Origin of the sequence: Flavobacterium nitrogenifigens (assembly GCF_003254565.1) — a bacterium.
GTDB classification, from domain to species: Bacteria; Bacteroidota; Bacteroidia; order Flavobacteriales; family Flavobacteriaceae; genus Flavobacterium; species Flavobacterium nitrogenifigens.
In genome coordinates, this window is the sequence record NZ_QJRI01000176.1 from 57,349 (window position 1) to 115,019 (window position 57,671).

Annotated in this window: 51 protein-coding genes (2 of these 51 only partly in view); 12 read left to right on the plus strand and 39 right to left on the minus strand. The window is 32.6% G+C overall.

Translation table 11 applies throughout. From position 1 onward, the window contains the following. From hisF to DM397_RS13590, 9 genes are all read right to left on the minus strand, one after another. Nucleotides 1-202 carry the beginning of an imidazole glycerol phosphate synthase subunit HisF gene (gene hisF, locus DM397_RS13550; protein WP_111378050.1) on the minus strand. Its footprint begins 554 nt before the window's first position, so only the first 202 of its 756 coding nucleotides appear in the window; its start codon is at nucleotides 200-202; the stop codon falls past the left edge of the window. 69 nt (nucleotides 203-271) lie between these two features. Further along, nucleotides 272-997: a 1-(5-phosphoribosyl)-5-[(5-phosphoribosylamino)methylideneamino]imidazole-4-carboxamide isomerase gene (gene hisA / locus DM397_RS13555; RefSeq protein WP_111378051.1), complete on the minus strand. Its 726-nt coding sequence runs from the start codon at nucleotides 995-997 to the stop codon at nucleotides 272-274. Nucleotides 998-1,104: 107 nt separating this feature from the next. Next, the gene (hisH, locus tag DM397_RS13560; protein WP_111378052.1) at nucleotides 1,105-1,695 is read right to left on the minus strand and encodes an imidazole glycerol phosphate synthase subunit HisH; all 591 of its coding nucleotides are present in this window, start codon (nucleotides 1,693-1,695) and stop codon (nucleotides 1,105-1,107) included. Nucleotides 1,696-1,782: 87 nt separating this feature from the next. Further along, complete coding sequence (gene hisB / locus DM397_RS13565) at nucleotides 1,783-2,919, minus strand: bifunctional histidinol-phosphatase/imidazoleglycerol-phosphate dehydratase HisB (RefSeq protein WP_111378053.1); 1,137 nt, start codon at nucleotides 2,917-2,919, stop codon at nucleotides 1,783-1,785. 109 nt (nucleotides 2,920-3,028) lie between these two features. After that, on the minus strand, nucleotides 3,029-4,078 hold the full coding sequence (gene hisC, locus DM397_RS13570; RefSeq protein ID WP_111378054.1) for a histidinol-phosphate transaminase: 1,050 nt from the start codon (nucleotides 4,076-4,078) through the stop codon (nucleotides 3,029-3,031). 82 nt (nucleotides 4,079-4,160) lie between these two features. Beyond that, entirely contained in the window at nucleotides 4,161-5,444 is a 1,284-nt protein-coding gene (hisD, locus tag DM397_RS13575; protein WP_111378055.1) for a histidinol dehydrogenase, read from the minus strand. 101 nt (nucleotides 5,445-5,545) lie between these two features. Then, nucleotides 5,546-6,403 carry an ATP phosphoribosyltransferase gene (hisG, locus tag DM397_RS13580; RefSeq protein ID WP_008464079.1) on the minus strand — a complete coding sequence of 286 codons (858 nt, stop codon included), beginning with the start codon at nucleotides 6,401-6,403 and terminating at the stop codon, nucleotides 5,546-5,548. 312 nt (nucleotides 6,404-6,715) lie between these two features. Next, nucleotides 6,716-8,116 carry a sensor histidine kinase gene (locus tag DM397_RS13585; protein ID WP_111378056.1) on the minus strand — a complete coding sequence of 467 codons (1,401 nt, stop codon included), beginning with the start codon at nucleotides 8,114-8,116 and terminating at the stop codon, nucleotides 6,716-6,718. Between the two features lie 3 nt (nucleotides 8,117-8,119). Then, complete coding sequence (locus DM397_RS13590; RefSeq protein ID WP_111378057.1) at nucleotides 8,120-8,782, minus strand: response regulator transcription factor; 663 nt, start codon at nucleotides 8,780-8,782, stop codon at nucleotides 8,120-8,122. Between the two features lie 198 nt (nucleotides 8,783-8,980). On the opposite strand from DM397_RS13590, the gene DM397_RS13595 reads away from it, so the two are divergent. Then, a complete protein-coding gene (locus tag DM397_RS13595) occupies nucleotides 8,981-11,122 on the plus strand; it encodes an LTA synthase family protein (protein ID WP_111378058.1) in 2,142 nt (713 codons plus the stop codon). 66 nt (nucleotides 11,123-11,188) lie between these two features. Here the strand turns inward: DM397_RS13595 and DM397_RS13600 are convergent, their stop codons facing one another. Then, a complete protein-coding gene (locus DM397_RS13600) occupies nucleotides 11,189-12,187 on the minus strand; it encodes a zinc dependent phospholipase C family protein (RefSeq protein WP_111378059.1) in 999 nt (332 codons plus the stop codon). Between the two features lie 176 nt (nucleotides 12,188-12,363). Here DM397_RS13600 and DM397_RS13605 point away from each other — a divergent pair, with 176 nt between their 5' ends. Then, nucleotides 12,364-13,314, plus strand: a complete 951-nt coding sequence (locus DM397_RS13605) for a hypothetical protein (protein WP_111378060.1) — start codon at nucleotides 12,364-12,366, stop codon at nucleotides 13,312-13,314. A gap of 172 nt (nucleotides 13,315-13,486) precedes the next feature. Here DM397_RS13605 and DM397_RS13610 read toward each other — a convergent pair whose 3' ends face one another. The 23 genes from DM397_RS13610 to DM397_RS13725 form a co-directional block, all read right to left on the minus strand. After that, the gene (locus DM397_RS13610) at nucleotides 13,487-14,452 is read right to left on the minus strand and encodes a YeiH family protein (RefSeq protein ID WP_111378061.1); all 966 of its coding nucleotides are present in this window, start codon (nucleotides 14,450-14,452) and stop codon (nucleotides 13,487-13,489) included. A gap of 75 nt (nucleotides 14,453-14,527) precedes the next feature. Further along, nucleotides 14,528-15,424, minus strand: a complete 897-nt coding sequence (locus DM397_RS13615) for a LysR family transcriptional regulator (RefSeq protein WP_111378062.1) — start codon at nucleotides 15,422-15,424, stop codon at nucleotides 14,528-14,530. 70 nt (nucleotides 15,425-15,494) lie between these two features. Continuing rightward, complete coding sequence (locus DM397_RS13620) at nucleotides 15,495-16,241, minus strand: M15 family metallopeptidase (RefSeq protein WP_111378063.1); 747 nt, start codon at nucleotides 16,239-16,241, stop codon at nucleotides 15,495-15,497. After that, nucleotides 16,242-17,075: a DUF4846 domain-containing protein gene (locus DM397_RS13625; RefSeq protein WP_111378064.1), complete on the minus strand. Its 834-nt coding sequence runs from the start codon at nucleotides 17,073-17,075 to the stop codon at nucleotides 16,242-16,244. It abuts the gene before it with no gap. A 66-nt stretch (nucleotides 17,076-17,141) separates the two neighbouring features. Continuing rightward, nucleotides 17,142-19,169 carry a hypothetical protein gene (locus DM397_RS13630; protein WP_111378065.1) on the minus strand — a complete coding sequence of 676 codons (2,028 nt, stop codon included), beginning with the start codon at nucleotides 19,167-19,169 and terminating at the stop codon, nucleotides 17,142-17,144. A 140-nt stretch (nucleotides 19,170-19,309) separates the two neighbouring features. Beyond that, nucleotides 19,310-20,056 (minus strand): 3-oxoacyl-[acyl-carrier-protein] reductase, encoded by a 747-nt coding sequence (gene fabG, locus DM397_RS13635; RefSeq protein ID WP_111369193.1) that lies wholly within the window; start codon nucleotides 20,054-20,056, stop codon nucleotides 19,310-19,312. 196 nt (nucleotides 20,057-20,252) lie between these two features. Next, nucleotides 20,253-20,444 carry a hypothetical protein gene (locus DM397_RS13640; protein ID WP_111378066.1) on the minus strand — a complete coding sequence of 64 codons (192 nt, stop codon included), beginning with the start codon at nucleotides 20,442-20,444 and terminating at the stop codon, nucleotides 20,253-20,255. 564 nt (nucleotides 20,445-21,008) lie between these two features. Beyond that, the gene (locus DM397_RS13650; RefSeq protein ID WP_308854692.1) at nucleotides 21,009-22,349 is read right to left on the minus strand and encodes a DUF4302 domain-containing protein; all 1,341 of its coding nucleotides are present in this window, start codon (nucleotides 22,347-22,349) and stop codon (nucleotides 21,009-21,011) included. 16 nt (nucleotides 22,350-22,365) lie between these two features. Continuing rightward, nucleotides 22,366-23,223: a zinc-binding metallopeptidase gene (locus tag DM397_RS13655; RefSeq protein WP_111378069.1), complete on the minus strand. Its 858-nt coding sequence runs from the start codon at nucleotides 23,221-23,223 to the stop codon at nucleotides 22,366-22,368. 19 nt (nucleotides 23,224-23,242) lie between these two features. Continuing rightward, entirely contained in the window at nucleotides 23,243-24,721 is a 1,479-nt protein-coding gene (locus tag DM397_RS13660) for a RagB/SusD family nutrient uptake outer membrane protein (protein WP_111378070.1), read from the minus strand. An 11-nt stretch (nucleotides 24,722-24,732) separates the two neighbouring features. Next, nucleotides 24,733-28,458 (minus strand): SusC/RagA family TonB-linked outer membrane protein, encoded by a 3,726-nt coding sequence (locus tag DM397_RS13665; protein ID WP_111378071.1) that lies wholly within the window; start codon nucleotides 28,456-28,458, stop codon nucleotides 24,733-24,735. A gap of 231 nt (nucleotides 28,459-28,689) precedes the next feature. Beyond that, entirely contained in the window at nucleotides 28,690-29,805 is a 1,116-nt protein-coding gene (locus DM397_RS13670; protein ID WP_111378072.1) for a FecR family protein, read from the minus strand. 90 nt (nucleotides 29,806-29,895) lie between these two features. Next, nucleotides 29,896-30,501, minus strand: coding sequence for an RNA polymerase sigma factor (locus DM397_RS13675; protein WP_111378073.1), 606 nt, complete (start codon nucleotides 30,499-30,501; stop codon nucleotides 29,896-29,898). Nucleotides 30,502-30,970: 469 nt separating this feature from the next. After that, complete coding sequence (locus DM397_RS13680; protein WP_239457853.1) at nucleotides 30,971-33,931, minus strand: DUF7619 domain-containing protein; 2,961 nt, start codon at nucleotides 33,929-33,931, stop codon at nucleotides 30,971-30,973. A gap of 125 nt (nucleotides 33,932-34,056) precedes the next feature. Further along, nucleotides 34,057-34,485, minus strand: coding sequence for a hypothetical protein (locus tag DM397_RS13685; protein ID WP_111378074.1), 429 nt, complete (start codon nucleotides 34,483-34,485; stop codon nucleotides 34,057-34,059). A 141-nt stretch (nucleotides 34,486-34,626) separates the two neighbouring features. Further along, on the minus strand, nucleotides 34,627-35,499 hold the full coding sequence (gene sucD / locus DM397_RS13690) for a succinate--CoA ligase subunit alpha (protein ID WP_057118027.1): 873 nt from the start codon (nucleotides 35,497-35,499) through the stop codon (nucleotides 34,627-34,629). A gap of 86 nt (nucleotides 35,500-35,585) precedes the next feature. Beyond that, a complete protein-coding gene (locus DM397_RS13695; RefSeq protein ID WP_111378075.1) occupies nucleotides 35,586-35,948 on the minus strand; it encodes a nuclear transport factor 2 family protein in 363 nt (120 codons plus the stop codon). 1 nt (nucleotide 35,949) lies between these two features. Next, on the minus strand, nucleotides 35,950-36,879 hold the full coding sequence (locus DM397_RS13700; RefSeq protein ID WP_111378076.1) for a UDP-3-O-(3-hydroxymyristoyl)glucosamine N-acyltransferase: 930 nt from the start codon (nucleotides 36,877-36,879) through the stop codon (nucleotides 35,950-35,952). Nucleotides 36,880-37,000: 121 nt separating this feature from the next. Next, on the minus strand, nucleotides 37,001-37,567 hold the full coding sequence (gene efp / locus DM397_RS13705; protein WP_095929274.1) for an elongation factor P: 567 nt from the start codon (nucleotides 37,565-37,567) through the stop codon (nucleotides 37,001-37,003). A 129-nt stretch (nucleotides 37,568-37,696) separates the two neighbouring features. Further along, nucleotides 37,697-38,482, minus strand: a complete 786-nt coding sequence (lpxA, locus tag DM397_RS13710; RefSeq protein ID WP_091497682.1) for an acyl-ACP--UDP-N-acetylglucosamine O-acyltransferase — start codon at nucleotides 38,480-38,482, stop codon at nucleotides 37,697-37,699. A gap of 74 nt (nucleotides 38,483-38,556) precedes the next feature. After that, nucleotides 38,557-39,945: a bifunctional UDP-3-O-[3-hydroxymyristoyl] N-acetylglucosamine deacetylase/3-hydroxyacyl-ACP dehydratase gene (locus tag DM397_RS13715; RefSeq protein ID WP_111378211.1), complete on the minus strand. Its 1,389-nt coding sequence runs from the start codon at nucleotides 39,943-39,945 to the stop codon at nucleotides 38,557-38,559. Then, nucleotides 39,938-40,981 carry a UDP-3-O-(3-hydroxymyristoyl)glucosamine N-acyltransferase gene (gene lpxD / locus DM397_RS13720; RefSeq protein WP_111378077.1) on the minus strand — a complete coding sequence of 348 codons (1,044 nt, stop codon included), beginning with the start codon at nucleotides 40,979-40,981 and terminating at the stop codon, nucleotides 39,938-39,940. Before lpxD ends, DM397_RS13715 begins: the two co-directional genes overlap by 8 nt. A gap of 39 nt (nucleotides 40,982-41,020) precedes the next feature. Then, the gene (locus DM397_RS13725) at nucleotides 41,021-42,250 is read right to left on the minus strand and encodes an HD domain-containing protein (RefSeq protein WP_111378078.1); all 1,230 of its coding nucleotides are present in this window, start codon (nucleotides 42,248-42,250) and stop codon (nucleotides 41,021-41,023) included. A gap of 223 nt (nucleotides 42,251-42,473) precedes the next feature. On the opposite strand from DM397_RS13725, the gene porX reads away from it, so the two are divergent. The 4 genes from porX to DM397_RS13745 all read left to right on the plus strand — a co-directional run bounded on the left by porX (nucleotide 42,474) and on the right by DM397_RS13745 (nucleotide 46,281). Then, on the plus strand, nucleotides 42,474-44,027 hold the full coding sequence (porX, locus tag DM397_RS13730; protein WP_111378079.1) for a T9SS response regulator signal transducer PorX: 1,554 nt from the start codon (nucleotides 42,474-42,476) through the stop codon (nucleotides 44,025-44,027). A gap of 103 nt (nucleotides 44,028-44,130) precedes the next feature. Continuing rightward, the gene (gene tsaE, locus DM397_RS13735; protein WP_111378212.1) at nucleotides 44,131-44,538 is read left to right on the plus strand and encodes a tRNA (adenosine(37)-N6)-threonylcarbamoyltransferase complex ATPase subunit type 1 TsaE; all 408 of its coding nucleotides are present in this window, start codon (nucleotides 44,131-44,133) and stop codon (nucleotides 44,536-44,538) included. 132 nt (nucleotides 44,539-44,670) lie between these two features. Further along, nucleotides 44,671-45,870: an alanine dehydrogenase gene (locus DM397_RS13740; RefSeq protein ID WP_111378080.1), complete on the plus strand. Its 1,200-nt coding sequence runs from the start codon at nucleotides 44,671-44,673 to the stop codon at nucleotides 45,868-45,870. Nucleotides 45,871-45,906: 36 nt separating this feature from the next. Further along, entirely contained in the window at nucleotides 45,907-46,281 is a 375-nt protein-coding gene (locus DM397_RS13745; protein WP_111378081.1) for a DUF4258 domain-containing protein, read from the plus strand. A gap of 132 nt (nucleotides 46,282-46,413) precedes the next feature. Here DM397_RS13745 and DM397_RS13750 read toward each other — a convergent pair whose 3' ends face one another. Further along, complete coding sequence (locus tag DM397_RS13750) at nucleotides 46,414-47,082, minus strand: uracil-DNA glycosylase (RefSeq protein WP_111378082.1); 669 nt, start codon at nucleotides 47,080-47,082, stop codon at nucleotides 46,414-46,416. A gap of 112 nt (nucleotides 47,083-47,194) precedes the next feature. Between DM397_RS13750 and DM397_RS13755 the strand changes: the two genes are divergently transcribed. The 3 genes from DM397_RS13755 to DM397_RS13765 all read left to right on the plus strand — a co-directional run bounded on the left by DM397_RS13755 (nucleotide 47,195) and on the right by DM397_RS13765 (nucleotide 50,437). Next, the gene (locus tag DM397_RS13755) at nucleotides 47,195-49,360 is read left to right on the plus strand and encodes an endonuclease MutS2 (RefSeq protein WP_111378083.1); all 2,166 of its coding nucleotides are present in this window, start codon (nucleotides 47,195-47,197) and stop codon (nucleotides 49,358-49,360) included. A 363-nt stretch (nucleotides 49,361-49,723) separates the two neighbouring features. Then, nucleotides 49,724-49,981, plus strand: a complete 258-nt coding sequence (locus DM397_RS13760) for a GIY-YIG nuclease family protein (RefSeq protein ID WP_317048805.1) — start codon at nucleotides 49,724-49,726, stop codon at nucleotides 49,979-49,981. A gap of 12 nt (nucleotides 49,982-49,993) precedes the next feature. Beyond that, nucleotides 49,994-50,437 (plus strand): thiol-disulfide oxidoreductase DCC family protein, encoded by a 444-nt coding sequence (locus DM397_RS13765; protein WP_111378084.1) that lies wholly within the window; start codon nucleotides 49,994-49,996, stop codon nucleotides 50,435-50,437. A 256-nt stretch (nucleotides 50,438-50,693) separates the two neighbouring features. Here DM397_RS13765 and ettA read toward each other — a convergent pair whose 3' ends face one another. The 3 genes from ettA to holA all read right to left on the minus strand — a co-directional run bounded on the left by ettA (nucleotide 50,694) and on the right by holA (nucleotide 53,683). Further along, complete coding sequence (gene ettA / locus DM397_RS13770) at nucleotides 50,694-52,385, minus strand: energy-dependent translational throttle protein EttA (protein ID WP_111378085.1); 1,692 nt, start codon at nucleotides 52,383-52,385, stop codon at nucleotides 50,694-50,696. A gap of 49 nt (nucleotides 52,386-52,434) precedes the next feature. Continuing rightward, nucleotides 52,435-52,617: a CAL67264 family membrane protein gene (locus tag DM397_RS13775; RefSeq protein WP_008464023.1), complete on the minus strand. Its 183-nt coding sequence runs from the start codon at nucleotides 52,615-52,617 to the stop codon at nucleotides 52,435-52,437. 61 nt (nucleotides 52,618-52,678) lie between these two features. Next, nucleotides 52,679-53,683 (minus strand): DNA polymerase III subunit delta, encoded by a 1,005-nt coding sequence (holA, locus tag DM397_RS13780; RefSeq protein ID WP_111378086.1) that lies wholly within the window; start codon nucleotides 53,681-53,683, stop codon nucleotides 52,679-52,681. A 93-nt stretch (nucleotides 53,684-53,776) separates the two neighbouring features. On the opposite strand from holA, the gene DM397_RS13785 reads away from it, so the two are divergent. The 3 genes from DM397_RS13785 to DM397_RS13795 are packed head-to-tail and all read left to right on the plus strand — an operon-like array spanning nucleotide 53,777 to nucleotide 56,137. Continuing rightward, the gene (locus tag DM397_RS13785) at nucleotides 53,777-54,229 is read left to right on the plus strand and encodes a type I restriction enzyme HsdR N-terminal domain-containing protein (protein WP_111378087.1); all 453 of its coding nucleotides are present in this window, start codon (nucleotides 53,777-53,779) and stop codon (nucleotides 54,227-54,229) included. Between the two features lie 21 nt (nucleotides 54,230-54,250). Continuing rightward, on the plus strand, nucleotides 54,251-55,270 hold the full coding sequence (locus tag DM397_RS13790) for a glycosyltransferase family 2 protein (RefSeq protein ID WP_111378088.1): 1,020 nt from the start codon (nucleotides 54,251-54,253) through the stop codon (nucleotides 55,268-55,270). Nucleotides 55,271-55,303: 33 nt separating this feature from the next. Next, nucleotides 55,304-56,137, plus strand: coding sequence for an OmpA/MotB family protein (locus DM397_RS13795; protein ID WP_111378089.1), 834 nt, complete (start codon nucleotides 55,304-55,306; stop codon nucleotides 56,135-56,137). 169 nt (nucleotides 56,138-56,306) lie between these two features. On the opposite strand, the gene DM397_RS13800 is transcribed toward DM397_RS13795, so the two are convergent. Together DM397_RS13800 and DM397_RS13805 are read right to left on the minus strand one after the other, a co-directional pair. After that, nucleotides 56,307-56,927, minus strand: coding sequence for an L-threonylcarbamoyladenylate synthase (locus DM397_RS13800; RefSeq protein ID WP_111378213.1), 621 nt, complete (start codon nucleotides 56,925-56,927; stop codon nucleotides 56,307-56,309). 82 nt (nucleotides 56,928-57,009) lie between these two features. Further along, nucleotides 57,010-57,671, minus strand: the final stretch of a protein-coding gene (locus tag DM397_RS13805) for an ATP-dependent helicase (RefSeq protein WP_111378090.1). The gene runs 1,675 nt beyond the window's last position; the window shows 662 of its 2,337 coding nt (coding positions 1,676-2,337); its start codon lies off the right edge, out of view — the gene reads right to left on this strand; its stop codon occupies nucleotides 57,010-57,012.

Genomic DNA, 57,671 nt, shown 5'->3' on the forward strand with positions numbered 1-57,671 from the left:
TTCGCACCATATTTACAAGTGTTTTACGTCTTTCTTCAGTTGCCGAAATATCCAGAAAAACCAATTCGTCTGCACCTTCAGCAGAATAAATCTCAGCCAACTCCACAGGATCACCTGCATCACGCAAGTCCACGAAATTAACGCCTTTTACGGTTCTACCGTTTTTTATATCTAAGCAAGGTATGATTCTTTTTGCTAACATGTTTAATGTTTATTGTTGGTTGTTTATTGTTTTTGGTTCGTATCGTAACTCTAAACCAAAAACAACAAACTATAAACCAATTATATAGTTCTCTAATTGTTTCAAACTGATTCTGCCTTCGTAAATTGCTTTTCCGATAATTGTTCCTTCACAGCCTAATTCTGCTAGTTTTGGTAATTCGTCGAAAGTTGAAATTCCGCCAGAAGCGATTAATTTTATGCCGCCAGCTTCTGCTAAAATTTTGCTGTATAAATCAAAACTTGGGCCTTGCAGCATTCCATCTTTCGCAATATCGGTACAAATAACGTACTGAATTCCTTTATTTTGATAATCCTGAATAAACGGAACTAAATCTTCATTTGATTCTTCTAACCAACCAGAAACTGCGATTTTTTCGTCCTTCGCATCGGCTCCTAAAATAATTTTCTCCGAACCATATTCCGAAATCCATTTTTCGAAAATAGCTCTGTTTTTAACCGCGATACTTCCGCCCGTAATCTGATTTGCACCGCTTTCAAAAGCAATTCTCAAATCATCATCCGATTTTAATCCGCCTCCAAAATCAATTTTTAAGCTGGTTTGTGTTGCAATCTGTTCTAAGATCTTATAATTGACAATCTTGCTTGATTTTGCACCGTCAAGATCCACTAAATGCAGATATTCAATTCCGTGCGCTTCAAATGATTTTGCCACTTCAAGCGGATTTTCATTGTAAATTATTTTGGTATCATAATCACCTTTGGACAAACGAACACATTTTCCTTCAATGATATCTATGGCTGGTATTATTCGCATTTAATTTTAGATTTTAGATTAACGATTTTAGATTTTAGTCCCGATAGCTATCGGGATGATATTTTGATTGTTATTGATTTTTGAACTTTCAAATTGGAATTTAGGATTTAAGAAATTGGCATTTTTAAAAAATTCCCAAGGATTTTCTCTCCAACATCACCGCTTTTTTCTGGGTGAAATTGAGTTCCGTAAAAATTATCTTTTTGTAATGCCGATGCATACTCAATGTCGTAATTGGTTGTTGCGATAGATTCCGCACAATTTGGAGCATAAAAACTATGAACCAGATACATGAATTCATTTTCAGAAATATCTTTGAACAAATCGGTTTTTAAATCATAAATCTGATTCCAACCCATTTGCGGCACTTTTACGTTGTTTGAAAATTTCAAAACATCAACATCAAAAATTCCTAAACCTTGCGTATTTCCTTCTTCAGTCTTATTGCACATCAACTGCATTCCAAGACAAATTCCTAAGACGGGCTGTTTCAATTGCGGAATCAAACCATCTAAACCACTTTCGCGAAGTTTCGCCATAGCCGAACTCGCCTCGCCTACGCCAGGAAAAATCACTTTATCAGCCGATTTAATTTCTTCTGGATTGTTAGTCAGAACAGCTTTAAAACCCAATCTTTCAATAGCAAACATAATGCTCTGAATATTTCCTGCTCCGTAATTTATAATTACTATTTTCATTTGTTTTTTGTTTGTTTTGTTTCAGGTTTCACGTTTCAAGTTACTCAACAAAACGTGAAACCTGAAACCTGAAACTTGAAACAAATTTTAAAGCATTCCCTTGGTCGAAGGCAAAATCATTTTTTCTGTATCTCTTTTTACGGCTACTTTTATCGCTTTCGCGAAAGCTTTAAAAATGGCTTCAATTTTGTGATGCTCGTTGATTCCTTCTGCTTTGATATTTAAGTTCGCTTTTGCACCGTCTGTGAAGGATTTAAAGAAATGATAAAACATTTCAGTCGGCATTTTTCCCACCATTTCACGTTTAAATTCAGTTTCCCAAATCAGCCAGTTTCTTCCACCAAAGTCAATTGCAGCTTGCGCTAAACAATCATCCATTGGAAGGCAGAATCCGTAACGCTCGATTCCTAGTTTGTTTCCTAACGCTTTCGCAAAAACTTCCCCCAAAGCAATTGCTGTGTCTTCGATTGTGTGGTGTTCATCTACTTCTAAATCACCTTTTACGGTAATTTCCAAATCCATTTGACCGTGACGTGAGATTTGATCTAACATGTGGTCAAAAAAGGCAATTCCGGTGTCGATTTTACTTTTTCCGGTCCCGTCAAGATTTAGATTGATGTAAATATCTGTTTCGTTTGTTTTACGAGTAATTGAAGCAGAACGCGCTTCTAATTTTAAGAACTCATAGATTTTCTTCCAATCCATTGTTTGTAAAACAATTGTTTCGTTCAATTCTTCACGTTTTGACGAAATTTCATTGCTTCCAATTCCGTCTGTATCATTCATGAAAATCGCTTTTGCTCCTAAGTTTTTAGCCAGTTCAACATCTGTCAAACGATCTCCTAAAACAAAAGAATTCTCTAAATCATATTCTGGATTGTTCAAATATTTAGTCAACATTCCAGTTCTTGGCTTGCGTGTTGGTGCATTTTCTTCTGGAAAAGTTCTGTCGACGAAGATTTCATCAAAAACAACTCCTTCATTTTCAAAAGCTTTTAAGATGAAATTCTGCGTTGGCCAAAACGTATCTTCAGGAAAACTATCCGTTCCTAATCCGTCCTGATTGGTCACCATTGCCAATTCGTAATCTAATTCATTGGCTATTTTAGCCAAATATTGAAATGCTTTTGGATAAAACTCTAGTTTATCTAAGCTGTCTAATTGGTAATTTTCTGGTTCTAAAACAATCGTTCCGTCACGATCGATAAAAAGTACTTTTTTCATATTTTATTTTTTTTCCGCCACGAATTCACGAATTATATTAAATCTCAATGGCAAAATGACTTTGTGTTCTTTGCGTAATTCTTTGCGAACTTTGCGGTTAAATAAACTCTTAACTTAATAGTTTCAATTCTCTAATTACAACTTCATTTTCTTCTTTCGTTCCAATTGTAAAACGAAGACAATTTTCGCATAAAGGCTGTGTAGTTCTGTTTCGAATTACGATTCCTTTTTCGATTAACTGATCGTATCTTTTGTTGGCATCATCCACTTTTGCTAGAATAAAATTAGCTTCTGTTGGATACACTTTTTCAACAAAACTTACCTCAAGTAATACTTTAAGCAACTCTTCTCTTTGTTCAATTATAGAAGCTATTTCTTGTTTAATTTTATCAGAATCTTTTAAGCGCTCTTTAGCTCTTTGCTGCGTTAGTTCGTTTACGTTGTAAGGTGGTTTTATTTTATTTAAAATTGAAATCACTTCTTCAGAAGCATAGCAAACTCCCAAACGAATTCCAGCTAAACCATAAGCCTTAGAAAGTGTTTGTGTAATCACTAAATTTGGATATTCATCCATTTCTGTGAGCCAGCTTTCTTTCTCCGAAAAATCAATGTAAGCTTCATCAATGACAACTAAACCTTTAAAGTTTTGAAGCAGTTTCACCACACTTTCGTCTGAAAAAGAATTTCCAGTTGGATTATTTGGCGAACATAAAAAGATGATTTTTGTATTCTCATCAACCGCTTCTAAAATCTTCTCAACCTGTGGCTGAAAATCAGTAGTCAATAAAACTTCTCTGTTTTCAACAGCATTAATATTCGCTAAAACACCATACATTCCGTACGTTGGTGGCAACGAAATAATATTGTCTTTATTGGGTTCACAAAAAGCTCTGAAAAGTAAATCTAAAACTTCATCACTCCCATTTCCTAATAAAATTTGGCTTTGCTTAGTTAAATTATTCTTAGCTAAAATCGCTTTAACTGAATTCTGCTGTGGATCTGGATAACGGTTCACGCCATTTTGATACGGATTTTCATTAGCATCCAGAAAAATCATTTCAGCTGTATCAAAATCCTCAAATTCATCTCTTGCAGAAGAATACGGTTTTAAAGATTTTACGTTTTCACGTGTTATTGTATTTATATCGAAAGTATTCATTGTTTTTATTTTTTTTAGAGAGGAAAGAATCAAGATGAACGAACAAAGACTTAAATCTTGGCTCTTGCTTCTTTCATCTTTTTTACTCTAAACTCTTCAATCTTAAAGTCACAGCATTTTTATGTGCCTGTAATCCTTCGGCTTCGGCCATCAATTCAATCGCTTTTCCAATATTTTGAATTCCTTTTTCTGAAATCTTCTGAAATGTCATCGATTTCATAAAACTGTCTAGATTTACACCGCTGTAGTTCTTCGCGTAGCCATTTGTCGGCAAAGTATGATTGGTACCAGAAGCGTAATCTCCAGCGCTTTCAGGAGTATAATTTCCGATGAAAACAGAACCTGCATTTATAATTCCGTTGCAGTAGAAATCATCATATTCTGAACAGATAATAAAGTGTTCTGGTCCATATTCATTTATTAAATCTAAAGCAATCTTATCATTTTCAACATAAATCAATTTTGAATTTTCAATTGCTTTTTCTGCTATAGCTTTTCTAGGAAGCACTTCTAACTGTGATTGAACTTCTTTTTCTACTTCTGTAATCAATTTTCTTGAAGTTGAAACCAAAATCACTTGGCTATCTGTTCCGTGTTCGGCCTGAGATAATAAGTCTGAAGCTACAAACGCAGGAACTGCAGTATCATCGGCAACAATCAACAATTCTGAAGGCCCTGCAGGCATATCAATTGCAACGCCAAACTGAGTAGCCAATTGTTTAGCCACAGTCACAAATTGATTTCCAGGTCCGAAGATTTTATATACTTTTGGAATTGATTGTGTTCCGAAAGTCATTCCTGCAATAGCTTGGATTCCGCCAACTTTTAGAATTTTAGTTACGCCACATAAATTTGCAGCATACAAAATTGCTGGATTAATTTTTCCTTTTTTGTCTGGTGGAGAACATAACACAATCTCTTTACAGCCCGCAATTTCAGCAGGCACAGCCAACATTAAAACAGTCGAAAACAAAGGCGCTGTTCCTCCTGGGATATACAAACCAATTTTTTGAATAGGTCTTTTTTCCTGCCAACAGTTTACTCCTTCTATAGTTTCAACAGAAACACGATCTGTTTTTTGAGCGCTGTGAAATTTATAAATATTCTCTTTTGCTAATGCAATAGCTTCTTTTAATTCAGCCGGAATCAAACTAATTGCTTCTTCGATTTCCGCTTGAGAAACTTCATAATTCTCTTGAGAAATTCCGTCAAAAATCGAAGTATATTTAGCGACAGCTTCATCTCCTTTTCTTTGCACTTCTTTAAAGATTTCTTTTACTGTCACCTCAATGTCGTCAACAGTTTTAGTCGGTCTTTTTAATATTTCTGACCAGATTTCTGGTTTTGGATTGTCTATTTTATTCATTTTTTTTATGCTTTATGCTATAAGCTGTACGCTTTAAGCTTTCTTAACTTTGTCTATTTTGGCTTAAAGCTTAAAGCTTACTGCCTAAAGCGGGCGCAGCCCTAAAGAACCATTTTCTCAATTGGGCAAACTAGAATTCCTTCTGCTCCTACTTCTTTTAACTGATCTATTACATCCCAAAAAGTATCTTTATCGATTACTGAGTGAACACTACTCCAACCTTCTTGAGCTAACGGAAGAACTGTTAAACTTCTTAAAACTGGAAGAATTTTTCCAACTGCTTCAATTTTGTCATTTGGAACGTTCATTAGGATATATTTTGAATTTCTAGCTCTTAAAACAGCTTGAATTCTGAATTTTAAAGTATCAATGTGTTTTTGAATTTCTGGAGAAACTTTTGGAGAAACTGCTAAAACTGCCTCACTTTTCAAAATAACTTCAACTTCTTTTAAGTTGTTTTTAAATAATGTGCTTCCACTTGAAACAATATCAACAATTGCGTCAGCAAGACCAATATTTGGGGCAATTTCTACAGAACCAGAGATTTGGTGAATATCTACAGTTAGACCAAATTTATTAAAATATTCTGTCACTGTATTTGGGTAAGAGGTGGCAATTCGAAGATTCGCTAGATCTTGTACCGAATTGTATTCGAATGTTTTAGGAACAGCAACAGAAACTTTGCATTTTGAAAAACCTAATTTTTGAACTACTTCGATTCCTTTTCCTTTTTCTACCAAAAGATTATCGCCAACGATAGCTAAATCTACTACTCCGTCGATTAGATATTGTGGAATATCAGAATTTCTAAGATATAAAACTTCAAGAGGAAAATTTGAAGCTTCGGCTTTTAACTGATCGATTCCGTTGTTAATTGAAATACCGCAGTCTTTTAGAATTTGAATGCTGTCTTCGTTTAAACGTCCAGATTTTTGAATTGCAATTTTTAAAGTACTCATTTTTTTAGTTGTTTGTTGGATTAATAGTTTGAGTACAAAGAGAGCTTGAAATAAAAAACCCGTTTGATGTACTCAAACGGGTTTTAAAATATGATGATTTACACGCATACCATTAACACATCGCTTGAGAGCAATAATGTAAATGATGATGATGTAATTGAATTGAAATCATAATTTGTTTTGTTTTTTACTTCTTTGATTCGGTTGCAAATATACTAGATAAAATAATTAAAAAGCAATTTTTATTTTAACTTAACGATAGTTTATTGTTAAAAATCGTTGTTCACGGCATTATACTTAAGAATTTTAAAATTACTTTAACGAATTATCATATTCATCAAAAACCAATAGTACTTTGGTGCCTACTCCAATTTCACTTTCAATTTTAAACTTAATTTTAAGCAGATCAGTCATTCGTTTTACAATAAACAATCCAAGACCAGTTCCTTTAATTTCTGAATGATTGAGCGAATCTGATCTGAAAAAAGGATTCAAAATTGACTCAAGATCTTTTTTTGCAATTCCTATTCCGTGATCTAAAATATTGCAAATGATTTTCTGATTTTCTCTTGATAAAGAAATTCTAACTTCACTATCCGGTTTTGAATATTTAACCGCATTTGAAATGATATTTCGAAGAATTGTTACTGTTAAATAATTATCTGAATAAATATAAAATTCTTCTGGTGCATCTAAAATTACATTTATTCCTCCCGATTTAATTTTCTCTGTATTTAATTTCAGCACATCTAAAATTACGGCATTTAAGTAGACATTTTCTTTAAGAATATTCTGTTTTTGATTCTCAAAACGAGCCATCATAAGTAACTGATCTACTAAAGAATTTAAGTGATCAACTTCATTAATACAATAATTAATTTTCTCTTCATACTCCTTATTATCCCTAGGCTTACGTATAAGCACTTCAAGTGTTCCTTTAATAACTGTGAGAGGCGTTCTTAATTCATGCGAAGCGTCTGATGTGAACTGTTTTTCGCGTTCAATTGCGTCTTCAATTCGGTTTAATAGATTATTTATAGTTTTAGAAAGTGTAAACAGTTCGTCCCTTGTTTTTGGTAACGGAATACGCGCTTTAAGATTGTCTTTAGTAATAACTTTTGAGGTCTGAATGATATTATTTATTGGTTTAATGCTTCTTCCTGCATAAAATCTAGCTAAGAAAAACAGAATCAGCAAAATGATGGGAAAAGTTATCAATAAAGTATCCATCAGATTATCTAAAACCTTTGAAGAATCGGAAAGCGACATGGCTATAATCAGATAGCCAACTTTCTTAGACTCTACATGAAGCGGTACCTGAATCTGACGAATCTTATTTCCTAATAATTTAGTATCAAAAGGATGAAAATGCTCTTTACTTTGATGAAAGACAAGTTTTTCATTCTTCAAATTAGGAGATTTTTCAATTATTTGTTTGTTTAAATCTAAAAACTGTACAAAAATAGGATTCACGTCGACAGAGTTATGTTCTCTTTCCTCCCATTCTTCGGCATCCATAAAGATTACAACACCTTTTTCTGTTTTTAACTCTTTTAAGTGATCCTGAATTTCTATATTCAAGTTCTCATCAATATGGTTATAAACCGTGAGCTTTACAATAAAATAAATAGCAGAAAAGACCGCTAAAACCAACAGTCCTGTTCCTACAATATAATTTAATGCTATTCTGTTTTTAAAAGATAATGATGTCATTTGTTAATCATTGGCAATATATCCGATGCCTCGAATGGTTTTGATATAATCTTCCTCGATTTTAAGATTCAGTTTTTTTCGAATTGCGTTCATAAAAACATCAATAACACCTGTATCGTACTCAAAATTGATTTCCCAAACATCTCTTAAAATCTGGTTTCTAGTGCAGACTTTTCCTTTATGCTGAATCAGGTACGCTAAAAGCTCAAATTCTCGCTGGGTCAATGAAATTTCTTCATCTCCTTTCAATACGATATGCCTAGACAAGTCCATCGTAATGTTTCCAAGAGTCAAGCTTTCAGTTTGTTTTTTATTTCTAAAGTGGACTTTAATTCGCTCCACCAATTCCTCAAAACTAAAAGGCTTTTTGATATAATCGTTTGCTCCGGCTTTCAGCCCTTCAATAGTTTCCTGAACCGTATCTTTTGCCGTCAAAAAAATAATTGGAGTCTCGTGATCTTTAATTCGAATAGCTTTGCATAAATCAAGACCATTAATCTTTGGTAACATCCAATCTAAAAGAATTAAGTCAAACTTCTGCTCCTGAACCAGCTCAAACCCTTTAGAACCGTCACCAGCAGTAGTAATTTGATAGCCTTCTTCTTGCAACCCTTGTTTTAGAAATTGAACAATTCCTACCTCGTCTTCAACTATTAAAATATGCATTTATCGTATCTGATTAAATTTGAATTTCATTTTGCCATCCAAAGATAGATAATTTACATCTCACAAATAATCCGCTACATCAATAAATAAAGAAAATCAGTATCTTAATCAAATATTAAGTTAATGTTAAGTAAGGTAAAAGTCGAACTTAATCTAGCATTAATCATTCGAAAGTAATTTTGTAAAAAAATAAGTCCGATGAATTTTTACAAAAAACTTTCGCCTTTCTATAACCTTGCTTTACTGTATTTTATAGTGAGTTTTACGCTTAGAATAGTATTGCTATTCCATCCTATTACCCAAAGTACGTTCACATTTACCGAGAGCTTAAAAATATTTTCATTTGGCTTATTATCAGATTCTTTTGTATTTATTCTGGCTTCAGGCTTTTTATGGCTTTACCTTATTTTTATTTCCAATTCAAAATACAGCAAGCCTTACGGATATATTATTCTGACAGGTTGTGTAGCGCTTTTACTTTATATCGCATCAGGAAAAAGCATTTTTGACGAATACGGCGGTGCTTTACCCAGAATCGTTTTGATTTTTGTTTCCTTAAAAACACTTTTGTTTGCGCTTTTCCTTTTCCTTCCAAAACACAGAGATAAAATCAGGTTTTGGCTTTTTGCTTTTGTGATCTTTTTATACGTTCTGGTTATTCTTCAAAATGCAATAAGTGAATTTTTCTTTTGGAATGAGTTCGGTGTAAAATACAACTTTATAGCTGTCAATTATCTGATTTACACCAATGAAGTTATCGAAAACATTATGCAGTCTTATCCAGTCGTTCCTATATTTTCTGCTTTATTCATCATTACAGGAATCATCACTTATTTTATTATCAAGAAATCAAGAAATTATATAGATGATATTCCGAATTTTGGTGAGAAAATAAAAATTACAGCTCTTTATGCAGTTCTATTTTTTGCGTCTTTAGTAGCTGTGCCGGGATTAACTAAAACAGAAAACTCTAAAAACGTCTTTGTTAATGAGTTGCAATCTAATGGAATCTATAAATTCTATCTAGCTTTCCAGAATAACAAATTGGATTATTTTAAATTTTATAAAACAATTCCAAACGAAGAAGCATTTGCTTTATTAAAACAAGATTTTCCTTCTATCACAGGAAAAAACACATTACGTGAAATAAAAGAAGATTCTCTGGAACAGCGTAAAAATGTAATCTTAATTACAATTGAAAGTTTAAGTGCCGACTTTATGAAAATGTATGGCAACGAACAGAATATAACGCCATTTTTAGACAGTCTTGCACAAAAAAGTTTGCTCTTTACAAATATTTACGCCGCAGGAAACCGCACAGTTCGCGGACTTGAAGCTGTTACTTTATGCTTGCCTCCAACAGCTGGTGAAAGCGTTGTAAAAAGAGAAGACAATAAGAATAAATTCTCAACTGGATCAGTTTTCCTTAAAAAGGGCTACAATGTTAAATTTATGTACGGCGGCGATGCTTTTTTTGATAATATGCAGGATTTCTATTCAGGAAACGGTTATCAGATTATTGATAAATCGAGCTTTGCTGAAAATGAAGTTACTTTTTCTAACGTTTGGGGAGTGTGCGATGAGGACATGTATAAAAAAGCAATCAAAGTTATGAATGCTGAGGCTAAACAAAACAAGCCTTTCTTCAATCATATTATGACTGTTAGCAATCATAGACCTTTTACTTATCCTAACAATAAAATTGATATTCCTGGAAACATCAAATCTCGTGATGGAGGCGTGAAATATACAGATTATGCGCTTAGACAATTCTTTAATCAAGCATCGAAACAACCTTGGTTTAAGAATACGGTATTTGTAATTGTAGCCGATCATTGTGCCTCAAGTGCAGGAAAAACAGAACTTCCGTTAGACAAATACAGAATTCCAGCTTTGATTTATTCACCAAGTATAAAACCTGAAAAATATACCAAATTAATGTCGCAAATCGATATTATGCCAACATTATTCGGACTTCTTAATTTTGACTACGAAAGTAAATTTTTTGGACAAGATGTATTTAAACCAAGCTATCAGCCAAGAGCTTTTATAGCAACGTATCAAGATCTTGGTTTAATAAAAGACAATGTTTTAACGATTTTATCTCCAAAACAGCAAATAAAACAGTTTCAATTAAAACTCAATGAGAAAGCTGGAATTTCTCCTGAATTTCAAATTCATTACGATGAAATTCCGCTGAAAACTGAAAACAAGAATTTACTAGACGAAACTATTTCCTATTATCAATCAGCATCTTATGTATTGAAGGAGAAAGAATATCAGTTTAAAGATTTAGCTGCAAAGAATGCTAAACTTTATGCGAACCATGTTAAGAACTAATAATCAAAAAAAGCCGCAAACTCTCTCAGTTTGCGGCTTTTTTGATGTTCATCTTGAAATAAAACTTTAGTCGTTTTGATTCTTCATTCCAAATAAATCTCCTCTTTGGTACAATTTTAAATCATCCTGCAAAAATTGATAGTTTCTTTGTGTAACAGCTGATGAGTCTAAATCGCTTAAATCAGGTTTACCTGCATTTACCCAAGCAGTATACCAAAAACTTGCCGTTGCTGCAATTGCTTTTCTCATTTGGCTTTCAACCATTCCGTTCAATTGTTCGTGTAATTTTTTAGCATATTCGTCAGAGAATTTAGAAGTATTGTATTTCGTTTTTGCGATTTTACCTTCTGCATCCATTTCAAAAACTTTATTCTCTGGAGTGGCTACTCTCAGTTTTTTATCAATATCCAATAAAGGTTGTGCTAAGGTATGAGTGTCATTAATCATATCCCAGATTGCCTTGTGAACATTAGCATAATATTGTGCTTCTGGAACATTTAATTTGTAATTTTTAACGAATAATTCTGGCAATCTGCTTTCCCAAAGAGAATGAATACCTTTTTGGTCAGTCAATTGACCATCGTGGTTTTTTGAAGTATGTAAAGGCATGTGCGCATCGCCAACATAATGGCCTAAATCTGCCGCAAGAAATAAGATTTCTGCTCTATTTTTCTCTTTAAAAGCTTTAGTCAACTTTGCCATCATATCTTCAATATACCAAGGCAAGATTCCGTTATCGCTTAAAAATTTAGCGTCATATTTTTGTTTTGCTTCTTCTAATGTTTGTGGATATGTGTCAGCGGCTCCAAAGTTTTCCATATCAAAATAATGCCTTGGTCCTTCTTCTTTATAATTTAATGCATACTTGCGGATATCTGGAACCGAAGCTTCTTGTGTAATAAAATCAATGTGATTGTAAAAAAAGATCTGTAATTGTTTTGGTAAAGCCATTACAGCAGCTTTGTTAATACGCTCATGGCCTACATTTCCCCATGACAGCATAATAAACCCAATAACTAAAGCTCCGAAAGCGATTAGTTTTGGTCTCATTTGGATTTTCTTCATTTGTTTTTTTATTAGAGGGAGCAAATTTAGCTTTAATTAAAGAATACGCAAAAAATACTATAATTAAGATTTACTAAATTTAGATTTTTGTGATTTTTCGATCTAAAAGCACTATAAGTTCATATTAACAATAATTTTCTTTATACATTTGTTTTCCTATATTAAATCCAATTTTTATGCGCCAGATTACCTTGCATCTTTTTCTGCTAGTCTCTTCTCTTTGCTTTGCTCAAGAAACTGATTTACAGCTAAAAAATACTAGTGACACCATATTAAACACAAAAAGAACCCTAAGAGTTTCTGACCCATTTGATGGTGTAAAAACGATGCAAAAATTATTTCCAGGCAATTTGTATCATCTTGCAGATAAAAACACGTTTATAAGCTGGAAATGTAAACCTTGCAAACCTGCTCCTTTTTTGGATGTAAATGGCACTGAAGGCGATCAGTTATTTCCGTACACCGAAGGTGTTGCCACAAGACTTTTGGCCAATATTGATTATAAAGATTCTAAAGGAAACCAATTTAAAATAATAGCTTTTAATCACTCTGTACATGACGAAGACGGATTGCAAACAGGGCGTTTTTCTGGAGGTTTACTCGGCGTAGCTAAATTTGCAAAAAATGGTAATTTTTGGGAAATGAAATCTTTTCAGCCTGCTGTTGCCGCATTTGGCGCTTTTGCACGATGTCCAACTCCAAAATTGGTTGAAATTGGAGAAGATCAATATGCACTATCACTTGTACATGCTAATGGTGGCGCAGGCGCTCCGTACAACGGATACTTTTATTTAATTGCCGGATTTGATGGAAAATATCAGCCCTTGATGGAAGTTGATAATTACTCGCTTACCAATAGTGTCAGTTCAGACTGGTCAAGTTCTTATACTGTGACTACGGATAACAATAAAAAGTTTTTCAGAGATTTTAAAATTGTCACTAAAGGCTCTTACAAAAAAGCCAAAGGTACAGAAGATGATTTTGAAGTTGATCTGCCTGCTGAACTTACAGAAATGGCGAAAAACAAAAAATCATTTAATTTTGAGATTGAAAGACGTTATGCTTTCAAAGGAAAATTTTACAAAATGATTGATAAACCAGTTGTAAAATTCTCCAATATAAAGTAATAGTAAAAAAACTTTGAGTATAGTTTTACCGCAAAGAACGCAAAGATTTTTTTTAGGATTGAGAATACAAACGCAAAAGTTCGCAAAGCTATATAGATAAAGCTTTGCGAACTTTTGCGTTTATATTTAGTCTTTTATGTATGAACCTTGCGCTCTTTGCGGTTAAAAAATATTATCCTAAATAAAGAATTGACACTAAAGCTAAAGCAGCAATAAAGATCCAAAGGAAAACACCTTGAAACAAAGGCTTTACGCCTACCGTTTTTAAAGTAGCGAAATTTAAAGTTGCTCCAATCAAAAACAAGGTTATCGTTAAACCAATTTTTGCAATCCCAACAAGATGACCAGTAAAAATGGCTGTTGACGGTACATAAGTATTCACTAGCATTGCTATAACAAACAAACCTATAAAGTAAGGTATTTTGATTTTTGAATTCTTGCTTTTAAAAAGAAAAGCGGTTAAGATCGAAATTGGGATAATCCATAAAGCTCTAGCTAGTTTTACAGTTGTTGCAACTTGGAGTGCTTCAACACCATATTTATTTGCCGCACCAACTACAGAACTGGTATCATGAATTGCAATGGCACACCATAACCCAAAATCTTTTTGCGACAAATCTAATTGATGTCCGATGAACGGAAATACAAATAAAGCTATAGAATTGAGTATAAAAATAACTCCGAGAGCAATTGAAGTCTGATTTTCGTTTGATTTGATTACTGGCGAAATTGCCGCAATAGCACTTCCACCGCAAATTGCTGTTCCGCAAGAAATTAAGTGAGACGTTTTTCTTTCTGTTTTAAGCCATTTTCCCAAAAGTAATCCGAAAAGTAAAGTGCTGAAGATTGAAAAAACAGTTAAAACAAATCCTTCTTTTCCTGCTGAAACTGCACTGTTTGCGTTCATTCCGAATCCTAAACCAACCACCGAAAACTGCAATAAAAATGTAATAGCTTTATGATTGAACTCCACAAATGGATTTCCGAAAAGATTCACAATTATAACTCCCAATAAAAGTGCTATTGGAGGCGAAATGATCGAAAATAAACATAAAAGAATTACAGCAAGAAAAAGCACTTGCTGTACTGATTGATTAATTTCAAATAATTGTGCCGATGTTTGTTCTTTTGTTTTCAAAATAAATGGGTATTGATATTATGTCGCAAAGTTCCGCCGTTTATATTGAAAACGCCAATCGTAAATTACAATTGGCTATAACTTCAAGTTATAATGAATTGCCAAATTTTGAATAAACAGTTCTGACAACGAATCTGATTTTCCTTGCAAAGTGGCTATGTAAAAATATCTTTCTACAGACAACTTCTCCACATCTAAAACAATCAATTCTTTGTTTCTCAACTCCTTACTCACAGCGTGAATAGACATAAAAGCAAAACAATCTGAGTTTAATAAATATGATTTTATGCTTTCTGTACTTCCAAGCTGCATTTCAATTTGTAGATCTGAAAATTTTAAACCTGCTTTTTTTAAAGCAAATTCTATAACTTCAAGTGTTCCTGATCCACGTTCTCGAGTTATGAATTTCATTGATTTTAAATCATTTACTGAAATTTCATTTTGTTTTACAAATGGATTATTGCTATTGCAGACCAAAACCAATTCGTCCTTTAAAAACGGAATATATTTAATTGACTGATTTTTTGACTGCCCTTCTACAATTCCGATTTCGATTTCTTTATTGATTAAAGCATTTTCGATTTGTTCTGTATTTCCATTCAGTAAACTGACTTTTATATCTTTTTGTTTCTGATGAAAACTAGCCAAAACTGGAGAAATAATATATTGCGAAATGGTTGTGCTCGCTCCTAACCTAAGCAAACCTTGACGTTCTGCATTAAACGAACTCATTTCAAAGTCTATTTCGCGGTAAATATCAAAAATACTCTTAGTATATTTTTGCAGCATTTTCCCAGCGGGTGTTAAAGCGATTTTAGAACCGTTTCGTTCAAAAAGTTTGATTTTATAGGTTTCTTCTAATTCTTGGATATGTTTAGAAACTGCCGGCTGAGTAATATACAATTCGGTTGCCGCTTTAGTAAAATTAAGGCGGAGCGCAACGGTGTAAAAAACTTTTAGCCTGAAATCCATAATCATAAATTTTTAATTCGTAATCTACTTTCCTCTGTAATGCTTTTTTGTAATAATTTAATTTTCAAATCTATAACAAAAGTTCTGGTCGATACTCAAAATGCATTGTATCATAATGTTTCCAATTTCCTCCCCAAATAAAGCCATATTTTTCAAAAATTGAAACTAGCTTGAGAGGAATTTGATTTCTATACCAAAGGGTAACTTCTTCATTTTTACATTTACAATCCCATTGCCAATAGTTAGAATTTTTAACATTAATGTCAATTGTCATTCCATAGCTATGCATACTCAATCGGTTTGTTCCTGAAATTTTTCTCCAACTAAATGTACCTCCAATAGCATTAATATATTTTTTAAACTCTGGATTATTATCTAATTCTGCTGAGAGTTTTTTTACTATTTTGTCAATTCCATTTACGGTTGTTACTTTTATTTTCTGATTGACTAATTTCGGGCACCAAATAATTTCAGTCATTCTTGATTCAACTTCTGATTTTGAATTTCCGTAAATTTTCTTAAAAAAAGCTTCATTTCGAATTCTTCCTGCATCCTCCTTTGGAACTAAATTCTTATCTGCTTTATTATAAACAAACTTAAATTGATCCTCAATATCAGGATTATCTAATAATTCTTGATTCGTTTTATTCTTAAAATCATCATAAAGTAAACTTGATTTATCACTAAAAATAATCTTATTGTCTTTATAACCTATAATTTGATCTGGATATGCTTTAATTAATTTTTGAACATTCAATGGGATTTCCTGAGAAAAAGCATTTTGAAATATAAGGACTAAAAAAAAGAATCGTTTCATTTAAAAACGTTTTAATTGTGAGGAACTAAAAGTCCATTCGGGTGTTTTCAGAGAAGTTCCAGAATCGACAGCGTACCAAGGACTCAACGAACTATTATTTGGATTTTTCAATATTTGAATTTCCTGTGCAGGCATATAACTTTGTGCTAAAAGCATAATTTTTTGATTGTTTTTTGGATTCATCGCCATATCTACTACAATAACAGCGTGGCCTGGGAAGCCTCCTTTTATAAAAACATCCCCTATTCTTATATCTGAAACATTAATTGGTTTCAGTTCTTTTTCTAGCGAAGCTGTTCCAGCATACATAAAAACCTTCTCTAAATATTTCCAATAAGTTTCATAACTGTCAGATGGTTTTGCAGTTTTAACCCAACTAGTTTTGTTGCCTTTAATAGCAATTCTGTAACCTGCAGCCCATTTACTAAAATCAGCTCGAAAACCATTGGTAAAATTAAAATGTATTTTATCGTACTGTTTTTGGCTATAAAAATAATCAGCTCGTAAACGCATCACGGCATCAGCACATTGATGCAAATCCTGTTTTCCAATGGGCAAATCCACAACCCCTTCATAAACGTTTCGATTTGGTTTTACAGTTCCATCAAAATACAAAACATTTGAACCCAATGGTTTTAATGGAAGATTTCGAAGAAAAAAATCAAATGAAGTTTTAGATTCCTCTTCTCTCACAAATCCCTGAGGCAGTTGGAAACGCTGCTGAATCGTGTTTCCTAAAAGATTCTTTTTGTTGGTATTATTTGTCTCTGAAAATGAAAAAAAGCAAAAAATTATTATCAAAATTGCTACGATAGAAAAGAATTTAACTTTCATAATTTTAGACTTTTAATTTACAACCATAAGATTACAAAATGCTAGAAGAAATTCGACTACACTTCATCACAATAATCCGTTAAATTTTCTAACAAACCATTCCGCTGTTAATAAAGCAACAATTAAGATTAACAACCAAACCCAATCAATTATTGGCGTTTTAGTCGAAACATTTTTTTCGATTGATTTGTATTCTTTACTTTCTAAAAGCATGTTAATCAAGTGATCCTCCTGATCTTCAAAAAATGTTTTTCCACCTGTCTGTTTTGCTAGTTGCTGTAATTTCTGAATATCTGGATTTACGAATTGTTTTTCGATATCAAAATCCAAAATCTCAAAATGACTTGCGTATGAAGTGTTTGAGTTTAATTCCTTCACTGTAAAGTTATATTTTCCAGCTGGAAGCCCTTCTAAATTGGCTGAAAAAGAATTACTTCCTTTTAGTAAATCGTAATTTTTAGTTTGTTTGGTGGCTGCATTTACCACGCTAATTGTAAGTCTGGCTTTTTCGTCAAACTCATAATTTTTATTGAAATACTGTGCATTAATGATAATTTCTTCCCCAGAGTTATAAAAACTTTCATGCGTTACTACCAAAGATTTCTTTGAAGTCGATGATGCTAAATATTGAACTATTTTATCAATAAAAACATCATACTTTTCGAAAGACTGATTATCAACATGACTTTGTAGACGCCATTTCCAGCTATTTTCTCCTAAAAGAAAAGCGGTTCTTTTTCCTTGATTTTCGGCAAAAGCCAATAATGGAGCATTTGTAGAAACGTTTCTAATTTTTGAAGAAAGCAAAACAGACACATTTCCATTCGTACTAATATTTCCGAATGGATTCTGCAGAGGCGGGAAATTTTCAAAACCAATATCATCGATTGCAAAAAGATTAAAATCTGAATGGAATTCATTTAGAAAATCTTCTCGCTGATTGCTCATTTTAAAAATCAGATTATTTTGCTGCTGATTTAAAAAATTGAAGTCGGTATTGTTTCCTGTTATAATAAAGGCATTTGTTCCTTTTAATTTATTATTGTCAAATATCGGTTTGAAAGCAGTCGTTGGCTGATACAAAACCAAAATAGAAACATCTTGTAAGTCATTAATTTGATTCGGTTTAACCAATATCACTTTACGTTGTGCATTAACTTCAATTGATCGTTTTAAAGATGCAATATCTGGATGATTTATAGCTGAAACAATAGCAATTGTCGATTTCTGGTCAATAATTTCAACTGCGAAATTTTTGATATTGTTGTAGCTGTTTTTTTCTTTTGCAGAAGATTGAATACTAGCTTTATAAATCTGCAATCCTATTTTATCTGCAGGTAATAATAAATTTAGAGAAGCTGTTTTTTTTGAAGGCGAAAACGAAAGTTTTTCTTTTGCTACGACTGTATTTCCTTGCGAAATGGTAAATTCTGCATTGGCGGTTTTATTGCCGGCATATTGCAGAAAAACTTCGACAGGAAATTTATTTTTATGAAAAGCGTATTTGTTTACGTTAAGCTGATTGATTTTTAAATCGAAAAAAGTGGTTGTATCTCCCACAACCAAAGGATAAACTTTATTGACAGGATCGAATCTATACACATAGTCGTTTCCTGTAGTTTGATTTCCGTCGGTAATAATTACGGTTGGGAAAATCAGATTTTTGTTGATGCTTTTTAAATTCTTTGCTGCTTCGTCTAAATTGGTTTGATTGCCGCTAAAATCAAATTTATCTGAAGTTCTAAAATCGTTATCAAACTGATAAGACTGGATTTCGAATTTTTCTTTTAAAGCTGGATTTGAAACTAGTTTTTGATATAGTTCAACTGCTTTTTTATCAGATTTTAAAACCGCAATAGAACTTGAATTATCTACTACAATTGCCAAAGGCGTTTTGGTAATCTCTAATGAGTTTTTAGAAATGATGGGATTAATCAATAATACCAATAACCCGAAAATAGCTAAAAAACGTAAAAAAGCCAAAAGTATCATCACATTGGATTTACTTTTGGCTTTGAAAAAATATTGAAAATACGATAAACCACCAGCAATTACTAAAGAAAGCAATAATAAAAGAATCGTGTTTGTCGTCATATTTATTTAGTATTCAGTATCAGTTTACAGTCATCAGATTTTAAAAGTCAATTACTTGACTAAAAGTGTTCAGCTATCTAGAATCAGAATAGACTGAATACTAAAACCTTTGAACCTTTGTAACTTAGTACCTCAGTACCTTATGTTAGCATTCCTCCGCAAACATTAAGAACTTGTCCTGTAATGTAACCGCTCATGTCTGAAGCAAGGAATAAACAAGCATTTGCTACATCTTCTGGAGTTCCTCCGCGTTTCAACGGAATACCTTCTCTCCATCCTTTTACTACATCTTCACTTAATTTTGCAGTCATTTCAGTTTCGATAAAACCTGGAGCAATTGCATTGCAACGAATGTTACGAGAACCTAACTCAAGAGCTACAGATTTAGTAAATCCGATTGCACCAGCTTTAGAAGCTGCGTAGTTTGTTTGACCTGCGTTTCCAGAAACCCCAACAACAGAACTAATGTTGATGATAGATCCTGCTCTTTGTTTCAAGAAAGTTTTCTGAATCGCTTTTGTCATATTGAAAACCGATTTCAAGTTTACATCAATTACTTGGTCAAAATCTGCCTCAGACATGCGCATTAATAGGTTGTCTTTTGTAATTCCGGCATTATTGATTAAGATATCTACAGTTCCAAAGTCTGCTAAAACAGCATCAACAAAGGTTTGAGCTTCGTTAAAATCTGCTGCGTTAGATTGGTATCCTTTCGCTTTTACTCCTAAACTATTTAATTCTGCTTCTAAAGCTTCTGCAGATGCAGCAGATGAGCTGTATGTAAAAGCAACGTTTGCTCCATGTTTAGCAAAAACTTCAGCAATTCCTTTTCCAATTCCACGGCTTGCACCAGTAATAATTGCAACTTTTCCTTCTAGTAATTTCATATTAAGGTATTCGTTTTATTTTTTGAATTACAAATATAGATTATTTGAGCATTTAATAAAATTTGTAATCCAAAAATTGGCTTAAGAATTTTAGATGTTGTTAAAACAAAAAAAACAGCTTATTTTATTAGCTGTTTTCCGAAAGCAAAAAACCATTTCGAAATTTGAAACGTTTTTTTTAATCTAATTATATTGATTATGGCAAATCAAACTCTGGAGCAGGAATGATTTCAACAGGCTGATCAATACATGGTGCAATATACGGCGGCGTCATTACACCGCCTTCTCCTGTTTGACAATCCCAAAAAAAATCTCCAGCTTTAATGCTTCTTTGCTCATCGCGATTCAAAATCTCTACTCCTTTAAAATTTAAAATTGATTTTAACATAATAATTGGTTTTTTGATTTTTGCTAACTCAATCCTTTTTTGTCTGTTGAGTTTTCAGACATATACATATTCCGCCTCTAAATATAAGAAAACAAACACAATATAAATTAAAAAAGACAGTTTTAACTTAAAAAAAATAAAAAAACAGCTCGTAAAATGAGCTGTTTCCCCCCAAAATAAAAAAACAAAACTAAAAAAGTTTAAATGTGATTTTGTCTCGTTATAAAAAATATTACAATCATGACTATTGCCATGAATAACATTCTGTAAATCGAAGATTTAAATTCTTGTGTTTCTTCTACCGTATCTTTTTTTCTCTTTTGAACTAGATTCCATAGCGCTATTGGGATAATCAATAGTATAGAAACGTACAAATAGAACCTTAAATATTCATAATAATATTCATTTATAATAAGTAAACCTATCCCCCAAAAGTGCACCGCAATAGTTGCTGGTGTAAATATTCTCTTAATCATAATATTCAGAAATTTTAAAGTTGTACTATTTTGATTCAGAAATTATGTTGGGAAAAGCAGCTCAAAAAATGAGCTGCTTTTTTTTATATTATTGAAGCTTCCAAGTTGTCATTCTAAACGGACTTGAAGCGCTTGTAAAAGTATACACAGGATCAGAATAGAATAATCTGAAGCTTTCTGCTTTTACATAAATACCTTCAGGGTCCATAAAATATTTATCAATACTTGCCAAGAAAGCTGGTGTCGCAACAGTAGTATTTCCATTCCATGATTTATGTTTTAGGATCATTTTCTTACCTACTGCATCCTCTTCAATAGTTACATGATGTTGTAAAGCACCTCTTCCTACAAAAGTGTAATAAATAAAAGTTCCGATAGAGTGATTACCATATATTTGGATAGACGCAATACTTTGTCCTGCTGGCAATGCGGCATTAACCTTTTCTAATTCAGCATAGAACAATGATGAGTTCGCAGGAGAATCTATAGTATAATCGTCTACAAAGAATCCGAACCACGCCAATGGCTGTCCAGGAAGCAAGAATTTATAATCATCTGTAAGAACCAAAGGTTTTGCTGTATACTTTATTACAGCAGACACACCACCTGTTCCTGTTGCAGTAAAACTTCCATCTGCATCATTGTATGTGAAATCTGATAATTTTTGCCCACCTACTTCAACTGCCGGACTTACAACAATTCCTGTTGGGGTATAACCAATTCCCATGTTATAACTTACAGAATAACCGCTTTCGATTGAATTTGAATTAGCAAAACGGGTAACTGCTGTGAATGAAAAATCAAATTTATGAACAGTTGTTCCATCATTGGTTTCCAGTAATCTAAAAAGCGGTCTTTCTTCTCCACCAATAACATTTTTCTCCATTTCCAGATTTTGAGGCAAGTTTATCCAATCTTCGGCAGTTGCTTTTACAAAACGTAATTCTCTGTTATTTCTATTGGTTTTAAAAATGATTTCTCCATTTTCTTGTCCGTAATACAAAAATTGAAAATCTCCTAAATATCCTTTCGCTCTTAAAGCTGGAATTGGATAGTTATTTGAATCTGACAAAAGGTGAATCCTGTTTTTTGTCGTAAAAGTCAAACTTACTGTGCTACCAACTTGAATTGCATACTCACTTTTATAAGTTTTTGTATCAGCATCAAAATCGGAAGCCATTTGTACAGTTCCGTCATCTGCGAACCTAAACAAATGAGTATATCCTCCCAAAACCGTATTATCAGTAAAATAAACCGCTTTCCATCCGTATTGTGACGAAAGCAATGCATCATTCAACTCAGATTTTTGCTGGTTTAAACGCGCTGTCGGTGTTTCATTAAAAAGTTGTTCTGCATCTGTATTGTTATTACATGCAGTCAATTGCAGTATTAAAATAGCTGCAAATAAATACTTATATAGTTGTTTCATTTTCATAATGCTAATTTTAATTTATTACAGATGTTGTATTTTTTTCTGCTTCATCTCTTAAAGCATAAAAATCCATATTAAATGCTTCTTTGAAATATTTAACCACAATCGCTTCTTTTGCTTTTAAAGCCTGAAGAGCAAATGGACTTTGAATACCTGCTAAAAATGCCGCATATTCAGTTTTTGAATAAATCAGAATCATTGAAGCTGTCTCTGCAAAATCTTCGTTAATATTTGATCTTGCATAACTTGTAATAAATCCAAGTTCATTTGATTCTGGAATTTCATAATTATACCAATCTGCCGTATAACCTCCTGGAGTTAGTGTTTTCCAAGTTTTTTCATCGAAAGGTTTATTTTGATTTAAAATATGAATGTATTCGTGTTGAATTGTATGGATGAACTCAGAAACGTTTGCACGATCTGTTTGATCAATATAATCTGTCTCAAACAAAGTAACTCTCTGTCCGCCTTCAGCCAACCCTAAAGTTCTTGTTCCTACGCTATTTAAATTGACCCCTCCAACTAAAACAATTTCTCTTGGAGCAATTTTCTTTACAAAGTCAGGACCTCCAATTGCAGCATAACTTTTTAACCATATTGTTTCTACGATTTCAAGTGCTGGTTTTACTTTATCAACTGCAGGCGGGAATAAAAAACGACTATTATCTACAGTGTTTTGATTCCATTTATATTGTACATTAATATTATACGGATTTAGATACGTACCATCAATCCAGTTATCTAAACTTGTCTTTTCAGGTTGTGTAAAATCTAACTGGCTTTCTCCCGGAAGATCATCACTGCCACATGAAAATAAGGTTGTCGAAATTAGTGCTAAAACCGCAATTTTATTATATTTTAATAATTTCATAATTTTTCAAATTTTAAGATTATCTAGGATTTAGTTCTAAGCCTGTGCTTGAAGCGTGCAACGGAATCTGCAAAGCTCTTCTGTTGTCGTCTTTTACTAATGTATTTGTCGGCTTGTTTGATGTTTCGTGTTCTACTACAATATTAAAACGTTTAATATCAAACCATCTAAGTCCTTCGTGTATAAAATCTCTTCTTCTTGTTTCTGCAATTGCTTTTATATAAGAAGTCTGCACTGGTGTCATGTTATAGAAAGGTGTATACTCATCTGCAATTACAGGGAATTTAGCCACTACTTTTGCTTCCGTCAATTTATCTGTCGTTGGGTTATATGTCGGAGTTCTTGTTGCTAAGAAATACTCTAATTCCTCAGTAGCTGTATCTATTTCTCCTTTCATAACATGAGCTTCAATTCTATTCAAGAAAAACTCATCATTACTTAGTAAAACTTCAGCAACATAAGGATCTCCAATTCCAGCAGTTACGTTAGAATATTTAAAGTATTCATAAAACTTAGGAAGAAACAATGTAATACTACCGTTTGAAGAATAGAAGTTATAGTAATACGCTTTATTAAAAAGATTTGTGCTTCCTCCATAAATTTCTGGACGGCGCAAACCTGATAAATTAAAACGGTTTAATGAATATAATCTTCCTACAATAGTGTTAGCCGAAACGATTAATAAATTGGTTTCAACATCGCTAGCACCGTATTTTAATTGCTGGTCCTCTACACCGATAGATTCGTAAGTAGAAAAATCTCTTAATTTCCCTACTGGTCTTGATCCTAAATCATTAGATAGCTCAATTACTTTATCCCAGTTTCCTTTTACTAAATAAAATCTACTAGCAAAAGCTTTTGAAGCCGCTACATTAAAATGGAATTTTGGTTCTTTGTAGTCGTTTGTTACATATTTTAAACCTTCTTCGATATCTTTTTCAATAAAAGCAAAAACTTCAGCAACTGTATTTCTTTTGTACTTTGTCATTAATTCAGTTTCTGGTTTTGTTACGTACGGAATTCCTAAATCAGAATCAGCAGTTGCAGGATTGTAACGCTTTGACCACAATGAAACTAACATATAGTGAGAATAAGCTCTAGCAATCAGCGCTTCTCCTCTTTGCGGATTCAAACTCGCTGGGCTTCCCAACTCCTGAATTGCTTCTAATGCTTTGTTTGCGTGAGCGATTGCTTTATAACAAGCATCCCAATAATACGCTTGAGTATCAATATCAGTTGCTTCTGTATTAATTTCCCAATTGTAGTTTTGCTCGTTTCTTACTAATGTTGTGGCTAATCCACTATCAAAAACATTATCAGACATAGTTTCTGCAATCTCAAAATAACTCATTTGAGGATATGCTTCCACCAATAATTCTTTTATTTTCTCTGGAGTATCAATTTCTGTTCTATTATCTGGTTTCTCTGATAAGAAATCATCACAGCTAGTAATACAAATCAGTATTAATAGGGATAATGCTATTTTTAAGTTTTTCATGATCTTGACTATTATAATGAAAGGTTTAAAGTAAAGGTGTATTGAGTTGTTACTGGTAAAGCAACTCCTCCAGAATTACGAAACTCAGGATCTTGTCCATTTAATCGTTTATCAGAATAAATCAACCAAGGATTTACTGCCGAACCTTTTAATGTAAAAGTGCTCACCCCTATTTTTTTCTTGAAATCACTAGGGAACTCCCAGCTCAACGATATATTTTTCAATCTAACAAAATCTCCATCTGCAATTCGAACATCTGAATAGTTGTAAGTATTATAAGCTCTTGCCAAAGTACGCTCTCCGCCATAATTAGCATTCAGACGTTTGTCTGCAATAACAGGTACATTTGTATAATTTTCGTCTCCTGGATTAATCCAACGATTTGTAAAATCTTTTGTAAACACAGTTAAGTCATCATAAGTACTGTCATAAACAGGATTTAAACGAACTTTATTCCCTCCAGAACCTACAAAGAATACATATAAAGACCAGTTTTTGTACGTAAAGGTATTTGCTAAACCAATTGATTTGTTTGGTTCAATTGACCCTTCATATTTCAAATATTTGGTAACATTTAAGTTATCTTGGAAATTAGCATCTGTAATATTGTTTTCGGCTCCATCCTGCAATATGAAAGTTGGAAGACCTTGATTATTTAAACCAGTAAACTGATATGAATACAATGAATTTCTAGGATGTCCAACTGTATTACCTCCGTTAGCATCAATTAAATCAAATGCTGTAGGCGTATTTTGCAATTTTGTAATTTCTTGGTGGTAAATAGAAAAATTAAGGTTTGTAGACCATTTAAAGTCTTTACCGTTAATATTTTTACTCGTTATTCCAACCTCCCAACCTTTAGTCTCCATGTCGGCATTATTACCTTGTCTAATTCTTTGACCACCAATTCCAGATGTAATTACGTAGTCAACCAAATCAAAAGCTTTACGACGGTAAACGTCTGTTGTCAATTGAAGTCTATTATTAAACATTCCAAGATCAAGTCCAATATTGGTCTCGTATTGTTTCTCCCATGTTAAATTTCCATTTTGCAATTCTTCAATTCGAATTCCAGATTCTCTATCGTCAAGCCCGAAACGGTCTGTAATAGCACTTTTGTAAATTGCTAAAGAGTTTGTTGCTGGCCCAGCAGTTGCTGTTAAACCATACGATGCTCTTACTGCTAAAGTATTTATGGATGGAACATCTTTCATGAAGCTTTCTTCGGCTACATTCCATTTCCCACTAACAGTATAAGTTGGCAACCATCTTGAAGAATCGCTATCTCCTTGTCTGTTAGATCCGTCATAACGCCCTGTAAGAGAAGCTGTATAACGACGATCGTAAGTATAACCTACTTTACCAAAGAAACCTACAGTTCTTTCTTTTTCTTCGTTAAATCCGTAATACGAATCCCCTGCATTAATTATTTTTTCAATAATTCGTGGATCTGTAAAAGCCGTTAAACCTCTATCATATTGTAATCCTGCCGCAGTAAATTGATCGCTGGTTCTATCTACAACTCTCATCTCAGTTCCAAATAAACCTTCTACTTCATGTTTATCACTGAATATATTTCTGTAACTAACACTGTTTCTTAAATTATAAGAAGTCATGTCGTTAGTAAATTTTCTTAGGAAACCACCATTTGGCAATACAGACTCTTTTGGCGCCGTTAAATCATTAGGGTCTTGGTATAAAAAGATGTTTTGATCTCTTACCAATGTATTTACACCATCTTCACCAATTGCAGTTCCTGCTCTATAAGCTCCAACAACATTTGAACCTTCTAAGATTTTATGCTCACGGCTAGTGTTTGCATAACGCGCCGAACCTGTTAAATTATAAGTCAAATGTGGATTAATTTTATAATCTAAATCCAATTGAAAACGAATATCTTTTACCTCAATTTCCATGAAATTGTTAGCCAATTCGTTTACGATATTCATTCTCGCCCAGTTATTTCTGTAATACTCCAAATTGCCATTTTCGTCATAAGGACGCAAAGTTCTGCTTGTATTTAAAACATAGTTAAATGGATTGATATCAAAATCACGCGTTACTTTACCAAAAACAACATCTTTTTCACTCTCGTAACTTCCTGGAGCACCTTGATCTCTAATAGAAGCTAGTGTAGATAACGTAATGTTTAATTTATCATTTACATAGAAAGTTCCTTTGATATTGCTCGAGATTTGTTTTACATTATCTGCAACAGTCCATCCTGGATCGGTATAATACCCCAAAGAAGCGTAAAATGTATTGTTTTTACCACCACCAGAAAAACTCAAAGAGTGATTCTGAGTGATTGAAGGTCTAAACAAAACACCAAACCAGTCTGTATTTGCTTGTTCGTACTTTTTCAAAAAATTATTACGGCTTACTGGATCATTATTCACTAAGTAACCTCCAGTTTCTGGATTATAAGTATTTATTGCTCTTCCTAGAATATTATACGCACCACCGTATCTTCCGTTTACTGTTGAAGGTAAATCCAAATAACCTTTAGCTTCCATTTCCTTAAAAATACTCATAGATTCTTGAGAATTTAAAATATCATATTGGCTATAATTTGGAACTGTTCTTACAGTTTGCTCTAATCCGTAACTAATTTTTAGCGGAGAATCTCTACGACCTTGTTTTGTTGTTACGACCACAACTCCATTCAATGATCTTGAACCATAAATTGATGTAGCCGATGCATCTTTCAGAATTTCAATGCTTTGAATATCATTTGCACTTAAACCTGCTACAGATGAACTTAATAAAGTCTCAGAATTTCCAGAAGCTAAATCTGCAAATGACATATTGATAATATCCTCTTGCACAACACCATCAATAACCCATAATGGTTTTGTATCTCCAAAAATTGAAGAAGAACCACGAACCGTAATTTTAGGAGCTGTACCAAAAGTTCCTGTAACATTTTGCACTGTAACCCCTGCTGCTTTTCCTTCAATCATTCGGCTTACGTCAACTACACCGTCAATTTTCAATTCTGTACCAGAAATTTTACTAATTGCTCCTGTAAATGTTCTTTTTGAAGTTTTTTCGTAACCAGTTGTCACCACAACTTCTTTAAGATTTTGACCTGCTTCTGTTAAAACAATAGTTGGAGAAGTGTTCCCAATTCCAATTTCTTTTGTTTCCATACCAACATAAGAAATAATCAAACGATCTACATTGGCAGGCATTTCGATAGAAAAGTTACCGTCGAAATCTGTCAATACAGCCGTTTTTGTTCCTTTTGCCATTACAGTAGCACCTGGAAGAGGCGAACCACTTTGGTCTGTAACTTTTCCTTTAATAATTGGTCCGAAAGCTAAAACTTCAAATAAGGAATCATGATTATTTGCGTACGAAAACGAACTCGCCGAATTCTTTTGAAGCACAATCTGATTGCTTACTTCTGAAAAAGTGATATTAAAAGGAACCAATATTCGGCTAAGAACACTAGCCAAAGTCTCTTGGTTTGCTTCTATACTAACCTTCTCTCCAAGCTGAGGAAGTCTTGAATTATAGGAGAATTTTACATGAGCAGACTTTTCGATTTTCGATAAAGCATTATCTAAAGTTAAGTTATCAACTGTAATAGTAACTTTAGTATCTAATTTTTTCTGCCCATTTACATTATTTGCAAGAGTAACGCTTGAAAATACAAGCGCTAACACAAACTGAAACAGCGTTATTTTCATGATTTGGTGAAGTAATCGTTGCTTGACAACAGGTTTTTTCATAATTTTGGTTTGTTTTGATTAATACTATTCGAGTGTATTTTAAGAAACATCATAAATTACCCTTTACAGAGCGTAATTTATTCAGATTTAAGTGTCGATAATGTTACAGCATTCTCGGCACTTTTTTTATGTATTCGTTTTTTACATAGGCAGTTACAAATTATTTTTTTAGTTTTTGAATTAGTTTAATTTTGGATTTTTTTTGTTTTTATTTTAATTGAATTAAGAATCCTAGTTACAGCCAGAACTCGTAATTACAATCTGATTTCCATTCATCTCGTAGTTGGTATCGTTGCCAATACTTTTACAAATTATTTTCAGTTTTTCGGCAAGAGGTTGATCGCTCAATGAAGTCGTTAATCGGCAATCTTTCAATTTGTCATGTGGAAAATCAATATCTACTAAATAAGCCTGCTCAATAGTTTCAAGAATTTGTGCTACAGGTATATCAGTAAACTCAAAACTCAATTGCTCAATATTACGAACACTGCTTACCAAAATCGGATCTTGAGTAATATTTGTTATTTTATTAAATACCAATTCTTTACGAACAAAACGAAGCGCTTGATTAGGAAGAAGAACAATCTCTTTGCTGTCTGTATTGCGAACCAAATTATTCGATTTTACCTTCACTTTACCGGTGCGAACAAGAACTTCAACGTTCTGCTGGTCTGGATAAGCCTTTATTCTAAAGCTTGTTCCCACAACGCGAGTTACAATTTCGTTAGCATAAACAAAAAAAGGCTTTTTAGGATTTTTACTAATTTCAAAGAAACCTTCGCCAGATAAATACACCTTTCTTTCGTTCCCGGTAAAGATTTTAGGGTAACTTAATTTACTATTTGGCTGTAATAAGACCGAACTTCCATCAGATAAAGTAATAATCTGTGATTTTTCAGAATTGTTGGTTTGTTCTACCAAACCTTCATCATTATCCTGAATAAGTTCATTGTATGTTACAACATTGTCATTTGGTAATATATCATTTTTAAAAAACCATACAGAAAAAAGACAGACCAAAACCGCCGCAGCAACGCCACTGATCCAGTATCGCTGTATTTTAAGTTTTCGGATTTTTGAAGTGTTTTGAGAAAGTTCTTCTCTTTGTTCAATTTTACGCCAAGTTTTCTGCAAGGCTTCATGAACTTCGTTTGAAGACAAATGAGATTCTGGAACTCGCATTGCCAAAAGTACAAGTCTAGCATCTTCGACAAGTTTGGCTCTTTGGAGATTCTCTAAAGTCCATTCTTCCCAGCCTTGTTCATCAACATTAGATAAAATCCATAATTGAAAAGATTCATCGGCTAAGAAGTCTTCTATTTCGATATAATTGTTACGTTTTTGCATCACACTATTAGGGTTACAAAAACATAGAGGACAACTTTATTATTATATACTCACCTATTTAAGATTTTTTTTTGATTTTTTCTTAAATTTTTAAAAAACCCCTGAAGATATAAGGACTAAAAGAGGAATACTGCCTTTCCATTCTTTACGAAGACTCAATAATCCTCTATGAAGAAGATTGCTCGCAGATTGATAATTAACATCTAACAAATCGGCTATTTGATCTACACTCAGACCTTGATGGTAACGTAGATACAATGCTTCTTTCTGACGACCAGGCAAATCGTTTAATAATTTATTTAAAAGGAGAACACGTTCGGCTGTAACTTCATCTTCAACCAAATCATTTTCTATAGAGAAGTCAAAAAGAAATTCTAAAGCATCAGTAGTTGTTGTTTTTCTAAACACATGATCTCTTTCATGTAAACGAGCAATTCGCTTTCTAACGCTAGAAAGCAAATACGCCTTAACTACAACATTATCCTGAAGAGAATCTCTATAAAGCCAAATATCTGCAAAAACATCTTGAATACAATCTTGCACCTTTTCAGCATACGGACAAAGTGAATTACCATAACTGATCAGGTCTCTATAGTATTTTTCAAAAAGTAGAGAGAACGATTTCTCGTTACCATTTTTTAAGTTATTCCATAGAATAAAATCGTCTAAAACCTTGTTTTTTAAAATTTGGCTCATACAAAATACTTTGGGGCACAAAAATCCAATTAACTAAGATTATTCTTAGAAAGAGAATTAACTGCAAAAGATTAAAATTGTGAGTAAAAAATTTAATTTATAAAATTCGTCAGGATCAAAAAACAAACTTTAATTTAACAAAAATTAAATATGCATTTTGCATTTCATCCGGATTAATTATCTCTAAAAGAATTGAATTTTAACATTATTTTTTGTTTTTGTGCGATAAATATAGAAAAGCAAATGATTAAAACCCAATAAATCGCTGAAATTTACTTCTTTTTCCAAATTCATCAGTATTTACCTCGCTTTTTTGATTAAACTTAAAATTTACGATAATTTAAAATTTAATTAACAGAATTATACGACATAATTAAACAACTGATCTCGTTATTTAATCCAACGAAAAATCTCAAAAAAAAAGCCTTACAGTAAGTAAGACTTTTTTTCCCTTGAAAATAAAATGCCTTTAAATTTTAACAAACTTCATAATTGAGTCTCCAGAAGAAGTTTTAATTTTAAGAATATAGTTTCCCGATTGAAATTTTGTAACATCAATTTTAGAAGTATTATGAGCATTTGGAATCACTTGAATCAATTGCCCTAAAATATTATAAATATATATAGATTCTATATCTATTAAATCTTTAGATTCTATTTGCAAATAATTTCGAACTGGATTTGGATGAATATTAAAATGGGATGAAATTCCGAAGTCCTTTTGTCCTAACGTTTTGAAAGTTGACGTTTCTTTATTAGTTAGAATTGGAAAATTATAGTCGAAATAGATATTAGCTTCATTTTCAAAAGAATCTCCTACAACTAAAGTTGGCAGTGTTTTTATTTTAAAAGCGACATAACCATTGTTATTAGCATCATCAAAAGGAAGATTTATTTTTTCGAAGATAAATTCTACTTTATTTCCGTCTGAGATCTTGGTTACATACTTATGACTTGAGCTCGTTGGAACTAATGTTGAAATATCAAATTTTGACAGATCGATCAAATCTTTCACTACAATATTTTCAGCCAAATAAGATCCTGTGTTTTCAAAACGAATTAAATAATGAACATACTCCCCTATTAATTCTGGTTTTATTACATCACCTTCCAAACAGGTCTTATCATTAGGATCAAACGAGCCAACAACGGTCTGACGCATTGCAAAAGAATTGTCTGTCGGTTTTTCATCTCCTGAAACAGGGGTAATTAAAACATTAAAACTTAAACGGTCATCTACATTCACAGATGGAGTTTCCGTTGGTGAATTAACATTCAAAATCAATTCAATTTCTCTCGTTTCAAAAGCTTTTAAATCTGTATAATGCCAGATTAACTTGTCTGAAGTTTGGCTTGCAATTGCAGGTATAGATGAAACATAATCTAAAACTGCATTATTAAAATCTAATGTAATAGCACCAGAAACTGTTTTATTTGCCTTATTTTTATAAACTATTTTATAATTTGCATCAAAACCTGGTCTTGCAGGAAGAATACTTAACATAGAAATTTCTATATCCTGATGATCTTCTTTTGGCAAAACACAAAAATTCTGAGTAAGTGAACTTGTTTCAGCTGGGAAATTAACTGTTAAAAATTCTGGCGAAACGGTAAAATAATTCAAATTCTCGATTATTGGCTTAACAGTATGCGTTCCTTCTCCTACAGCTATAGCATAATTTCCAGAAGTGTCAGAGATTATATTTCCCTTATTAATGCCATCAGAAATACTAAAACTTAAATTTGGGTAACTAACATTAGAATTTGCACAGCCTTGATTATCTAAATCAAATTTTTGACTTCCTTGAATCGTATAAAACTTTCCACCTGGAGTAAACGAACAATAGGTATTTATCTCATATTTGGCCGAGTTTAATTCATACTTTATATTGTCTATTTCAAAATCATCAACACATGCATACTTAACCAAAGAAAGATTACTTGCTCTAAATTCACTGGCTTTTTTTCCATTTTTCAAATTCAAAAATTCAATCGGATTATTTGATATGTATATACGATCAAGATTAAGGTATTGTGAAAGATTCAATTCTCTTATTTGATTATCCTCACAATACAAACCAAACAGCTCTGGTATATTGTCTAAACTAAGCGTTTCTATTTTGCTTTTATAACAATACAAATATTTAAGTTTTGGAAGATTACTCATTTCTAGCTTCGTTAACTGAGTACTGTAAGTACAATCAAAAGTTTCAAGTTTTGGCAAATTTTTAATTTCTAATGATGCAAAATAATTTCCATCAAGATCTACAGCTTTCAAATTAAGAGATTTACTAAAATCTAAAGACGTTAAGTTGTTTCCTGAACATGCTAATGTTTCCAGTTTTGATAAATTCGAAATATCAAGATTACTAAGATTATTATTATAACAGCTAAGAGTTAAAAGATTATCTAGTCCGTTCAAATTAATTAAAGAAATATCATTATTGCCACAATCCAAGTCGGTAAGAGCAGAACAATCTGACATATTCAAATTTGTTATTCTTCCGTTACTGCACGAGAAACTCGTTAAAGATTTACATCCCGAAAGATTTAAAGTAGCTACAGGATTAACTATAAAATTTAGTTGCTTTAAGCTTATACAATTAACTGCAATTAAACTTTCCATTTCGTTATAATGGCAGTCAATGATTTGCAAAGCAGGCAAATTACTAACATTTAGATTTTTAATCTGATTATTTGCGCAATAAATTCCTTCTAATTTATTTAACCCTTCTAGATTTAAATTTGATAATTTATTACTCGAACAATTTAAAATAGTCAAAGATAAACAACCGCTTACATTTAATTTTTCTAATTGCAAACCATTACAATATAAACTAACTAGCGTCTTGCAACCCGAAACATTCATTTCGGTAAGAGGATTATAAACAAAATCTAATGTAGTAAGGCTTTCACAGTTAGCAACAGATAATTTTGTCAAAACATTACTGCTGCAAGACAAGGTAGTAAGTTTTGTAAAACCATCCAGATTTAGAATAGAAATTCGATTATTCGAACAATTAAAAGATTCAAGGTCTATAAGTTCATTTATTGCTAACGAAGTGATGCTATTTCCTGAAGCATTAATTATTTTAAGCTTTTTTAAAAGGTTCAAATCTAAACCAATTAACTGATTTCCTTGACAATAAAAGTCTACAAGATTGCTAAAATTTGAGATTCCTTGCAAAGATGTAATCTGCGAATTACTGACATCCAAATGGCTCACATTTAATGCTTCACTAACTTCAATTGCTCCGTTATTATTCTTATCAATTTTAATAGGTTGGCCAGATAAGTCTTTTGCCACAGAATTGTATTGATCCGACATTAATAATGTGGCCTTAAATTTAGCATCAGGTATGCTAATGACTTGTGCATTTGCAAAAGAAAAAAGTAAAAATAACAGTAATAGCAAGTAGTTTTTCACCATAGTTAAAATTTTGTTTTTGGGTTATAAATATATAAAGCCCAAAAATCAAAACCTAACACTTCATAAAAAAAGCCTTACTAATAATTTAGCAAGGCTTCTGATTTATTTCTAATTAAAAATCACTTTTAAAAAGCTACATTCCATCTTGGCAATTTACCATTTTCATCTAAGAAGTTTTGCAAAACCTGCCCTTCAACAGCAGTTGGAATTGCTTTTACATCTCCAGCAAAAGTTTCGTACCAAACTACTTCTAATGCATCAATGTTCTCTAATTTCATTTGAGCAGGCCAAGAATATTTTCTTCCTGTTTTAGCAAATTGGTGTCCATTTACGATTTTGTCGTAAAGTCCGCCATTTTTACTTTTTAAAGTTCCGTCATTCTGAACAGTTCCTGTAGAACCAACCATAATCAATTCTTTTGTATCGCCTTCAACAGCATACACAACAAAGATCCCTGCACTTCCTTCTGGAGCATTGCAAGCTTCTTCAAGACTATCATTTACAGTAAAAGTAAAACTGTTTGTTGCTTTAAATTTTTCTAATTCTTTATACATATTTCTTTTTTAAGCTTCTAAGATACTGAGGTTCTAAGATGCTAAGTTTTTTTTCATTTACGCCTCAGCCTTTAAAATGTAAAAAAGTCTCAACAGGATAATTGAGACTTTTTTGGAATTTATTATTTTGAAACTTGAAGATTATCCAAGTACTTCTTTTACTTTTTTACCAATTTCAGCTGGTGAATCAACAACGTGAATTCCGTTGTCTCTCATGATTTGTTTTTTAGCAGCAGCTGTATCATCAGAACCACCAACGATTGCACCTGCGTGACCCATTGTTCTACCAGCAGGAGCAGTTTCTCCAGCGATAAATCCAATAACTGGTTTACGGTTACCATCAGCTTTTACCCATCTTGCAGCATCTGCTTCAAGTTGACCACCGATTTCACCGATCATGATGATAGCTTCAGTCTCTGGATCGTTCATTAATAATTCAACAGCTTCTTTAGTTGTAGTTCCAATGATTGGATCTCCACCAATACCAATTGCAGTTGTGATACCTAAACCTTGTTTTACAACTTGGTCAGCAGCTTCGTAAGTTAAAGTTCCTGATTTAGAAACGATACCAACTGTTCCTTTTTTGAAAACGAAACCTGGCATAATACCAACTTTAGCTTCACCTGGAGTAATTACACCTGGACAGTTTGGACCAATTAATCTAGAATTTCTTTCTTTAACATAATTATTTGCTTTAATCATATCTGCTACAGGAATTCCTTCTGTAATAGCAATAATTACTTTAATTCCAGCATCAGCAGCTTCCATAATTGCATCAGCAGCAAAAGCTGGCGGAACAAAAATGATAGAAGTATCAGCACCAGCTTGGTCAACAGCATCTTTTACTGTGTTAAAAACTGGACGATCTAAATGGCTAGTACCACCTTTTCCTGGAGTAACACCTCCAACAACATTAGTACCATACTCAATCATTTGAGAAGCGTGGAAAGTACCTTCGCTTCCTGTAAATCCCTGAACAATTATTTTGGAATCTTTATTAACTAAAACACTCATGATATATATTTTATGTAGTTTTTAAATTTGTGTTGCAAAAATAAGGTTTTGTAATGTATTTTGACTCTTTTATTGTCAAAAAAATATTAAGAAAATTGACTCATTTGATAACCTCTATAAAGTTTATCATCTTTTATTTGCCAAATGGTTGCAAAATGAGCTAAAAGCATCTCTTCTCTCGGATTCTCGATTGTTTTTACAAAATGAGAGTAACGCACTGATACTAAATCATCTTCGCTAATAATATGGCTAATTCTAACCTTAGAACGCACATAAGCACGGCTAAGATCATTGGCCATTTCAATTATCGAGTCATAATCCATCTGAATAAAACCTTTACTGCTGTTCCATTCAAGTGTAACGTCAGGATGCAGATATGTTTTTAAAATTTCGCTATCGATTAAGGCATCTGACTTATAAAATTTCTGAACAAATTCTTTAATAGACATATTACTTCAATTTACTTAAAATTTCAGGAATCTTCTTAATATTGGCTAATTGTTTCAATTTCTCTCTCGATTCTTCAATTGGAGTACCAAAATACGATTTTCCACCTTCAACCGACTTAGTTACGCCAGTTTGCCCCATTACGACCGCTTTTGCGCCAATTGTAATACCACTAGTGGTTCCTACTTGCCCCCACAACGTTACTTCATCTTCAATAATCACACATCCAGCAATACCAGTTTGCGACGCAATTAAACATTTTTTACCTATAACGGTATCATGTCCAACATGCACTTGATTATCTAGTTTTGATCCTGCTCCAATTGTTGTATCTCCAGTAACGCCTTTATCGATGGTGCATAAAGCACCAATGCCAACATTATCTTCAATAACAACTCTTCCGCCAGAAACTAATTGATCGAAGCCTTCTGGACGCTTTTTATAATAAAAAGCATCGGCACCTAAAATAGTTCCAGCATGTATAATTACATTGTCTCCAATTACAGTGTGGTCGTAAATTGACACATTAGAATGTATCAAGCAGTTCTTACCAATTTTAACATTATTACCCACAAAAGTATTTGGTTGAATTATCGTTCCCTCTCCTATTTCTGCAGAAGAAGCAACAGCAACATTAGCAAACTGAAATGGTTTAAAATGTCTCGTAAGAATATTAAAATCTCTAAACGGATCGTCTGAGATCAAAAGCGCTTTACCTTCTGGGCATTCTACTTCTTTGTTTATCAAAACAATTGTCGCTGCAGATTGCAAAGCTTTGTCATAGTATTTTGGATGGTCAACAAAAACAATATCTCCAGGCTCTACAACGTGTATCTCGTTCATGCCTAAAACTTGAAAGTCTTTGTCTCCGATAAATTTGCAATTAAGCAAATTAGCAATTTCTTGTAAAGAATGACTCTTTGGAAATTTCATATAGTATAATTAGAAAACTTGTAAATTAGAAAATGAGTCAATTAGAACGTGAATATACAAAATTATGTCGATTCACTTATTATCTAATTGACTCATTGTCAAATTATCTTAATTAAAATAACTATTCTTTAACACGCTCCATGTATGAACCTGAAGCTGTATCAATTTTAATTTTATCTCCTTCATTGATAAACAAAGGAACGTTGATGTTTGCTCCAGTTTCTACAGTAGCATTTTTAGTTGCGTTTGTAGCTGTGTTTCCTTTTACGCCTGGCTCAGCGTAAGTAACTTCAAGAATTACAGATGCTGGCATATCTACAGATAATGGTAAATCTGTTTCTGTGTTGATTTGAACCATTACATTTGTACCTTCTTTTAACAAATCTGGAGCATCCAAAATGTTTTTGTTTAAAGAAATCTGCTCAAACGTTTCAGCATTCATAAAGTGAAACTCGTCACCTTCTGGATATAAATATTGAAATGTATGTGTTTCAACACGAATAACGTCAATTTTATGACCTGCTGAGAAAGTATTATCTAATACTTTACCAGAAGTTAAACTTTTCAATTTTGTTCTTACGAAAGCTGGACCTTTTCCAGGTTTTACATGAAGAAATTCAATAATTTTATAGATATCGTGATTAAATTTAATACACAATCCGTTTCTAATATCTGATGTAGATGCCATTTGTATTTTTTTATTTTAGATTTTAGAATGTAGATTTTAGATTCTAGACAAAGAATCAATCTTCATTTTTATTGTTATTTGTTATCTGTATAGTTTAGAAATCTAAAATCAGAAATCTAAACTCTAAAATTAATAGTTTCCTGAATAACCTTTCATAATTCCTCTAGATGAATTTCTAATAAAATCTAGAATTTCATCTCTTTCTGGAGTCGCTTCCATTTCAGCCTCAATAATACTTAAAGCTTGAGTTGTATTATAATTCTTTTGGTATAAAATTCTATAGATTTCCTGAATCTCTCTAATTTTTTCAGTTGTAAATCCTCTTCTTCTTAAACCTACAGAGTTAATCCCAACATAAGACAAAGGCTCTTTTGCCGCTTTTGTAAACGGAGGAACGTCTTTTCTAACCAAAGAACCTCCAGAAATCATAGCATGATCTCCAATATGGATAAATTGGTGAATCGCTGCTAAACCTCCAATAACCGCATGATTTCCAACAACTACGTGACCTGCCAATGCAACACCATTTACAATAATTGCATTGTTTCCAATCTCACAGTCGTGTGCAATGTGCGCATACGCCATTACTAAACAATTGTTTCCAATTACAGTCTGACCCGAAGCTATTGTTCCTCTATTTATAGTTACGCATTCTCTAATTGTACAATTATCACCAATAATTGCTAGAGAATCCTCACCTCCGAATTTTAAATCTTGTGGCACCGCAGAAATTACAGCTCCAGGAAAAATGTTACAATTTTTTCCAATTCGAGCACCTTCCATAATGGTCACGTTTGAACCAATCCAAGTACCATCACCAATAACAACATTATTGTGAATTGTTGTAAATGGCTCTATTACAACGTTTTTAGCGATTTTCGCGCCTGGATGAACATATGCTAATGGTTGATTCATCTGTATGTTTTATATTTTTAATTAAAATATTCTAATTTGAAGCAACAAACCTAAACAATAAATTTGATAATTTATTATTGTTTTCTTGCTATTTGTGCCATTAATTCTGCTTCAGTAACTAATTTACCATTTGCATAAGCATTTGCCTGCATATGACAAATTCCTCTTCTGATAGGAGATATTAACTCACATTTAAAGATTAAAGTATCACCTGGCAATACTTTGTGTTTAAATTTAACATTGTCAATTTTCATGAAATATGTTAAATAATTTTCAGGATCTGGAACAGTGCTTAATACTAAAATCCCTCCTGTTTGTGCCATTGCTTCTACAATTAATACACCTGGCATAACTGGAGCTTCTGGGAAGTGACCAACAAAGAAGTTCTCATTCATAGTAACATTTTTCAATCCTACTACGTGACGATCAGACATTTCAATAATTCTGTCAATCAATAAGAATGGTGGTCTGTGAGGCAACATAGACATGATCTTATGAATATCCATCAATGGTTCTTGATGCAAATCATAAGTTGGAACATGATTTCTTTGCTCTATTTTAATGATTTTTGCCAATTTCTTTGCAAATTGAGTATTTACAAAGTGTCCTGGTTTGTTAGCAATAATTTTTCCTTGAATACGAACTCCAATTAAAGATAAATCTCCAATTACATCAAGAAGTTTGTGTCTAGCCGCTTCGTTTGGATAATGCAAAGTCAAGTTATCTAAAACGCCATTTGGTTTTACGGAAATCTCGTCTTTACCAAATGCTTTCTTTAGATTTTCCATTGTAGACTCAGAAATTTCTTTATCTACGTAAACAATTGCATTATTTAAATCTCCACCTTTAATAAGTCCGTGCTCTAACAATGACTCTAATTCGTGAAGGAAACTAAATGTTCTAGAACTTGCAATTTCAGATTTAAAATCTGCTAAACTTTTAAGAGTAGCATTTTGAGTACCTAAAACTTTAGTACCAAAATCTACCATTGTTGTAACCTGATATTCATCGCTAGGCATTACAAGAATCTCGCTTCCAGTAGCTTCGTCTGTAAAAGAGATTACTTCTTTTACTACATAAACATTACGTTGCGCGTCTTGTTCTTCGATACCAGCTTTTTCAATAGCTTCAACAAAATATTTTGATGAACCATCCATAATTGGAAGTTCAGAGGCATTCAATTCAATAATAATATTATCCAAATCGCAGCCAACGACTGCAGCCAAAACGTGTTCTGGTGTTTGAATTTTTACACCAAGTTTCTCAAGATTTGTACCTCTTTGAGTATTAACAACATAATTAGCATCAGCCTCAATGACTGGTTGACCTTGCAAATCTACTCTTACAAAAGTGAAACCATTATTAACGGGTGCAGGTTTAAAAGTCATTGTAACTTCTTTTCCAGTGTGTAAACCAACTCCTGTTAGCGAAATTTCATTTTTGATGGTCTTCTGTTTAACCATTATTTCCATTTTTTGGGTTTATTATTTGTTTTTTTAATTCTTCAACTTCGGCCACAATTTTAGGCAGATTTTTAAAATGAACGTACGATTTATTAAAATCTGTATATCCAAGAGATGGAGTTCCTTGTAGAACTTCATCATCTTTAATATTTCTGGCCACACCTGACTGTGCTTGAAGCCTAACATTATTTCCTATTATTAAGTGACCTGCAATACCTACCTGTCCGCCAATCATACAGTTTTCGCCTATTTTTGTAGAACCTGCTACACCACTTTGAGCGGCTATCACGGTATTTTTACCTATCTCTACATTATGTGCAATCTGAATCTGATTGTCCAATTTAACTCCTTTTCTAATTATAGTAGAACCAAGAGTTGCTCTATCAATTGTAGTATTAGCACCAATATCTACATTATCTTCAATGATAACATTTCCAATCTGAGGCACTTTGCTATATTCTCCGTTTTCATTTGGAGCAAAACCAAAACCGTCTGCACCTATAATAACGCCAGAATGAACTGTACAATTATTACCAATTACAGTTTCAGAATAGATTTTTGCACCAGCAAAAATGAATACATTATCTCCAATAACAACGTTGTCACCAATAAAGCTATTTGGGTAAATTTTTACGTTATTACCTAAAACCACATTTTGCCCGATATAACTAAAACTACCTAAATATAGATTCTCTCCATGCTTAGTCCCTTCAGACATATACGACTGAGGTTCGATACCGTTTTTATTTAACTTTACCTGATTATAAAAATGTAAAAGCTTAGAAAATGCCGCATAAGCATCTTCTACCTTTATAAGTGTAGTATTAATTTCCTGTTCAGGAACAAAGCTATCATTAACAATTGTTACTGTCGCTTTTGTAGTATATATATAATTGATATACTTAGGGTTAGCTAAAAAAGTAAGAGAACCTTCTTCTCCTTCTTCGATTTTAGAAAGCTTAGAAACTTCTGCATTGGGATTCCCAACAACTTCTCCTTCTAGAATTCCTGCTATTTGTTCTGCTGTAAATTTCATCGCGACAAAAATATAAAAAATAGATTTTAAATGTTAATTTTATATAAGTTGTTTTGGAAAACAGATATAATATTTTGTTACCAATTTAGATAACGATTTCAAATTCAGCTGGTCAGAAGCTTCAACAACATCCTCAATTGTTTTATCTTTTTTCAAAATACGAATTGGTTCTGCCTCCTTACTGTAGGCCTGATTTTTTATTTTACCTCTAAAAATAAAATAACCTGCATCTACAGCCGAAATTTGATGCGCTTCTGCAAACTCTTCTTTTAAAGACTGCGATTCTTCCATCGGAATTTTTTCTGCACTAAGCTTAATTTTCAACAAATCTCTATTGATGATCATTTTACTTAATGTAGAAAGTATAAAATCACTATGCTTCTGCCAAGCTTTTAGCGCACTTATAATATCAAAATCATCTAATTGAGAGAACAAATCTAATTTCTCAGCATCAAAATCTTCAAGCGTAATCTTATTTTGCATGAAATACATTAAAGGTTCGCTGCATGGCAACTTAATACCTTTTAAAGTCAGTTCTTTTGCTCTTTTTAGCACCTTCATTAAAATTAATTCAGCTACTAAACTTGTTTTATGCAAATAGGCTTGCCAATACATTAGCCTTCTAGAGAGCAGAAATTTCTCTACAGAATAAATCCCTTTTTCTTCAATTACCAAAACATCATTTTCTACGTTCATCATCTGAATCAATCTTTCAGAGTTCACGTTACCTTCTGCAACACCCGTATAAAAACTATCACGTTTCAAATAATCCATTCTATCCATATCCAATTGGCTAGAAATCAATTGCAACATGAATTTTCTATGATATTCTCCTTTAAAAACCTGAATCGCCAAACTTAATCTCCCATCAAACTCTTCATTCAGCTGATTCATAAATAATAACGAAATGGCCTCATGATGCACATCTTCAACAATACTTTTTTCCATTGCATGCGAAAATGGCCCGTGACCAATATCATGAAGTAAAATAGCTATCAAAAGTGCATTTTCTTCTTCTTCAGAAATAACAACATCTTTAAAGCGAAGTGTATCAATTGCCTTCTTCATTAAATGCATGCAACCTAATGCATGATGAAAACGGGTATGATTAGCTCCTGGATACACCAAATACGACAATCCCATCTGTGAAATACGGCGTAAACGCTGAAAATAAGGATGCTGAATTAAGTCGTAAACCAGCTCATTCGGAATCGTAATGAAGCCATATATAGGATCGTTGAATATTTTTAATTTATTGATCTGAGTCACAGTGTGGTCATTTTTTAGGTCAACAAATATAAGTAAATAAGTATAAAGAGCTTGGTGTTTTTTATTTAAAAATCACTATCGAAATCACAATGATTATCAGGAAAATACATTTAAAAATGTTAAAATTCAAAATAAAATCGTACTTCATCTTTGGTAATTTTATACTATTTTTAATACTTTTTAAGTTCTATAACTTTAAATTGCAGTAAAATTAAATTGATTTATGGATAAGATAAAAATACTTTGGGTCGATGATGAAATCGATCTTTTAAAGCCTCACATATTGTTTCTAGAAAAAAAGAATTACGAAGTTACAACTTGCAATAACGGCCTTGATGCAATTGCTTTATTTGAAGAAGATAATTTTGATATTGTTTTTCTAGATGAAAACATGCCTGGAATGAGCGGACTGGAAACGCTTTCTGAAATGAAAGAGAAAAAATCTGCTATTCCTATGATTATGATCACCAAGAGTGAGGAAGAATATATTATGGAAGAAGCCATTGGCTCTAAAATTGCTGATTACTTGATTAAACCAGTAAATCCGAATCAGATTCTGTTGAGTTTGAAGAAAAATCTAGATGATTCGAGATTAATTACAGAAAAAACAACTTTAGACTATCAGAAAGAATTCAGGAAAATCTCAATGGAATTAGCGATGGTTAATTCTTACGAAGATTGGATCGAACTGTATAAAAAATTGCTTTTTTGGGAGTTAAAATTGGAAAATATCAACGACACAGCGATGATTGAAATCCTAGAATCTCAGAAAGTAGAAGCGAATTCTCAATTCGGAAAATATATCGAAAGAAATTATGAAGATTGGTTCGCACCAAAAGCAGACAAACCTATTCAATCAAATACTTTATTTAAAGAATTAGTAGTTCCTGAAATTAAAAAGAAAGACAAACCGATTCTTTTTGTTGTCATTGATAACTTGCGCTACGACCAATGGAAGGCTTTTGAAGGTGTAATTTCAAATTATTACAAACTGGAAAAAGAAGTTCCGTACTACTCTATTCTTCCAACTGCTACACAATATGCAAGAAATGCCATTTTTTCGGGTTTAATGCCATTAGAAATGGAAAAACAGTTTCCTGAATATTGGAAAAATGATGTTGAAGATGGCGGAAAAAACCTTTATGAGGCCGAATTTTTATCGGCTCAACTGAAACGTTTAGGCTTAAATATCAAGGAAGATTATTTTAAAATCACCAATTATGCTGGCGGAAAAAAGTTAGCAGAAAACTTTAAAGCATTAAAAGGAAATGACTTAGTAACTGTTGTTTACAACTTTGTTGATATGCTTTCGCATGCTAAAACCGAAATGGAAGTAGTTAAAGAATTAGCTTCAGATGATAAGGCATATCGCTCTTTGACTTTAAGCTGGTTCAAAAATTCTCCTTTATTAGAAATTATTCAACAGGCACAACTTTTAGGCTTCAAACTGATTTTAACCACAGACCACGGAACTATTAATGTAAAAAATCCGTCGAAAGTTGTGGGAGATAAAAATACAAGTCTGAATCTACGTTACAAAACTGGTCGTAGCTTGACTTACGAACAGAAAGATGTATATGTAGTTAAAGAACCAAAAACAATTGGTTTGCCGGCAATTAACATGAGTAGCTCATTTATTTTTGCTAAAAATGATTTCTTTTTGGCTTATGTAAATAACTACAACCATTATGTGAGCTATTACAAAAACACATACCAGCATGGCGGAATTTCATTAGAAGAAATGATTATTCCGTTTTTAGTCTTTAATCCAAAATAAAAGTTATCACCACGAATTTCACGAATTTTCACTAATTATTTTTAGACAAAAAATAAATTAATTCGTGAAAATTCGTGAAATTCGTGGCAAAAATAAACACAAAATGAATATCGTTTTTTCATTAGATCAAATTCAAGAAGTTGCGGAGCAGATTATAGCTTCAAATCCTAATAAAATCATCCTTTTTAATGGAGAAATGGGAGTTGGAAAAACTACTCTAATCAAACAGCTGTGCAAAAGCCTTGGAATTACTGACGCAACAAGCAGTCCTACTTTTTCTTTAGTAAACGAATATCAAATTCCAAACGGAAAAAAAGTTTATCATTTTGACTTTTATAGAATAAAACAAGAAACCGAAGCACTTGATATGGGAGTTGATGATTACCTATACTCTGGAAATTGGTGTTTTATTGAATGGTCTGAAAAAATTGCAAATTTGATCCCTGAAGAACATTCTACTATAAATATCGAATTGCTTTCTGATGGAAAAAGAGAATTAGAACTGGTTTAAAAACATTCAATCACTATTTATTTATTGAGAGTTATTATGTTTCTTAACTTTTCGCTTTGAGTATTAGCACAATTTTTACACTATTTCTAAAACTTTTTACGTAATTTGTACTCTTAATTTTTTGCACTATCCATGTCAATCACGTTAACTCCATTTACAAAACAACAATTAATACCGCAGGAAGAAAAACTTGAGGTTGGTCGTTTTAAAAGAGAACTTTTTATAGGAATCCCTAAAGAAACAAGTTATCAAGAACGTCGTATCTGTCTTACGCCTGATGCAGTCGCTTCTTTAACTTATGAAGGGCATCGCGTTATGATAGAATCTGGCGCTGGAGAAAGTTCAAGTTATAGTGATAAAGAATATGCTGATGCCGGTGCAGAAATCACAAAAGATGCCAAAAGAGTTTTTGGCTGCCCGTTTCTATTAAAAGTAGAACCGCCAACTTTAACTGAAATCGAAATGATTAATCCTGAAACGGTTATTATTTCTGCCATTCAGCTTAAAACCAAGAAGAAAGAATACTTTGAGGCTTTAGCAAAAAAGAAAATCACTGCCTTAGCTTTTGAATATATAAAAGACGAAGACGGATCTTATCCAGCAGTAAAATCTTTAAGCGAGATTGCTGGAACTGCTTCTATTCTAATTGCAGCCGAATTAATGATTACAAATGAATTCGGAAAAGGACTTTTGTTTGGAAACATTACAGGCGTTCCTCCTACTGAAGTTGTTATTCTTGGCGCTGGAACTGTTGGCGAATTTGCTGCTAAAACCGCAATCGGATTAGGTGCAAACGTAAAGGTTTTTGATAATTCGATTACAAAATTGCGTCGTTTACAAAACAATTTAAATCAAAGAATTTTCACTTCTACCATACAGCAAAAAGGTTTATTAAAAGCTTTAAGACGCTGTGATGTCGCAATTGGAGCCATGCGCGGAAAAGAACGTTGTCCGATTGTGGTGAATGAAACAATGGTTGAACACATGAAAAAAGGTGCCGTAATTGTTGATGTCAGCATTGATACGGGCGGTTGCTTTGAAACTTCAGAAGTTACCACTCATGAAAAACCTACGTTCATAAAAAACAATGTTCTGCATTACTGCGTGCCTAATATACCTTCGCGTTATTCCAAAACAGCCTCATTATCAATTAGTAACATATTAACACCTTATCTGCATCAGATAGCCGAAGATGGTGGTATTGAAAGTGCCATTCGATGCAACAAAAGCCTCAAAAACGGAATTTATCTTTATCACGGAATCTTAACAAATAAAGCAATTGGCGACTGGTTCGATTTACCAGATAACGATATTAATTTACTTGTATTCTAAAGGAACTTTAATGTACCTTTGCAAAAATTTTATTTCATGAAGTTCGTACACCGTTTTGCATATTACCTGATTGGTCTCGTTATGGGATGTTTTATTGTATCAGGATTTTTTATCGGAAAAGACACCCGATGCAATTATTTTCCAAATGCCAGAGTTTTAAACAATCTTAGAACAAAACCTTTTCAATATTCGCCAAAAGCTGTTCAGACTTTAAACGAAAAATGGGTTGATACAGCAGATATCAAAAACACCTTAACTTACGGAGATGTCGATTTTGACCAAAGCAACGTTCCATTCAACAAAGGAAAATTGTATATCATTGAAGGAAAAACAGTAAAAAATCAGGAGATTATTCTAAAAGTGGTGAATTACGAAAACAAAGCCGTTTTAGAAGAAATTATAAAAAAATAAAAGAAAACCCAATAACATCAAAACAAGTTACTGGGTTTTCTTTTGTAAAAAATATTTATCTAAAATCAAAAAGATCTAAAGTTTTTGACCTTTGTAACTTTGTAACTCTAAACCTTTGTAACTTAAAAAAAATCACCATTCAATTTCTTTTAATCCTTTGGATTTTAAAAAATGGTTAGTTTGGCTAAAATGCTTATTCCCAAACCATTTCCCCTGATTAGCACTCATGGGTGAAGGGTGGCCCGATTCTAAAACATTATGTTTTGACCTGTCAATTTTTGATCCTTTTTTCTGAGCAAAACTTCCCCATAAAAGAAAAACAACATTTTCTTTCTGATCAGAAATAGCTTTAATAACAGCATCAGTAAATAAATTCCATTTTAAGTGTTTATGACTATTTGGACTATCTTTACGAACTGTCAAAGAAGCATTAAGAAGCAAAACTCCTTGTTGAGCCCATTTTTGAAGATTACCAGAAGTTGGCATAAAAATCGAATCAAAATCAGTGTTTATTTCTCTAAAAATATTTCGCAACGAAGGCGGTATTTTAATATCATCATTTACAGAAAAGCTTAATCCATTGGCTTCTCCTTCTCCATGATAAGGATCTTGACCAATAATAACAACCTTTACAGCATCAAAACTGCAATTGTTAAATGCTGAAAAAATCAACTCTGCAGGAGGATAACAAGTATGCGTTTTATATTCAACATTAAGCGCTGTCATTAATTCCTGAAAATACGGTTTCTCTATTTCATCTTTTAAAACACCTTGCCAGTCTTGAGCTAAATTAATTTTCATTTTACAAATTTTATTACAAATAAAGCAAAGTTTTATTCAAACTACCAATTATTAGTGCCATTTAATTTTTAAAACTTTGTAACTTTGAAATCTTTACAACTTACGATATATAATGATATCTATTACAGAAAAAACATTACAAGATTTACAATTCCCAACGGTGCTTGAAACCATTTCTGATGGTTGCAATACCGATATTGGAAAGGAAAAGGCTTTACAAATAAAACCATTTAGAGATAAAGAAGAATTAATGCAAGCTTTGATGCAAACATCAGAGTATGTGTCTTCTTTTCAAAATAATAACGCCATTCCGAATCACGGATTTGACGCCATAACGCACGAAATTAAATTTCTTGCCATCGAAGACAGTTTTCTTGAAGTAGGAAGTTTTAGAAAAATCGCTAATCTTTCTGCAACGACAAACGTCTTATTAAATTTCTTAAAAAAGTTTGACGATTATTATCCAAACTTAAATGCAAGAGCTTCAAGAGTAGAATTGACCAAAGACATCATAACTGCAATTGACGCTATTGTAGATAAATACGGAGAAATTAAAGACAACGCATCTCCTGCTCTAGCCGGAATTAGACAAAATATGAATCTGGTTCGCGGAAAAGTGAATCAAAGTTTTGGCGTGGCCCTAACTCAATACAATAGCCTTGGTTATTTGGACGATATCAAAGAAAGCTTCGTGCAAAACCGTAGGGTTTTAGCCGTTTTAGCCATGTATCGTCGTAAAGTAAAAGGTTCTATTTTAGGAAGTTCCAAAACTGGAAGCATTGCTTATATCGAACCTGAAGCTACTTTAAAATATTCTAGAGAATTAGCCAATTTAGAATACGAAGAGAAAGAAGAAATTACGAGAATTTTAAAAAATTTATCAAATGTAATTCGTCCTTATCTTCCTTTGCTAGTCGAATATCAAGATTTTCTAAGTGATATTGATGTGGTTGCTGGAAAAGCAAAATATGCAAATCGCATAAATGGAATCCTGCCAACAATTACAGAAGAAAGAAGATTATTCTTCCGAGAAGCATATCATCCAATTTTATATTTAAACAACAAACAGAAAAAAGAAGTTACGCATCCACAAACTATTGAACTAAAACAAGAAAATAGAATTATTGTAATTTCTGGACCAAACGCTGGAGGAAAAACCATTTCCTTAAAAACAGTTGGATTATTACAATTAATGTTGCAATCTGGAATTTTGATTCCAGTTCACGAAAGAAGTGAAACTTTCTTGTTTGACAGAATTTTAACTGACATTGGAGATAATCAATCTATTGAAAATCACCTAAGTACATACAGCTATCGATTGAAAAACATGAATTATTTCTTGAAGAAATGCAACAAGAAAACCATGTTTTTAATTGACGAATTTGGTACAGGCTCTGATCCTGAATTAGGTGGAGCTTTGGCTGAAATTTTCCTGGAAGAATTTTACCATCGAGAAGCTTTCGGAATTATCACAACGCATTATTCTAATTTGAAGATTTTGGCAAACGAATTGCCTTATGCTACAAATGCCAATATGATGTTCGATGAAAAATCTCTTGAACCAATGTACAAGTTGGCGCTAGGTCAAGCTGGAAGTTCGTTTACTTTTGAAGTCGCTCAAAAAAATGGAATTCCGTTTGGATTAATTAATCGTGCGAAAAAGAAAATTGAAGTCGGAAAAGTTCGTTTTGATAAAACCATCGCAACACTTCAGAAAGAAAGATCGAAGCTGGAAAAAACTTCTTTGAATTTAAAAGAAGAAGAAACGCGTGCTCGTGAAGAAAGTAAAAAGATGGAAAACATCAATACTAGAATCCAACAGAAATTAGAAAGCTATCAGGAATTATATGACAGTAATCAAAAAATAATTTACATCGGGCAAAAAATTGATGATATAGCTGAGAAGTATTTCAACAACAAAAATAAAAAAGAACTAATTGGTGAGTTTTTGAAAATTGTTGAAATTGAAAATTCAAAACGAAAAAAAGCAACTCCAAAAGAAGTCAAAGCAAAAGTTGAAAAACAAAAAGAAGTTTTGGCTGAAGTACAAGTGAAAGTTGAGGAAATTCGAAAAGAGAAAAAAGAGAAAAAACTAAAACCAGTCGTCGAAAAACCAAAACCAATCTTAAAAGTTGGTGACCGAGTAAGAATGCTAGATGGAAGATCTGTTGGAAGTATCGATTCAATCGAAAAAAACAAAGCAATTGTAAATTATGGTATTTTTACTTCGAAAGTAAATCTCGATGAACTGGAATTGGTAGAAGCAGTTAAGAAATAAAGTTTTCGGTCGCAGTGGCAGTTTTCAGTATAAAAAATTAATCAAAAAATGCCAAAATAAAAATAAAGCGATTTAAGCGATTATTTTAAAAATTACACAAAAGTAGGTCGGCATTTTTTAAAAATTCATTTAAACCAATTTATGAAAGCCATTTTTAATTTATCGAATTTATCGAATAAACAAAATCAATAATTATTATCTATAAATAATAAAAAACTTACAAATTTTATTTTTACTAGTTTTGTCATTGCGAGGAACGAAGCAATCACACTAAGTATGGTTGCTCTTCAAATTAACAAAACTTAAAAAAGAAAATATGAAACCAGGATTTGTATTATTATAACAAACAAATATCAAACAGTCGTGTATGTTGGAGTAACATCAAATCTCCCCAAAAGAATCTTAGAACATAAAAACAAAAAATACCCTAAATCATTTTCAGCAAAATACAATCTCAACATTCTAGTTTACTACGAGCAATTTCAATGGATTGAGGATGCAATTGCAAGGGAAAAACAAATAAAGGCGGGATCTAGAGAAGCGAAAAATAATTTAATACGTTCTATAAATCCAAAATGGGAAGATCTATTTGATGAAATTGAAAATATAATGACTATATAACATAAAATTGTAATGGAAAAACATCGTGAGATTGCTTCGTACCTCGCAATGACTGCAAAAAACAAAAAAATAGTTCTTTTTGACGGAGTTTGTAACCTGTGCAGTTCTGCTGTACAATTTATTATAAACCATGACAAAAAAGACATTTTCAGATTTGTTGCATTGCAATCAGATTTGGGTGTTTTAATCTGTAAACATCTAGGAATCAGTTTTTCTAAAATGGATAGCATTATTTTATATGATCCAAAAACAGCTTACTTTTATAAATCTTCAGCAATTATCGAAATCGCTAAAAATTTTGGCGGACTTTGGAAACTGACTCCGATTTTTAGAATTGTACCCATTTTTATCAGTGACAGAATTTATGATTATGTTGCAAAGAACAGGTACAATTGGTACGGCAAGAAAGAAAGTTGCATGATTCCAACTCCAGAGTTGAAAGCTAAATTTCTTTAAAAAATTCCGATTTCTTAAATTCTAAATTCCAATTATATACTTTATGGAGTTTCTTGTGAAGATTTGCTTCGCCTGTTCGCTATCGCTCGAGCCTTGTTTCTCGAAATGAAATACTTTACTTAAAACATATTGAATTCAAACCCGACAGGTTTTTAAAACCTGTCGGGTTTTCTTTACATATACAATTCAAAACAAAAATCCCAAACTCCATAAATTTGGAATTTGGGATTTTAAAAGTTTGAAAATTATTTTTATATTATCTAATCAATTTTCTATATTTCAAACGTTTTGGAGTTAAGTCATTACCAAGACGTTTCTTTTTGTTTTCTTCGTATTCAGTAAAACTTCCTTCAAAGAAATAAACTTCAGAATCTCCTTCAAAAGCTAAAATATGCGTACAAATTCTATCCAAGAACCATCTGTCGTGAGAAATAATTACAGCACAACCAGCAAAATTCTCCAATCCTTCTTCAAGTGCACGAAGTGTATTTACATCAAGGTCATTCGTAGGCTCATCCAGTAAAAGTACGTTTCCTTCTTCTTTCAATGTCATTGCTAAGTGTAAACGGTTACGTTCACCACCAGAAAGCATTGAAACTTTTTTGTTTTGCTCTCCACCACCAAAGTTGAAACGTGATAAGTAAGCTCTCGAGTTAACTTGTTTTCCACCCATCATAATCAATTCCTGACCATCAGCAAAGTTTTCCCAGATTGATTTGTTCGGATCAATGTTCGAGTGTGACTGATCTACGTAAGCAATTTTCACTGTATCTCCTACAGAAAATTCTCCGCTGTCAGTAGCTTGTTCACCCATGATCATTTTGAAAATAGTAGATTTACCAGCACCGTTTGGTCCGATAATTCCAACAATACCCGCTTGAGGCAAAGTAAAATTCAAATTGTCGTATAATAATTTATCGCCAAAAGCTTTTGCAACATTTTTAGCTTCAATAACATTTGTACCTAAACGAGGACCATTTGGAATGTAGATTTCTAATTTCTCATCCAATTGTTTTTGGTCTTCATTCAATAATTTGTCGTAGTTCTGTAAACGAGCTTTTTGTTTTGTCTGACGACCTTTTGCACCTTGACGAACCCACTCCAACTCACGCTCTAAAGTTTTTCTACGTTTAGAAGCCACTTTTTCTTCTTGTGCCAAACGATTAGATTTTTGATCCAACCAAGAAGAATAGTTTCCTTTCCATGGAATACCCTCTCCTCTATCTAACTCCAAAATCCATCCCGCAACATTATCCAAGAAATAACGGTCGTGCGTTACAGCAATTACAGTTCCTGAATATTGTGCTAAGTGCTGCTCCAACCATAAAACTGACTCAGCATCAAGGTGATTGGTAGGCTCATCTAACAACAATACATCTGGCTGTTGCAATAATAAACGGCATAATGCCACACGACGACGCTCTCCTCCTGAAAGGTTTTTAATTGGCGTATCACCTTCTGGCGTACGCAATGCATCCATTGCGATTTCTAATTTGGTGTCGATTTCCCAAGCACCAAGAGCATCAATTTTGTCTTGTAAAGCCGCTTGACGGTCCATCAATTTATCCATTTTATCTGGATCTGAGTAATTTTCTTCAAGACCAAATAAATCATTAATTTGATTGTACTCTTCTAAAACTGCCATCGTTTCTGCAGCTCCTTCGCGAACAATTTCGATTACAGTTTTAGAATCATCAAGAATTGGCTCTTGCTCCAAGTATCCTACTGTATAGCCTGGCTGAAAAACAACATCTCCTTGATAGTTTTTATCAACTCCAGCAATAATTTTTAAAAGTGAAGATTTTCCAGAACCATTAAGACCTAAAATACCAATTTTTGCTCCGTAAAAGAAACTCAAATAGATATTTTTAAGAACTGGTTTGTCTGCTCCTTGATAGGTTTTACTCAATTTTTGCATTGAGAAAATTACTTTCTTATCGTCTGACATTTTTTATTTTTTTTATTACAATTATTTACTTTTTCTAAATTTTAATCTTTTAAACTCTGCCTTTCAAAGCATTGAATACCCACGCATTTGCAAAAAAACCAACTCCAACAGCACCAAATCCCCAGCCTGAAACATCACTGTACCTAAAGATTCCAAGACCTATAAGCAACAATCCCATTAGCACCATTATTAAAGTAGCCCATCCTAAAATGGTATTTTTATTCATTCCCATAGTTTTATAAATATTTTAATGCAAAATTTTTAGAAAGGCAAATATCGTGAATTTTAACGGCTTAATTAAAAATTTTATACAGCATTTCTTTTAACAAATCAGATTGAGGTAAAGCATTAGCTCCCACACCTTTACTCTTAACATCAATATCACGCAAAGCACCAACAATCTGACTTACTTTTCGCATTGGATAATTTTTTACTGCCAAATCATACTCTTTTAAGAAATACGGATTAACTCCAAGTGCTGATGCCACATTTTTAGGACTTTTATCTTTTAATCCATGATATTTTAGGAGTTGCACAAAAAAACCGAATACCAAACCAGTAGTCATAACCAAAGGATATTCTTTCGGATTATGAGCAAAATTTTCTGCTATCTTATATGCCTTCAACTGATTGCGTTCTCCAATTGCTTTTCGAAGTTCAAATACATTATAATCTTTACTAAAACCAATATTTTCTTCAATATGTTCTGCCGTAATCATAGTTCCTTGCGGTAAAATAATCTGCAGTTTTTCTAGCTCATTATTAATTTTACTCAAATCTGTTCCTAAAAACTCCACTAACATTGCATTAGCTTTTGGATCGATAGTATATTTCTTTCCAGCCAAAACACGCTTAATCCAGTCTCCTACTTGGTTTTCGTATAGTTTTTTACTCTCATAAACAACGCCTTTCTGAGCTAATAATTTGGTAACTTTCTTGCGTTTATCCAGCGTTTTATATTTATAACAAAAAACCAAAACAGTTGTTTGCATCGGATTATCAACATAAGATTCAATTTTATCAATTGTTCTTGACAAATCTTGTGCTTCTTTCACTATAACAACTTGACGTTCAGCCATCATAGGATAGCGCTTGGCCGTTGAAATAATATCATCTACAGAAACATCTCTTCCGTATAAAACTGTCTGATTAAAACCTTTTTCTTCTTCAGCCAAAACATTCTCTTCAATATATTCCGATAATTTATCTATATAATAAGGTTCTTCACCCATTAAAAAATAAATCGGTTTAATATCTCCGGCTTTTATATCATTAACAATTTTTACTACTTCGTCCATTCAATCTTTTATTTCAAGTTTAAAGTTTCAAGCCCTGTTTCAAAACTTGAAACTTTAAACTTGAAACCTGAAACTATTTTATATTTTTGCTTTATGCTTAAACTTAATTTCCCAGCTTACACTTTCCGATTCAAAAATAGCGAAAATAAAGTGTCTATTTTTGATGAAATCAGGAAAAAATTTATAATTCTAACACCAGAAGAATGGGTTCGTCAGCACGTTGTTCATTTTCTGATGCATGAAAAAAAATATCCCAAATCGCTTATTAACGTAGAGAAAGTTTTAACTGTCAACGGATTACGAAAACGCTATGATGTGGTTGTATTTAACTCAGACGGTTCTATACATATATTAGTAGAATGCAAAGCCCCCGAAGTTAAAATCTCACAGGCAACTTTTGATCAAATTGCCCGTTACAATATGACAATGCAGGCACGGTTTTTGAATGTCACAAACGGACTAAACCATTTTTACTGTCAGATGGATTTTGAAAACGAAAAATATGAGTTTTTAAGAAACCTACCCGACTATAAAGAAAACCATTAAAAATAAATAATTAGAATACTTTTGGATAAAATAGCAGTTGTCATTTTAAATTGGAACGGAGTTAAATTGCTAGAGCAGTTTTTACCATCTGTTATTCAGTTTTCAGAAGGAGCAGCAATTTATGTTGCCGACAATGATTCTACAGATAATTCTGTTGCATTTGTAACAGAGAAATTCCCTACCGTAAAAATTGTAAAAAACTCAGGCAATCATGGTTTTGCAAAAGGCTATAATGATGCCCTACAACATATTAATGCAGAAATATATGCATTAGTAAATTCAGATATAGAAGTTACAGAAAATTGGCTTAAACCAATTCTTGAAACTTTCGAACAAGAAAAGCAAACTGCTATTATTCAACCAAAAATTCTAGATTTTAAGAATAAGGAATATTTTGAATATGCAGGCGCAGCAGGTGGCTTTATTGATAAATATGGTTTTCCTTTCTGCAGAGGAAGAGTGTTTGAAACCGTTGAAAAAGATAACGGACAATATGATGACAACATTGAATTGTTCTGGGCTTCGGGCGCTTGTTTCTTTATAAGAAAAAATGTTTATCATGAACTAGGAGGTTTTGACGAAAGCTTCTTTGCACATCAGGAAGAAATAGATTTATGCTGGAGGGCCGCAAATGAAGGACATATTATAAAATACAATTCGCAATCTGTTGTTTTCCATGTTGGCGGTGCAACATTACAGCAAGGAAACCCAAAGAAAACCTATTTGAATTTTAGAAATTCATTATTAATGATGGTCAAAAATCTGCCAAAAAGAGGATTATTCTGGGTGATATTCTTCCGTATGGTTTTAGATGGTATTGCTGGCATCCGTTTTCTTACACAAGGCAAGTTCGCCCATACTTTTGCTATTTTAAAAGCGCATTTTTCATTTTATTGCTTATCTTTAAAATATTTCAAAAAGCGAAAAGATTTTCAAATACAGCAATACTATATGGTAAAAAGTATCGTTTTCCTTTACTATATAAGAAAATTGGCCTTATTTAAAGAAATCTTTAACAGTATTCAAAATATTAAAAGCTAAATTTGTAATTCAAGTCTAATTAAAATTAAATTTATGAGAAAAATAGTTATCGCACTATCAGTATTAATGGCTCTAACATCATGTGTTTCTAAAAAGAAATATGCTGAGTTGGAAGCTAAAAACAAAGAGACTCAAGATTTGTTAAACTCATGTACTGTAAAATTAAATACGTGCTTAGAAGAAAAAGCTGGATTAGCTGCTACAGCCGAAAGCTACAAACAACATAATCAAGATTTAATCAATAGTTCTAAAGATTTAACTATCTTAACTACTAAAGGTGCTGAAAACCTTGAAAAATCTCTTGAAAGTTTAAAAGAAAAAGATTTGAAAATTTCTAGACTTCAAGATGCTTTAACTAAAAAAGACAGTGTTACTTTAGCACTAGTTACAAGCTTGAAAGGCGCTGTAGGTATTAACGATCCAGACATCGAAATCAATGTTGAAAAAGGAGTTGTATTTATCTCTATCGCTGATAAATTATTATTCAAAAGCGGAAGCTATGAAGTAAGCGACAAAGCAAAAACTGTATTAGGAAAAGTTGCTAAAGTTGTGAACGACAAACCTGATTTCGAATGTATGGTTGAAGGTCATACTGATAACGTTCCATATAAGAGTAATGGAATTATCTTAGACAACTGGGATTTAAGTGTTAAACGTTCTACTTCTATCGTTCGTGTATTAACAAATGATCTTGGTGTAAACCCAGCTAAATTAATCGCTGCTGGTAGAAGCTCTTACGTTCCATTAGTTTCTAACGATACTGCAGAAGACAGAGCTCGTAATAGAAGAACTCGTATTGTTGTTATGCCAAAAATCGATCAATTCTATGATATGATTGAAAAAGAAATGAAAAAACAAGCTAAATAAATCCTTGTTTTACATACTATAAAAACAGAAAAAGCAGGTCAATTGACCTGCTTTTATGTATTCTTAATCTTTCAAATTAAGAATAACATTATCTTTAAGTAACTAACTAAATTTTAACATAATAAAGTTACTCATTATTTTTTGTTTTTTATGCTTTTAGTGTATTTTTTTACAAAATATCAATATCCCCTTTACCTTCTCTTACTATAACTGGCTCATGTTCAGAAAGATCAATAATTGTTGACCCTACATTATCTCCATAGCCACCATCTATTACCATATCTACGAGGTGCTGCCATTTTTCAAAAATCAATTCTGGATCTGTAGTATATTCTATTACATCATCTTCATCGCGAATAGAAGTAGAAACAACAGGATTTCCTAACTGGCGAACAATTTCTAAAATGATATTATTATCAGGAACACGAATACCAACTGTCGTTTTCTTTTTAAACTCTTTTGGTAAATTATTGTTTCCTGGTAAAATAAAAGTATAAGGCCCTGGAAGAGCTCTCTTCAATATCTTAAAAGTTGATGTATCAATCTGACGCACATAATCTGATAAATTGCTCAAATCATGACAGATAAAAGAAAATTTGGCTTTATCTAATTTCACTCCTTTTATTTTAGCAATCTTTTCTAAAGCTCTAGAATTGGTAATATCACAACCTAAACCATAAACAGTATCTGTCGGATAAATTACCAAACCACCATTCTGAAGGACTTTTACCACTTTTGCAATTGCCGCTTCACTAGGTTTATCTGGATATATTTTTATAAATTCAGCCATAATTTTTAGTTTATTTTGTTTCATGTTCCAAGTTTCAAGTTAACTTACATAACCTAAAACTTGAAACCTGAAACATATTTTTTTATCCTACAACATCTAATTTAGCAAATCTTAACAACAATTTCTTGATTCCGCCCACTTCAAATTTAATTTCTGCTTTTCGGTCTGCTCCAACACCTTCGAGATTAATTACTTCTCCTTTTCCAAAACGTTCATGCATAACGACATTTCCAACAGTAAGCTTGCTGTCAAATAAATTTGAATTTCCGTTACTTGGCGCATTTCCAGAAACAGGTTTCAATTTACGAATATTCAAATCTGGTTTAGGCTCCCCTTTAGTAATATGAGCTGGAGGAGTTCCGCCAACCGGTTTGTTTAATCTTAGCTTTGATTTATCTACATCGCCAAAAATATCACCATCAATAGGAGATTTATAACGATAATTGGTTTCTGCAGGTGTTAAATATTCTAAATACTGATCTTCAATTTCTTCAATAAAACGAGATGGCTCACTATCTGTCAGTTTTCCCCAACGGTAACGAGACTGGGCATAAGTCAAATAAGCCTGATGTTCTGCACGGGTCAATGCTACATAGAATAATCGACGCTCTTCTTCTAGCTCACTTCTTGTACTCATACTCATGGCACTCGGAAACAAATCCTCTTCCATTCCGACCACAAATACGTGCGGAAACTCCAATCCTTTTGCTAAGTGAATCGTCATCAAAGCAACACGATCTTCAT

Coding starts and splice junctions, on each gene's coding strand:
- DM397_RS13795 (WP_111378089.1), top strand. CDS start 55,304: ATGAGAAAAATAGTTATCGCACTATCAGTATTAATGGCTCTAACATCA.
- DM397_RS13590 (WP_111378057.1), bottom strand. CDS start 8,782: ATGCATATTTTAATAGTTGAAGACGAGGTAGGAATTGTTCAATTTCTA.
- DM397_RS13800 (WP_111378213.1), bottom strand. CDS start 56,927: ATGGCTGAATTTATAAAAATATATCCAGATAAACCTAGTGAAGCGGCA.
- DM397_RS13785 (WP_111378087.1), top strand. CDS start 53,777: ATGCTTAAACTTAATTTCCCAGCTTACACTTTCCGATTCAAAAATAGC.
- ettA (WP_111378085.1), bottom strand. CDS start 52,385: ATGTCAGACGATAAGAAAGTAATTTTCTCAATGCAAAAATTGAGTAAA.
- DM397_RS13685 (WP_111378074.1), bottom strand. CDS start 34,485: ATGTATAAAGAATTAGAAAAATTTAAAGCAACAAACAGTTTTACTTTT.
- DM397_RS13660 (WP_111378070.1), bottom strand. CDS start 24,721: ATGAAAAACTTAAAAATAGCATTATCCCTATTAATACTGATTTGTATT.
- DM397_RS13745 (WP_111378081.1), top strand. CDS start 45,907: ATGAAGTTCGTACACCGTTTTGCATATTACCTGATTGGTCTCGTTATG.
- DM397_RS13625 (WP_111378064.1), bottom strand. CDS start 17,075: ATGAAAGTTAAATTCTTTTCTATCGTAGCAATTTTGATAATAATTTTT.
- DM397_RS13750 (WP_111378082.1), bottom strand. CDS start 47,082: ATGAAAATTAATTTAGCTCAAGACTGGCAAGGTGTTTTAAAAGATGAA.
- DM397_RS13775 (WP_008464023.1), bottom strand. CDS start 52,617: ATGGGAATGAATAAAAATACCATTTTAGGATGGGCTACTTTAATAATG.
- DM397_RS13620 (WP_111378063.1), bottom strand. CDS start 16,241: ATGAAACGATTCTTTTTTTTAGTCCTTATATTTCAAAATGCTTTTTCT.
- hisB (WP_111378053.1), bottom strand. CDS start 2,919: ATGAAAAAAGTACTTTTTATCGATCGTGACGGAACGATTGTTTTAGAA.
- efp (WP_095929274.1), bottom strand. CDS start 37,567: ATGGCATCTACATCAGATATTAGAAACGGATTGTGTATTAAATTTAAT.
- DM397_RS13600 (WP_111378059.1), bottom strand. CDS start 12,187: ATGAAGAAAATCCAAATGAGACCAAAACTAATCGCTTTCGGAGCTTTA.
- DM397_RS13605 (WP_111378060.1), top strand. CDS start 12,364: ATGCGCCAGATTACCTTGCATCTTTTTCTGCTAGTCTCTTCTCTTTGC.
- hisC (WP_111378054.1), bottom strand. CDS start 4,078: ATGAATACTTTCGATATAAATACAATAACACGTGAAAACGTAAAATCT.
- lpxD (WP_111378077.1), bottom strand. CDS start 40,981: ATGAAATTTACAGCAGAACAAATAGCAGGAATTCTAGAAGGAGAAGTT.
- hisH (WP_111378052.1), bottom strand. CDS start 1,695: ATGAAAATAGTAATTATAAATTACGGAGCAGGAAATATTCAGAGCATT.
- hisD (WP_111378055.1), bottom strand. CDS start 5,444: ATGAATAAAATAGACAATCCAAAACCAGAAATCTGGTCAGAAATATTA.
- hisG (WP_008464079.1), bottom strand. CDS start 6,403: ATGAGTACTTTAAAAATTGCAATTCAAAAATCTGGACGTTTAAACGAA.
- porX (WP_111378079.1), top strand. CDS start 42,474: ATGGATAAGATAAAAATACTTTGGGTCGATGATGAAATCGATCTTTTA.
- DM397_RS13765 (WP_111378084.1), top strand. CDS start 49,994: ATGGAAAAACATCGTGAGATTGCTTCGTACCTCGCAATGACTGCAAAA.
- DM397_RS13650 (WP_308854692.1), bottom strand. CDS start 22,349: ATGAAACAACTATATAAGTATTTATTTGCAGCTATTTTAATACTGCAA.
- DM397_RS13740 (WP_111378080.1), top strand. CDS start 44,671: ATGTCAATCACGTTAACTCCATTTACAAAACAACAATTAATACCGCAG.
- DM397_RS13585 (WP_111378056.1), bottom strand. CDS start 8,116: ATGACATCATTATCTTTTAAAAACAGAATAGCATTAAATTATATTGTA.
- DM397_RS13680 (WP_239457853.1), bottom strand. CDS start 33,931: ATGGTGAAAAACTACTTGCTATTACTGTTATTTTTACTTTTTTCTTTT.
- lpxA (WP_091497682.1), bottom strand. CDS start 38,482: ATGAATCAACCATTAGCATATGTTCATCCAGGCGCGAAAATCGCTAAA.
- DM397_RS13595 (WP_111378058.1), top strand. CDS start 8,981: ATGAATTTTTACAAAAAACTTTCGCCTTTCTATAACCTTGCTTTACTG.
- DM397_RS13695 (WP_111378075.1), bottom strand. CDS start 35,948: ATGTCTATTAAAGAATTTGTTCAGAAATTTTATAAGTCAGATGCCTTA.
- tsaE (WP_111378212.1), top strand. CDS start 44,131: ATGAATATCGTTTTTTCATTAGATCAAATTCAAGAAGTTGCGGAGCAG.
- fabG (WP_111369193.1), bottom strand. CDS start 20,056: ATGAAATTACTAGAAGGAAAAGTTGCAATTATTACTGGTGCAAGCCGT.
- DM397_RS13700 (WP_111378076.1), bottom strand. CDS start 36,879: ATGAAATTTCCAAAGAGTCATTCTTTACAAGAAATTGCTAATTTGCTT.
- DM397_RS13640 (WP_111378066.1), bottom strand. CDS start 20,444: ATGTTAAAATCAATTTTAAATTTTAAAGGAGTAGAGATTTTGAATCGC.
- DM397_RS13670 (WP_111378072.1), bottom strand. CDS start 29,805: ATGCAAAAACGTAACAATTATATCGAAATAGAAGACTTCTTAGCCGAT.
- hisA (WP_111378051.1), bottom strand. CDS start 997: ATGCGAATAATACCAGCCATAGATATCATTGAAGGAAAATGTGTTCGT.
- DM397_RS13655 (WP_111378069.1), bottom strand. CDS start 23,223: ATGAAATTATTAAAATATAATAAAATTGCGGTTTTAGCACTAATTTCG.
- DM397_RS13755 (WP_111378083.1), top strand. CDS start 47,195: ATGATATCTATTACAGAAAAAACATTACAAGATTTACAATTCCCAACG.
- holA (WP_111378086.1), bottom strand. CDS start 53,683: ATGGACGAAGTAGTAAAAATTGTTAATGATATAAAAGCCGGAGATATT.
- DM397_RS13630 (WP_111378065.1), bottom strand. CDS start 19,169: ATGACGACAAACACGATTCTTTTATTATTGCTTTCTTTAGTAATTGCT.
- DM397_RS13665 (WP_111378071.1), bottom strand. CDS start 28,458: ATGAAAAAACCTGTTGTCAAGCAACGATTACTTCACCAAATCATGAAA.
- DM397_RS13675 (WP_111378073.1), bottom strand. CDS start 30,501: ATGAGCCAAATTTTAAAAAACAAGGTTTTAGACGATTTTATTCTATGG.
- DM397_RS13615 (WP_111378062.1), bottom strand. CDS start 15,424: ATGGATTTCAGGCTAAAAGTTTTTTACACCGTTGCGCTCCGCCTTAAT.
- sucD (WP_057118027.1), bottom strand. CDS start 35,499: ATGAGTGTTTTAGTTAATAAAGATTCCAAAATAATTGTTCAGGGATTT.
- DM397_RS13715 (WP_111378211.1), bottom strand. CDS start 39,945: ATGGTTAAACAGAAGACCATCAAAAATGAAATTTCGCTAACAGGAGTT.